Source organism: Stenotrophomonas sp. STEN087, assembly GCF_056759115.1.
In genome coordinates this window covers 1-46,861 of record NZ_JBRRCR010000029.1, presented here as the reverse complement: position 1 = coordinate 46,861, position 46,861 = coordinate 1, and the positions used below count along the sequence as shown (strand labels likewise).

At 66.4% G+C, this 46,861-nt stretch carries 43 protein-coding genes; 18 read left to right on the top strand and 25 right to left on the bottom strand.

All coding sequences use genetic code 11. From position 1 onward, the window contains the following. Nucleotides 1-796: 796 nt before the first annotated feature. Complete coding sequence (locus ACVOK1_RS10060) at nt 797-1,156, bottom strand: DUF3653 domain-containing protein (RefSeq protein WP_481561942.1); 360 nt, start codon at nt 1,154-1,156, stop codon at nt 797-799. A 129-nt stretch (nt 1,157-1,285) separates the two neighbouring features. Beyond that, the gene (locus ACVOK1_RS10055) at nt 1,286-1,591 is read right to left on the bottom strand and encodes a hypothetical protein (protein ID WP_481561941.1); all 306 of its coding nucleotides are present in this window, start codon (nt 1,589-1,591) and stop codon (nt 1,286-1,288) included. Nucleotides 1,592-1,906: 315 nt separating this feature from the next. Here ACVOK1_RS10055 and ACVOK1_RS10050 point away from each other — a divergent pair, with 315 nt between their 5' ends. Together ACVOK1_RS10050 and ACVOK1_RS10045 are read left to right on the top strand one after the other, a co-directional pair. Further along, nucleotides 1,907-2,533: a response regulator gene (locus tag ACVOK1_RS10050; RefSeq protein WP_481561940.1), complete on the top strand. Its 627-nt coding sequence runs from the start codon at nt 1,907-1,909 to the stop codon at nt 2,531-2,533. 8 nt (nt 2,534-2,541) lie between these two features. Further along, nucleotides 2,542-4,842, top strand: a complete 2,301-nt coding sequence (locus ACVOK1_RS10045) for an ATP-binding protein (RefSeq protein ID WP_481561939.1) — start codon at nt 2,542-2,544, stop codon at nt 4,840-4,842. 1 nt (nt 4,843) lies between these two features. Here ACVOK1_RS10045 and ACVOK1_RS10040 read toward each other — a convergent pair whose 3' ends face one another. The 10 genes from ACVOK1_RS10040 to ACVOK1_RS09995 form a co-directional block, all read right to left on the bottom strand. Further along, a complete protein-coding gene (locus ACVOK1_RS10040; RefSeq protein WP_481561938.1) occupies nt 4,844-5,599 on the bottom strand; it encodes a SapC family protein in 756 nt (251 codons plus the stop codon). A gap of 111 nt (nt 5,600-5,710) precedes the next feature. After that, on the bottom strand, nt 5,711-5,983 hold the full coding sequence (locus tag ACVOK1_RS10035; RefSeq protein ID WP_079221882.1) for a hypothetical protein: 273 nt from the start codon (nt 5,981-5,983) through the stop codon (nt 5,711-5,713). Between the two features lie 259 nt (nt 5,984-6,242). Then, a complete protein-coding gene (fusA, locus tag ACVOK1_RS10030; protein ID WP_481561937.1) occupies nt 6,243-8,279 on the bottom strand; it encodes an elongation factor G in 2,037 nt (678 codons plus the stop codon). A 453-nt stretch (nt 8,280-8,732) separates the two neighbouring features. Further along, nucleotides 8,733-9,287, bottom strand: a complete 555-nt coding sequence (locus tag ACVOK1_RS10025; RefSeq protein WP_481561936.1) for a hypothetical protein — start codon at nt 9,285-9,287, stop codon at nt 8,733-8,735. A gap of 15 nt (nt 9,288-9,302) precedes the next feature. Continuing rightward, on the bottom strand, nt 9,303-9,482 hold the full coding sequence (locus ACVOK1_RS10020; RefSeq protein WP_481561935.1) for a hypothetical protein: 180 nt from the start codon (nt 9,480-9,482) through the stop codon (nt 9,303-9,305). A 69-nt stretch (nt 9,483-9,551) separates the two neighbouring features. Beyond that, complete coding sequence (locus ACVOK1_RS10015; protein WP_481561934.1) at nt 9,552-10,313, bottom strand: heme ABC transporter ATP-binding protein; 762 nt, start codon at nt 10,311-10,313, stop codon at nt 9,552-9,554. Beyond that, complete coding sequence (locus ACVOK1_RS10010; RefSeq protein WP_481561933.1) at nt 10,310-11,353, bottom strand: FecCD family ABC transporter permease; 1,044 nt, start codon at nt 11,351-11,353, stop codon at nt 10,310-10,312. Before ACVOK1_RS10010 ends, ACVOK1_RS10015 begins: the two co-directional genes overlap by 4 nt. Continuing rightward, nucleotides 11,350-12,396, bottom strand: a complete 1,047-nt coding sequence (locus tag ACVOK1_RS10005) for a heme/hemin ABC transporter substrate-binding protein (protein ID WP_481561932.1) — start codon at nt 12,394-12,396, stop codon at nt 11,350-11,352. The genes ACVOK1_RS10010 and ACVOK1_RS10005 overlap by 4 nt, the downstream gene beginning before the upstream one ends. A 53-nt stretch (nt 12,397-12,449) precedes the next feature. After that, a complete protein-coding gene (locus ACVOK1_RS10000; protein ID WP_481561931.1) occupies nt 12,450-13,829 on the bottom strand; it encodes a YncE family protein in 1,380 nt (459 codons plus the stop codon). Nucleotides 13,830-13,950: 121 nt separating this feature from the next. Then, the gene (locus ACVOK1_RS09995; RefSeq protein ID WP_481561930.1) at nt 13,951-14,961 is read right to left on the bottom strand and encodes an alpha/beta hydrolase; all 1,011 of its coding nucleotides are present in this window, start codon (nt 14,959-14,961) and stop codon (nt 13,951-13,953) included. Nucleotides 14,962-15,196: 235 nt separating this feature from the next. Here ACVOK1_RS09995 and ACVOK1_RS09990 point away from each other — a divergent pair, with 235 nt between their 5' ends. Then, nucleotides 15,197-16,372 carry a hypothetical protein gene (locus ACVOK1_RS09990; RefSeq protein WP_481561929.1) on the top strand — a complete coding sequence of 392 codons (1,176 nt, stop codon included), beginning with the start codon at nt 15,197-15,199 and terminating at the stop codon, nt 16,370-16,372. A gap of 4 nt (nt 16,373-16,376) precedes the next feature. Here ACVOK1_RS09990 and ACVOK1_RS09985 read toward each other — a convergent pair whose 3' ends face one another. The 5 genes from ACVOK1_RS09985 to ACVOK1_RS09965 all read right to left on the bottom strand — a co-directional run bounded on the left by ACVOK1_RS09985 (nt 16,377) and on the right by ACVOK1_RS09965 (nt 23,324). Next, entirely contained in the window at nt 16,377-16,751 is a 375-nt protein-coding gene (locus tag ACVOK1_RS09985; RefSeq protein ID WP_303635491.1) for a DUF805 domain-containing protein, read from the bottom strand. A gap of 69 nt (nt 16,752-16,820) precedes the next feature. Then, a complete protein-coding gene (locus tag ACVOK1_RS09980) occupies nt 16,821-18,098 on the bottom strand; it encodes a replication-associated recombination protein A (RefSeq protein WP_481561928.1) in 1,278 nt (425 codons plus the stop codon). Nucleotides 18,099-18,239: 141 nt separating this feature from the next. Next, nucleotides 18,240-18,878 carry an outer membrane lipoprotein periplasmic chaperone LolA gene (gene lolA / locus ACVOK1_RS09975; protein WP_164072671.1) on the bottom strand — a complete coding sequence of 213 codons (639 nt, stop codon included), beginning with the start codon at nt 18,876-18,878 and terminating at the stop codon, nt 18,240-18,242. 111 nt (nt 18,879-18,989) lie between these two features. Next, nucleotides 18,990-20,927, bottom strand: a complete 1,938-nt coding sequence (locus tag ACVOK1_RS09970; RefSeq protein WP_481561927.1) for a DUF3857 domain-containing protein — start codon at nt 20,925-20,927, stop codon at nt 18,990-18,992. Nucleotides 20,928-20,963: 36 nt separating this feature from the next. Next, nucleotides 20,964-23,324 (bottom strand): DNA translocase FtsK, encoded by a 2,361-nt coding sequence (locus ACVOK1_RS09965; protein WP_200753125.1) that lies wholly within the window; start codon nt 23,322-23,324, stop codon nt 20,964-20,966. A 233-nt stretch (nt 23,325-23,557) separates the two neighbouring features. Here ACVOK1_RS09965 and trxB point away from each other — a divergent pair, with 233 nt between their 5' ends. Then, a complete protein-coding gene (gene trxB / locus ACVOK1_RS09960; RefSeq protein WP_079221869.1) occupies nt 23,558-24,529 on the top strand; it encodes a thioredoxin-disulfide reductase in 972 nt (323 codons plus the stop codon). Between the two features lie 72 nt (nt 24,530-24,601). Here the strand turns inward: trxB and ACVOK1_RS09955 are convergent, their stop codons facing one another. The 3 genes from ACVOK1_RS09955 to ACVOK1_RS09945 all read right to left on the bottom strand — a co-directional run bounded on the left by ACVOK1_RS09955 (nt 24,602) and on the right by ACVOK1_RS09945 (nt 27,651). After that, on the bottom strand, nt 24,602-25,255 hold the full coding sequence (locus tag ACVOK1_RS09955; protein ID WP_481561926.1) for a hypothetical protein: 654 nt from the start codon (nt 25,253-25,255) through the stop codon (nt 24,602-24,604). 72 nt (nt 25,256-25,327) lie between these two features. Next, on the bottom strand, nt 25,328-25,834 hold the full coding sequence (locus ACVOK1_RS09950; protein ID WP_481561925.1) for a hypothetical protein: 507 nt from the start codon (nt 25,832-25,834) through the stop codon (nt 25,328-25,330). A 338-nt stretch (nt 25,835-26,172) separates the two neighbouring features. Then, nucleotides 26,173-27,651: an N-acetylmuramoyl-L-alanine amidase family protein gene (locus ACVOK1_RS09945; protein ID WP_481561923.1), complete on the bottom strand. Its 1,479-nt coding sequence runs from the start codon at nt 27,649-27,651 to the stop codon at nt 26,173-26,175. 190 nt (nt 27,652-27,841) lie between these two features. On the opposite strand from ACVOK1_RS09945, the gene ACVOK1_RS09940 reads away from it, so the two are divergent. The 5 genes from ACVOK1_RS09940 to ACVOK1_RS09920 all read left to right on the top strand — a co-directional run bounded on the left by ACVOK1_RS09940 (nt 27,842) and on the right by ACVOK1_RS09920 (nt 31,025). Continuing rightward, nucleotides 27,842-28,966 (top strand): GNAT family N-acetyltransferase, encoded by a 1,125-nt coding sequence (locus ACVOK1_RS09940; protein WP_481561922.1) that lies wholly within the window; start codon nt 27,842-27,844, stop codon nt 28,964-28,966. Between the two features lie 49 nt (nt 28,967-29,015). Next, on the top strand, nt 29,016-29,756 hold the full coding sequence (aat, locus tag ACVOK1_RS09935; RefSeq protein WP_481561921.1) for a leucyl/phenylalanyl-tRNA--protein transferase: 741 nt from the start codon (nt 29,016-29,018) through the stop codon (nt 29,754-29,756). Nucleotides 29,757-29,842: 86 nt separating this feature from the next. Continuing rightward, complete coding sequence (infA, locus tag ACVOK1_RS09930; RefSeq protein ID WP_005409596.1) at nt 29,843-30,061, top strand: translation initiation factor IF-1; 219 nt, start codon at nt 29,843-29,845, stop codon at nt 30,059-30,061. A 166-nt stretch (nt 30,062-30,227) separates the two neighbouring features. Continuing rightward, nucleotides 30,228-30,500 (top strand): hypothetical protein, encoded by a 273-nt coding sequence (locus tag ACVOK1_RS09925; RefSeq protein ID WP_481561920.1) that lies wholly within the window; start codon nt 30,228-30,230, stop codon nt 30,498-30,500. 141 nt (nt 30,501-30,641) lie between these two features. Then, a complete protein-coding gene (locus ACVOK1_RS09920) occupies nt 30,642-31,025 on the top strand; it encodes a hypothetical protein (protein ID WP_481561919.1) in 384 nt (127 codons plus the stop codon). 57 nt (nt 31,026-31,082) lie between these two features. On the opposite strand, the gene ACVOK1_RS09915 is transcribed toward ACVOK1_RS09920, so the two are convergent. The 4 genes from ACVOK1_RS09915 to clpS all read right to left on the bottom strand — a co-directional run bounded on the left by ACVOK1_RS09915 (nt 31,083) and on the right by clpS (nt 34,736). After that, complete coding sequence (locus tag ACVOK1_RS09915; RefSeq protein WP_164074048.1) at nt 31,083-31,373, bottom strand: HigA family addiction module antitoxin; 291 nt, start codon at nt 31,371-31,373, stop codon at nt 31,083-31,085. A 7-nt stretch (nt 31,374-31,380) separates the two neighbouring features. Further along, nucleotides 31,381-31,809 carry a type II toxin-antitoxin system RelE/ParE family toxin gene (locus ACVOK1_RS09910; RefSeq protein WP_481561918.1) on the bottom strand — a complete coding sequence of 143 codons (429 nt, stop codon included), beginning with the start codon at nt 31,807-31,809 and terminating at the stop codon, nt 31,381-31,383. A gap of 12 nt (nt 31,810-31,821) precedes the next feature. After that, nucleotides 31,822-34,104, bottom strand: coding sequence for an ATP-dependent Clp protease ATP-binding subunit ClpA (gene clpA, locus ACVOK1_RS09905; protein WP_481561917.1), 2,283 nt, complete (start codon nt 34,102-34,104; stop codon nt 31,822-31,824). Nucleotides 34,105-34,409: 305 nt separating this feature from the next. Next, complete coding sequence (gene clpS / locus ACVOK1_RS09900; protein ID WP_079221861.1) at nt 34,410-34,736, bottom strand: ATP-dependent Clp protease adapter ClpS; 327 nt, start codon at nt 34,734-34,736, stop codon at nt 34,410-34,412. Nucleotides 34,737-34,846: 110 nt separating this feature from the next. Here clpS and ACVOK1_RS09895 point away from each other — a divergent pair, with 110 nt between their 5' ends. From ACVOK1_RS09895 to ACVOK1_RS09865, 7 genes are all read left to right on the top strand, one after another. Beyond that, nucleotides 34,847-35,335 (top strand): hypothetical protein, encoded by a 489-nt coding sequence (locus ACVOK1_RS09895; protein WP_108768831.1) that lies wholly within the window; start codon nt 34,847-34,849, stop codon nt 35,333-35,335. Between the two features lies 1 nt (nt 35,336). Beyond that, nucleotides 35,337-35,798, top strand: coding sequence for an NUDIX hydrolase (locus ACVOK1_RS09890; protein ID WP_108768830.1), 462 nt, complete (start codon nt 35,337-35,339; stop codon nt 35,796-35,798). Continuing rightward, a complete protein-coding gene (gene mnmA / locus ACVOK1_RS09885) occupies nt 35,795-36,937 on the top strand; it encodes a tRNA 2-thiouridine(34) synthase MnmA (RefSeq protein ID WP_481561916.1) in 1,143 nt (380 codons plus the stop codon). Before ACVOK1_RS09890 ends, mnmA begins: the two co-directional genes overlap by 4 nt. Further along, nucleotides 36,934-37,548, top strand: coding sequence for a high frequency lysogenization protein HflD (gene hflD / locus ACVOK1_RS09880; RefSeq protein WP_108768828.1), 615 nt, complete (start codon nt 36,934-36,936; stop codon nt 37,546-37,548). The genes mnmA and hflD overlap by 4 nt, the downstream gene beginning before the upstream one ends. A 166-nt stretch (nt 37,549-37,714) precedes the next feature. Next, complete coding sequence (locus tag ACVOK1_RS09875) at nt 37,715-38,905, top strand: methyl-accepting chemotaxis protein (RefSeq protein WP_108768827.1); 1,191 nt, start codon at nt 37,715-37,717, stop codon at nt 38,903-38,905. A 98-nt stretch (nt 38,906-39,003) separates the two neighbouring features. Beyond that, a complete protein-coding gene (locus tag ACVOK1_RS09870; RefSeq protein ID WP_481561915.1) occupies nt 39,004-39,216 on the top strand; it encodes a hypothetical protein in 213 nt (70 codons plus the stop codon). A 67-nt stretch (nt 39,217-39,283) separates the two neighbouring features. Further along, complete coding sequence (locus tag ACVOK1_RS09865) at nt 39,284-39,805, top strand: hypothetical protein (RefSeq protein WP_481561914.1); 522 nt, start codon at nt 39,284-39,286, stop codon at nt 39,803-39,805. 180 nt (nt 39,806-39,985) lie between these two features. On the opposite strand, the gene ACVOK1_RS09860 is transcribed toward ACVOK1_RS09865, so the two are convergent. After that, nucleotides 39,986-42,724, bottom strand: a complete 2,739-nt coding sequence (locus ACVOK1_RS09860; RefSeq protein ID WP_481561913.1) for a bifunctional diguanylate cyclase/phosphodiesterase — start codon at nt 42,722-42,724, stop codon at nt 39,986-39,988. A 131-nt stretch (nt 42,725-42,855) separates the two neighbouring features. On the opposite strand from ACVOK1_RS09860, the gene ACVOK1_RS09855 reads away from it, so the two are divergent. Both ACVOK1_RS09855 and ACVOK1_RS09850 read left to right on the top strand, forming a co-directional pair. Then, a complete protein-coding gene (locus ACVOK1_RS09855; RefSeq protein ID WP_481561912.1) occupies nt 42,856-44,958 on the top strand; it encodes a sensor histidine kinase in 2,103 nt (700 codons plus the stop codon). A 3-nt stretch (nt 44,959-44,961) separates the two neighbouring features. Next, on the top strand, nt 44,962-46,737 hold the full coding sequence (locus ACVOK1_RS09850) for an EAL domain-containing protein (protein ID WP_108768823.1): 1,776 nt from the start codon (nt 44,962-44,964) through the stop codon (nt 46,735-46,737). The last annotated feature ends 124 nt before the right edge of the window (nt 46,738-46,861 follow it).

The following is a 46,861-nucleotide window of genomic DNA, read 5'->3' as shown; positions in this document are numbered from 1 at the left end:
TTGACTACATCGAGCGACGCCATAACCCAAGGATGCGGCGAAGGGTCGCCAGGCAGGATCAGAAGGTTGCAGCTCTTTTAGAACCGTCCGTGATATCGGGGTAGAACCCGAGTGCCGGACGATTGCCAAGAACGGTCCTGTCTACAACCCCTACAAGCAGCGGCCTATTTTCCAGCCGGCACAGCCTGCGCCCGCGTCAGGGGCTTCTCCCGCACCGGCCCAGCAATACGCTGGCGCGATCCAAGGCGGCGTGATCAGCCGTGGGCAGCGCGCCATGGGCACCTTCCCCGAGTCGCCTCCGTATGAGACGGCGTCGTACATGACTATCCCAGAGGTCCAATCGAAGCTTTGATCCGTTACGGGCAGGGGTGTCCTGGTATGTTCTCCCAGCCACCCTCAATCCGCCTGAAAGCCGTGCCGTCGATGCATCTAATACTCGCGTCCACTAGGCGCGCTTCAATTTCAGCGCGTTCTCTTGCGGCCTTAATTTTCGCCAGCGCGGTAGCCCGCTCCGCGTTCTCCACCGGCCTCACGTTCCTTTCGTCGTTTTTTGCCGGGACCATCGGCACGCTAGCGAAACGCCGGTTCCATGCCTCGTTGGTGTGTATGTGCTGCCAGATGCCAGCAGCAACCATAGCCAGCAAGATCACAGCCCACACTGCCATCCACGGGAATTCCCAGCGCCTGCGCGGGATGGCTTCAAGGTATTCCGGTCGTTCGCGTTCCATACGTCCCCCAAGGCGTCCTGCGCCCATTGTAGCCGGGGTGTAGGGGCAGGGCCCCTACGGCCAACGCCTCACCCGCGCACACGGGGCTTCGGCCCCGTTTTCGTGTCTGCTGCAATGGTCGGATCGGCGTCGGGAGCAGCCATCACCCTGGACAACCTTCGTTGGCGCCGGGCCATCAAGGTGGCCACATCGACCACCCTGGAATCGCTTGCGCTGCAATGGTTTCGCTGGGTCGATCCAGCGGACTTTCCGCGCAGCTGATCCATCATGCGCCGCCATTCCTGCGCTTGGCAGGCCGTCAGCGACAGCCAGGCCAGATCCTCGGGCAGTAGCTCGCGGCCTTCGGGGGTGATCAGGCGATTGCCTAGGAAAGCAAAACCGGCCCAAGGGCCGGTTAGTTCAGTGCGGCTGTACGGATCAAATTCCATTACGCTGCCAGTTCGTCCTTGTCGGGGGAACGATCCGGCAGGCAAGAGCCGAGCCAGAGGCCCAACCATTGCCAAGCAGAGGCCACAAACGCCGCAGCGCGGACGATCCTTGATTTCGCATAATGTATATTATGTTCGCATCAAGATGGGGTGCCTCAGGATCGTCAGGCTCCCGACCCCCTCAACCTTCCGGTCCTTGATGTCGATCCACATCAACCCGGCAACCAACCCCTTCGGCCAGGACATCAACGGCCCGCTCACCACCTCGCGCTTGCTCTGCCAGCGCCACCTCTGCTCACACACCGCTTCCGGCAGCGCCAGGTCAAAGCACCGGCCATCATCCAGCCCGATGGATCCCGGCGTCCGGCCGCCCGGAACGATCGTCATGACGCCGGCAACCTTGATGCGCTCGCTGACCTGAGCCTCCAGCGCCATTCCAGCCCCGGTACCAGCCCCGGCACCAGCCAGCGCCATCACCAGGGCCGCAACACGCCACAGGAACGCGACCCACGCGTGGCCTCCTCATGGGCCACCCAACCAAACGACCGTGACGCGTCACGTTAATACCCCCAAATCCCTTGAAATCTGAGCGCCCAACCAAGGCCCTGACCCTCAGATTTCAAAGCCCAAAACCCAGCAGTCCGACCCCCGTTTAGGAATAGTCGCAAAAATCGTACGAATTCGATGACCACGCAGATGACAGCGCCAGAATGAGCGCCACGCCCCTGGGCGACGATCACCTCCCTGCGCATGAATGGATATCCTGCACCGCGTCGCCTTCGACTGGCACTGCTCGACGATCATGATGTCGTCCGACGCGGGGTCGGCATGCACCTCGGCACCGATACGCGCTTCAGGATCGTCGCCAGCCACGGCCACAGCGCGCCACTGCTGCAGTACCTGATGAACCACCCGGTCGACGTGGCGATCATCGACATCACTCTGGGCATGGACGATCTGACCGGCCCGGAGCTGGTGCTGAAGCTGCGCGAGTGCGCGCCGCAGGTGTCGCTGCTGGCGTTTGCCGGGCAGTCGTCGAACGCCGGCATCCATGTGTTGCTGGATGCCGGAATCAGCGGCTACGTCAGCAAATGCGAGCCACTGGCCGAGCTTTCCGACGCGGTGATCCGGGTGTCCCAGGGGCTGTTCCGGCTTCCGCCCGGGTGCAAGCTGCCGCCCACGCGCGAGCCACTCAGCCGCAACGAACGCGAGGTGCTGCATCTGCTGCTGGATGGCATGACGGTGTCCGAAATCGCTGTGCAGCGCCACCGCAGCATCAAGACCATCAGCACCCAGAAAAACGCCGCGCTGCGCAAGCTGGGCCTGCGCAACGACGCCGAAATCTACGCACTGCGCGCCCAGTTGGAGGCGCTGTGATCGCGGCAATGTGGTTTCGCCTGGCGATTGCGTCGCTCGCGGCCTGCCTGTTGACCAGCGCCACCATGGATGGCCCGCAACCATCCGGGCATCAACAGCGCCCTGTGCGTGTCGCAACTGGACCAATGTTGCGACCATTTCCCGAGCAGGCACAGCCGGACGCGCCGCCCACCATTGCGCATCGTTATGCGAAATTGGTTGCACAGCACTCCGGCCTGTCCTTCATCGAGCAGCCGCATGACAGCACCCTCGCCGCCATCGCAGCCGTCTGCGCGCAGCAGGCCGACCTGGTGCTGGTGCAAGGCGCGGTCACTGACCTTCCTTTGCCCTGCACTCGTCTCATCCAGTCCCGCCCGTTTCACGGTGGCGACACCGTACTGGCCGGCCCGCTGGGCACTCCCCTGCCCCATGACGCCAGCGGGTTGAGCGGCCTGAAGCTTGCCGCGGTGGAAGGTGACCCCTATCCCGCCTGGCTGGCCGCGCGCCATCCGCAGGCGCAGGTTCTTGCCGCGCCCAATATGCATGCGGCACTGGCGCTGGTCGATGCCGGCACGGCAGATGCAGCCATCGGCCTGGAGGCCAGCCTGCGCCCGGTGTTCCGCCGCGACTTCCACAAACGCCTGCGCGTGCAGCCCCTGCGCGGCCACTTCCCGCACGAACTACACCTGCTGGCACGCCACAGCGACCAGCAGCTGATCGACCGCATCGAAGATGCGCTGGCACGGATCAGTATCGATGAGCACGCCGCGCTGCTGCAGCACTGGGCCCGGCAGACACTGGCGGACCGATGGCACCATGCCACCATCCGGACTCCGCGCTGGGTGCTGCCGGTCATCTCCATGGCGCTGCTGGCCTTGTTCGTTTCGCTCGCTGTATCCCGGCGCCGGCGCGGGCGCCTGCAGGCGCAGCAGCGTGAGCGCAACCACGCCTCAGGCATGGTCAATCACGAAGTACGCAATGCGGCGCAGGCCATGGTGACGGCGGTCGATCTGCTCAAGCAGAGCGCCTTGCCGGCCGGTGCGCATGAACTCGCGTCCATCGCCGCCAATGCCGGGCAGACCCTGCGCAGACTGCTCAACCGCGCCCTGGATTTCTCCCGGCTGGCGGACGGCAGCTTCCGGCCGCGGCCCCGGCCATGCGCGCCGGCTGCGCTATGCGCGCAGGCCGTGCAGGCCGCGACGCCGCAGGCCCAGCAGCGAGGCCTGCGGCTGCAACTGCATGCGGACGAAGCCCTGCCGCCGGTGCTGGTCGATCCCGACTGCCTGCGCCAGATCCTGGACAACCTGCTGGGCAACGCACTCAAGTTCACCGACGTGGGCGGCGTGGATCTGCGCGTGGAGCTGGACGCCGCATTGCACCCTGCCCGGCTGCAGATCGAGGTGGTCGACAGTGGCATCGGCATTGCGCCCGCACAGATGGCCGAGCTGTTCGCGCCGTATCGGCAGGCAGACGGCGGCCATGAGCGCGGCGGCAGCGGGCTGGGCCTGTCGATCTGCCGTCAGCTGGCGCAGGCCATGGGCGGCACCCTGGATGCACACAGCGTCCATGGTCGCGGCAGCCGCTTCATCCTGCGCGTGCCGGTGCGGGTACTGGATGAAGGCGCGCTTGCGCAGGAAGCGCTGGATACGTCTATGCCACTCGGCGGCTTGCAAGTGCTGCTGGTTGACGACCATGTACTCAATCGCCGGGTCATAGCCGCACAACTGCAGCAGCTCGGCGCGGACGTATGCGAAGCGGATGGCCCCGCCGCGGCGCTTGCCCAGCAGGCCGCCTCACCCGCGTCGGTCGTCCTGCTCGACATAGAACTGGACGCGATGGATGGCTATGCGCTCGCCACGCAGTTGCGCGCGCAGGAGCGCGACCAGGCGAATCGGGCATGGCTGCTCGCACTGTCAGCGCACAGCGGCGATGAGCACCTGCAGCGCTGCCAGCGTGCGGGATTCGATGGTGTATTGGTCAAGCCGCTGCAGATCGAGCCACTGCTGGAGGCACTGGACCTGGGCGGCACGGAGTCGCCGTCCGCAACCGACCTGACGGCGCAGCTGCTTGCGGACTACGATCAGGACATCCGCGCAGAAATGGCGCTGCTGCAGCAGGCCATGGACGCGCGGGATGCACCGGCGCTGCGTCATCATGCCCACCGCCTGCAGGGCGTCCTGCAGATGCGCGGCGTCGCCGCCATGCAGGACGTGGCGGGTGAACTGTGGAGCGTGGGCAACGCCGCTGCCCCGGACTGGCCCGAAGCGCAGCGGCTGCTGCGGGTATTGCGTGTCTGGCGCGGCGATCTTCCCGCCGCGCCAGAGCCCTGACTCAGGCTGCGTTGCGCTCGGCCTGGCGACGGGTCAGGTCGTTGAAGCGACCCAGCGACATCAGGTGCTGGTGGATCAGTGCCAGCCAGCCGCTGCGGTGCCATTCGACCACCGTGGCGTCCGGCAGCGCGACGAACTTCTCCACGTCCACCACGAAGAAGCCATTGAGGTTGAACTCACGGCCATCGGGCAGGCGGATGGTGGCGTTGCGCTCGACCAGCAGGTTGTTTTCCAGCAGTGCCTTGGAGAAGGCCTGGGTCTGTTCGTGCTCGCGGGTGAACTGGCCGCAGAATTCCAGCGCCTGCTGCACGATTTCGGCAGCCTTGCCATCGACGAACAGCGGCTGGCCTTCTTCGCCGCCACGCACGATGCGCGGGCTCTCTTCGTCGATGCCCAGCAGGAAGTCATTGTCCTTGCCGGTATCGATGAAGATGAAGGGGTGGCGACGCAGGTAGGCCGGGATGTAGGTCTCATCCGCCCACAGGCCATCGGTGATGAACAGGTTTTCGGTGGTGATGCCAACGGCGGCCATCGGCACGGCGGTCGGGCCGGCAAACAGAATCGGGAAATGGTGCAGCGCCAGCGAGAATTCGCCGAGCACCAGCGGGATCGAGTTGCTGCCTGCAGCGAACTCCAGCTTGCCCGGCAGGATGCGCACATCGGCATGCACGTCGGCCTGCAGCGGCACCGGACGGGTGTAGAACAGGGGTGCGCCGCTCTGTGCAGCTTCGGTGGTGGTGTCGCTGGTGGTGGTCATCGTCAAAGCCATGTCGAACATGCACGCCTGCCATCCCGGGCGCGCCAGCGGGAACAACCTGAACCCCGCATTATCAACAAGCCGGATGACAAGAGCCACCCCGACGCGAATTTATTTCAGCTGCAGCGGGTAGCGTTGCCACAGCACGTGGACTAGGAAGCCGGCCAGTTCGGTGTCGCGGGCGCTGACGGCCGCGCGGATCTTGTCCAGCAGCACCATGTCGCTGCACGAGCGCACATCGGCGTGGTTGGCCTGCCCTGCCCTGCGCGCACGGTAGCGCGCAGCCCGCTGCGCATCGCTCATTGCGTACCCGAACTTGGGCGGCCGACCGCGTTTGCGCGGCAGGGTCAGCTCCAGGGTTCCGGGGTCGTTGTCATCACGCATGGCGGGTGCGATCGGCGGCAAATCAACAGGGGGTGCGCAATTTATCGTGAGGCATCACTTTAATCCAGCTTTTTCTGCAGTTTTGTTGCATTGCAGCGCGAGCCGGCGCGCATCATCCCACCCGCACATTGTAGATCCATGCCATGCATGGATGCGCATGACACCCGCAGATACCAGTAGATCCACGCCATGCGTGGATGCCCCTGGCAAGCGCAGAACAAAAGAAGGGAGCCCGCAAACGGACTCCCTCTGCCTTGCATCACGCAGCGCGCACCGGCTCGTAGCCGTGCAGATGCGCTTCACTGCTGGCGCGCCCCTGGCTCAGCGAGCGCAGCGAGGTGGTGTAACCCACCAGGTTGGCCAACGGTGCAAAACCACTGACTTCGGCGCGACCTTCCTGGTCGTCGATGCGTGCGATGCGGCCGTGGCGACGGTTGAGGTCGCCCACCACATCACCCACCGAGGCCGACGGCGAATGCACCGTCACGGCCATCACCGGCTCCAGCAGCTGCGTACCGCCCGCGACCAGCGCAGCCTTGATCGCCTCGCCGCCAGCGCGGTGGAAGGCCATCTCCGAGGAGTCCTTGGCATGGGTTTCCCCATCGACCAGGCTGATCTCGATGCCCACCACCGGATGCCCCTGCGGCCCGGACGTCAGCGCCGCACGCACACCCTTTTCCACGGCGGCGATGAAGCCGCGCGGGACCACGCCACCGACGATGCGGTCGTTGAACACGACCTGGTCGTCCTCGCGCGGCACCACGTCCAGCACCACATGGGCGAACTGGCCCTGGCCGCCATTCTGCTTGGAGACCCGGCCAACCACGCCGGACACCGCGCGCAACGGCGTTTCCTGGTAGGCCACGCGCGGCGCGCCAACGCCGACATCGACCTTCCATTCGCTGCGCAGACGCTCGACCATCACCTCCAGGTGCAGCTCGCCCATGCCCCAGACCAGGGTTTCACCACTGTCGCGCTCGGTTTCCACCTTGAACGACGGGTCTTCCTGGGCCAGGCTGGCCAGGCCCTGCGCCATGCGGATGAGGTCGGCCGCGCGTGCCGGCTCCAGCCGCCAGGCCAGTACCGGCGCCTGCGACTGGATGCTCTCCAGACGCAACGGCTGCCCTCGCCCGCTCAGCGTTTCACCGCTGACGGCATCCTTCCAACCCAGCACCGCGACGATGTCACCGGCCACGGCCTGTTCGATGTCGTGGGTCTGGTCGGCCTGCACGCGCACCAGCCGGCTGACGCGGCGCCCCTGCGGGTGCTGCGAACTGGCAATGGCATCGCCCACCTTCAAGGTGCCCGAGTACAACCGCACGAAGCTCAGCGCGCCGTGCTGCTGGTGGGTGATCTTGAACAGCAGGCCCGCCAGCGGACCGTCCGGGTCCGGCGGCAGCGACACCTCGCCCTGTTCCGCTTCGGCAGTGACGGCCGGGCGATCCAGCGGCGACGGCAGGTAGTCGACCACCGCGTCCAGCAGCGTTTCGATGCCCTTGTCCTTGAAGGCCGCGCCCGCCAGCACCGGCACGCCGGCACCGGCCAGCGTGGCCCGGCGGATCGCCGCGCGCAGCATCGCCGCATCGATCACCGCACCTTCCAGCCACGCCGTGGCCAGCACGTCGTCATGGTCGGCCACGGCCTCGATCAACACCTGCCGCTGCGCCTGCCACTGCGCGCGCTCGTCCTCGCCCCAAGGGGTGATGGACGCCGCAGCGCCGTCCTGCCAGCGCAGCACGCGCTCATCGACCAGGTCGACCCAGCCATGGAAGTCGCTCTCGCTGCCCAACGGCACACCCAGCGCCCACGGCCGCGCCTGCAGCTTGTCATGCAGCTGCTCCAGCACGCGCTCGAACGATGCGCCGACGCGGTCCATCTTGTTGACGAAGGCAATGAGCGGCACGCGATGCCGACGCGCCTGGCGCCACACGGTTTCCGACTGCGGCTGCACGCCATCGACGGCCGAGAACACGGCCACGGCACCGTCGAGCACGCGCAGCGAACGCTCGACTTCAATGGCGAAGTCGATGTGGCCGGGGGTGTCGATCAGGGTCAGCCGATGCGGCGGCAGGTCGCGCGGCGCCCATTGCGCCTGCACGGCGGCCGCGCCGATGGTGATGCCGCGTTCGCGCTCGATCGCCGAAAAATCGGTGGTCGCATTGCCGTCGTGCACTTCGCCGACGCGATGGATCTCACCGCTTTTCCACAGCAGGCGTTCGGTCAGCGTGGTTTTACCGGCGTCGATGTGGGCAATGATGCCGAGGTTGCGACGGCGGGAAAGGACATGGGTGTTCATGAGATAGGTTCCTGCAAAGCCAACTTCAGGGGCCGCGCACCCCGGTTGGCGACAGGGCGCGCGGCTAGCGTTCGGTCTCGGCGATCTGGTGCATGGCACGTTCTCCTCGGTGTTGCGGGTGGAATGAAATGGCGGAAACGAAAAGAGCGCCCCGAAGGGCGCTCTGTGGATGGTCCATCGATGGCCGTATCAACGGCCCCGTGGCACTCCAGGCAGACACGCCCGTTCCGCGCTTGCGCGGGTCAGGGTGAAAAACTTCAGGAGCGGCATCCGGTTCATGGGGCGCATTCTAGACCTGTGATTCCTGCGCGCAAGTGGCTATTGCACGCATGAGTGGAACGATGAGGCTTGATGGGGTCAGAGCCTTTCGCTGCGCAAAAGGATCCGACCCCGGCGCGGCCAAAGGGTCGGATCCCTTGGCGCATCCAAGGGCTCTGACCCCCACAGCAAGCATCACTCGCAGCCGTTGATCCGGCGCGCTTCAGCCACCGTCGCGGCATGGTCACCGGTCACCGACACCCAGTCCTTCAACGGGTACTGAGGATCGACCTCGCCACGCTTGGGCGAGTCGTACAGGGTGATCTCGGTCCAGCTACCCACCGCACCCAGCTCAGCCAAACGTGCAGCCTGGTCCTCATCGCTGCTGAAGGTAGCGCCCGGCTTCGACGGCTTCGCAGTGTTCACCGTTGCGGTCTTCAGAGCGCGCACGCGCAGCGCGCCGCCCGGCATGCGCTGGCTGATCACATCGTAGCGCTCAGTACCATAGGCCCACGGGCGTTCCGCCTGGCGGCGGACTTCACTGCCATCGTCGGCGACTTCGACCGAGCCATTCACCAGCCCGCCGATGGCAGCGATGCCGCCGTAGCCGGCCATCATGGTTTCGTAGCCGACCATCTGGCGCTTCTCCAGCGGCAACTCGCTGGCCGCAGGCTTCATGCCCGGCAGCTTGAGGTACGCCGACTTCTTGCAGAGCAGCAGCACGCGCTGATCGCCCCAGGCCATCATCATCGCGCCACCGGTGAATTAGTGCGTGGTGAACAGGTCGGGCGCGGCGCCGGCGCGGCTTGCATGCCGCGTTTCGATCGACGTGGCCTGGTCGGCCGCCTTCTCGATCGACACCGTGCGGGTGGAGGCGGCATGCGCGGTGCACGCCGTTGCAGCCAACGAAACCAGCAGTGCAGCGCGGGGGAAATGATGCTTCATGGGGGTCAGTCCGTTGAGAAAAACGGACCGCCAATAATACGTCGCGATGCAACACGACGCTTTACCGCATCAGGTCACCACCACCAGCGGCACACCCCGTCGCGGATGCTGCAGCACCACCACATCCTGCTGGTACACGCGCTGCAGGTTGTCCTCGGTGAGCACCTGCGCAGGCGTCCCATCGGCCGCAACCCTGCCTTGTTCCAGCAGCACGATGCGATCGGCATAACCGGCTGCAAGATTCAGATCATGCAGCACCACGATCACACAGGCGCCCGCTTCGGCACACGCGCGCACGCTGCGCAGCGTGCGTTCCTGGTGGCGCAGATCCAGCGCGGCCGTCGGCTCATCCAGCAACAGCAGCGGCGTGTCCTGCGCAAGCACGCGCGCAAACGTGGTGCGTGCCGATTCACCGCCGGACAACTGCTGCACCTCGCGCAGGCGCAGCGCCTGCAGCTCGGTGGCGTCGATGGCAGCTTCCACCCGCGCATCATCCACCGCGGGATCCGGCGGATGCGGCAGCCGCCCCATCGCCACCACTTCTTCAACGCTGAAGGCGAAGCGCACGCCATGTTCCTGCGGCATCACTGCGCGCTCGCGCGCCAACGGGCCGGACTTGTAGCTGCGCAGCGGCGCGCCATGCAGCTGCACTTCGCCAACGTCAGGCCGCAGATCGCCGGCCGCCACCGCCAGCAGGGTCGATTTGCCGGCACCGTTCGGGCCCACCAGCGCGGTCACCGTGCCCGGCGCGAACGCCAGGTTGACGCCATGCAGGATCTCGCGCTGCTGGCGCCGCACCACCACATCGCGCAACTGCAGGAAGTCGCTCATGGCGTGTCCTTGCGGCGCTGCTGCAGCACCAGCCACAGGAAGAACGGCGCGCCGAGCGCGGCCGAGAACAGGCCCAGCGGAATTTCCGCCGGCGGATCCAGCGTACGCGCGGCGGTATCGGCAATGACGATCAGCAGCGCGCCCAGCACGCCCGACACCGGCAGCAACCAGCGATGGCACGGGCCGACCAGCAGCCGCGCCACGTGCGGCACCACCAGGCCGACAAAACTGATCGAGCCGGCAAACGCCACCGCCGCACCCACCAGCAGTGCACTGAAGGCCACCAGCATTCGTCGCGTCCGCGCGACATCCAGGCCCAGGTGCTGCGCCTGGCGCTCCCCCAGTGCCAGCATGTCCAGCGGCGTGGCCAGACGCAGCAGCGCGAACACGCCAATGGCGAACAGCGGCACCACGGCGGCCACGTCCGCCCAGTTGGCCTGCGCGAGCGAGCCCATCTGCCAGAACACCAGCGACTGCAGTTCGCTCTCGCTGGCGATGTAGGTGAGGAAGCCGATCAACGCCGAGCAGAACGCCGCCATCGCAATACCCACCAGCAGCAGCGTCGCATTGCCGCTGCCCTTCCCCGGGCGCGCCAATGCGTAGGTCAGGCCGATGGCCAGTGCGCCACCGCCAAATGCAGCCACCGGCACCAGCCAGCCCGCTGCGCCTGCCGCCCCCAGGACGATCGCCGCAACGGCGCCCAGCGCCGCGCCCTGGCTGACGCCGACGATGCCGGGGTCGGCCAGCGGATTGCCGAACAATCCCTGCAGGCTCGCACCGGCCATCGCCAACGCCGCCCCCACCATGGCCCCCAGCAGGGCGCGCGGAATGCGCAGCTGCCACACCACGGCGAGGTCGCGGCGGCTGACCGCCTGCGGATCGACCAGGCCCAGCTTCACCCCCAGGGCCTGCAGAACGTCCAATGGCGGCAGGCGCAGCGGCCCCATCGCGAATGACGCCAGCACCGCGCCCACCAGGGCCAGCAGTGCCACCAACAGCATCACCCGCCCGCGACGGCGGCGCCGATCAGCCGGACTCATGCCGGCGGCAGCGCCGCCAGAGCCTTGGCCAAGGCCAGAGCGCCTGCGCCGGTGCCGACGCTGGTGTACTTCAGCTGCACATCGGGCATCACCCAGACCCGGTTGGCCGCGCCGGCCGGCGTCTGCTTCAGGGTCGGGTAGGCCTTCCACAGACCGTCGGCGCCCCCGAACTGCTGCAGGTCGTGCTCGGTCACCAGGATGACCTCCGGTGCTGCGGCGATCACGCCTTCATTGCTCAGCTGCGAGTAGTTCTTGACCCCTGCCTCGCTGCCGATGTTGACGCCGCCGGCCAGGGCGATCATCTCGGCCGACGCACTGTCTGCGCCGGCCACGGTCGGGGCGCCACCGCCACCGGTGGCCGACACGTGGATCACGCGTGGCGCATGCGTCAGGCCCTTGCCCAGTGCCGCCGCCTCATCCAGCTGACGCTGCACCTGCGTGGCCAGCGTCTGCCCGGCATCTGCCAGGCCGACGGCGGCCGCCACCTTGCGCACCTTGTCCGGCGCCGGCTGCAGGTCATCGATCACCACGGCCGACTCGCCCACCTCGCGCAGCTTGCCAGCCAGCACGGTGTGGCGGCGCAGGCTGTTGCCGAGGAACAGCGAGCCATGCAGGCTCACCACGCCCTCGACGCCGGTGGTGCGGTTGAACAGGAACTGGTGCGGCGCGGCCTGGCCGGCCTGCGTGGTGGTGTTGGTCGGCGCGGCAAACACCTGCTTGCCCAGGCCGAGCGCCTCGAGCACGGCAATCACATCGTCACCGCCGGCGATGATGCGGCTGGTGTCGGTCACTTCGGCGTCGGCGCCATCGTCAGAACGCACCTTGGCCGGCAGCACCGGCACCTGGCCGGTCAGGGCCGGCAGATCGGTGCCCGCCACGCGCTGCCAACCGGCCGGCAGTCCGGTGGCCGCCGTGGCGCCTTCTGCGGCAGGCGCAGCGGCGTCGTTGGCCGCAGGCGGCGCAGACGTGCCGCCACAGGCGGCCAGTGCCAGCGAAACGGCCAGCGGAAGCGCACACAGGCGCAGGCGGGAAGCGATGTTCATGCGGAATCTCCTTGCTGGCCGGGCGAAGGCACTACCCTCGCCCGGCACGTGGGTTACGGCTGACGCAGGGTGATGCGGGTGATGCGGTCGCCCTTGGCGTCATCGGCGCCGCGCGACTTGTTCACCGCGAACACGCTGCCCTTGCCATCGGCGCGCACATGGTTGGGGAAGGTGCCACCATCGAGGTTGCCGACCACCTTGCCATCGCGATCAACGACGGTGACGGTACCGGCGCCGCGGTTGGTGACATAGGCCAGGCCGCTCTTGTCATCGAAGGCGACGTTCAGCGCACCAGCACCGACCGGCACATCGTGCACGACCTTGCCGCTGGCGACGTCGACGATCAGCAGGTTGTCGGTGCCCTGCGAGGCCACGTACAGGCGGTTCTGCTGCGCATCGAAGGCCACGCCCGAGGCGCTGATCGAGTTACCCAGGTCGATGACCTTGTCGACTTCACCGGTGGCGACGTCGATCACCGCAGCTTCGGGCGTGCCGATGCTGACGGTGAACAGCTTGCCGGCCTTTTCGTCCAGCACCAGGCTCATCGGGTTGAACTTGCCTTCGTCGACGCCCGACTCCAGGGTGATCGACGGCAGTTCCTTCAGCGTCTTCGCATCGAACACCGACAGGTGGTCTTCGCCGGTGGCCGAGGCAAACACCTTGCCGTGCGTGCCATCCACCACGACGTCGCGCGCATGCGGCACGGTGTCGACCGGGAACTGGTGGACCAGCGACAGATCCTTCTGGCGATAGACCGCGATCGAGTTCTGGCGGGTGTTGGTCACCCAGACATTGCCGTTGGTGTCATCCACGCCCACGCCATAGACCGCGTACACCGCGCCGTTGGTGGTGCCGGCGACCTGCGCCGGGGTGATCGCCTTGGTCACCTTCAGGGTCTTCGGGTCCAGCTTCAGCAGCTGCGACTGGGTGACCGGCGGACGGCCGACCGACGAGGTCACGAACACCGCGTCACTGGCGGCACTGTAGGCCGACTGGTACAGACCCGGCACCAGCTTGTTGGACTGGGTGGCGAACTGCTGCTGGCCCGACAGCGGCAGCTGCGGCGAGACGCGCAGCTTCAGCACGGTGGCCGCCGAAGGCTGGCTGGCGCGGACGACCACCGGATGCGTGCCCGGCACGGCATCGGCGGGGATCGCCAGCTGGGTCTTGAAGTTGCCATCGGCGTCGACCACCAGCGGCTGCGCGTTGAGTACGCTGTCACCGCGCACCAGGCTGACCTGCTGGCCCGGCACGAAGCCGCGGCCGATGACCTCGGCCGTGCTGCCGGGGACGACGTTCTCGCCGCGCGAGATCACGGTGCCCTTGAAGGTGGCGCTGGCGGGCTGATCGAACACCGGCTGCGCGGTGGCGGTGACTGCCAGCAGCAGGCCGGCGGCCAGGGAGGTCAGGCGGAGGGACGGACGAAACGACATGAAAGGCTCCTTGCACACGTAGGCCGCGCCTCGTGGCGCGGGATTCATCGGTTGCCTGGGCCGCTGCACATCGGCAGTCACGCCTGGGTAGTGGGGTCGCACGGCCACGCCGTGCGGGGATTCATTCGGCAGCGTTGGCGGACGGCGGCGCCTTGCCGTCATCCACGCTGCGGTCGGTCACACCGTACAGCTCATGCAGGGCCGCCTGGAACGACGCGGGCAGCATCGGGCCGTGGCCGAGGCCGGGGAATTCCCGGTACTGCACGCTCAGGCCGGGCACCTTGGCCAGGCGCGTGGACAGCTGCATGGCGGCATCCGGGGTGGCGCCCCCAATGCGGCGCAGATGCGCGACCACGCGCGGGTTGCTCATGTCACGCTTGCCGCGGTCGCCGACGCGCTCGGCACCGCCCAGCATCAACCAGACTTTGGCGGGCTGGCCATGGACGTTCTGCACGAACTGCTGTTCGGGATCGCCCAAGGCCGCGCCCTGGCTCCACCACAGCGACGGGCTGGCCGACAGATAGGCCTGGAACGCGGCGGGTCGGGTGTACAGCGCATTGAGCACGAACAGGCCGCCCAGCGAGTGACCCCACAGCGACTGCTGGTGGGTGTCTATGCGGGCGCGGCGCTCCACTTCGGGCTTGATGCGGCGCTCGATCAGGTCGAGGAAGACGTCGGCACCACCGCCGACGGCCTGGCTGGTACCGCCCTCGTCATCGGCGCGGTCGATCCAGGCGGTGTAATCCAGGGTGCGGGCCGGCGAGTCGATGCGCAGCTCGTTGTCGTAGCCGATCAGCACCAGCACCGGCGGCGCCTTGGTGGCGGCCAGTTCGGCCAGCAGCGGCTGGTCCAGCACCATGGCGACGGCGTTGCCATCCAGTGCGTACAGCACCGGCGACGGGGCCTTGGAGGTTTTGGCCGGGATCGCCACGTTCACCCGCCAGCGGCGCTGCTGGTCAGGGCTGTCGATCACGAAACGTTCGAAGCGATAGCTGGACGCCGGCTCGTCGAGCACGGTGCGGCCCATCAGCTGCTGCGGATTGCGCTGCTGCGCATGGGCGTAGGGCGTGGCCATCAGGACCCCCATCATCAGGGCGGCCAGGCAGCCGAAGGAGCGTGCGGAAAACATCATGGGTGACGGATGCGGCGGGCGCTGCCGCCTCTTCATCAAGGGACCGCAGTCTACCTTAAACGCGAATGATTATCACATCGATCACACGTCACACTGTGTATCGCGCGCGCGCAGGGCTCTCCGCCCGTAGAAGCTTGATGTTCAGTAATGCGAGCGCGGTCTCAGGCCGTCTCTCCCAGTGAGCAACGGTCCTGCCATGCTCCGTGCCCACTCGTATTCCACAGAATGGAGCTTCATGTCCGAATCAAGCAACTCTGGTCAGAGACTTGTCGGAATCGCCGCACTAGAGGACATCCTCTTGCAAGTCAAGCGATTCGTCCTTGTGATGGTCAAGCTGCTGTGGCTCCCGACCCTGGCATTTGGGGGAGTTCAGCTTTGGGCGTACACGAGCGTCAATCAGATCCCCTATCCCCGATTCGGTGCTGGGCTCGAATCACTCCTGCTCCTGATCGCGGGCTTCCTGCTGACTATCGGCGGGCTCCTAGCAACGCTCTACGTTGCCCCGGCACTCCTTGCATCTTTCGCCGAGGAACCGTCCAAGAGCAAAAATTCTTTTCGCATCTCCGGCATGAAGTTCGGGACCTTCCTCAAGTGGACCGGCCCGCCAGCGTTTACCGGATGGATCCTATTGCTTTTGATCAGCCAGTACCCTTCGTCGCATAGCCTGCTGCATGCCCTGTGGCTGGTGCACATCGTTGCCACCATAGCGACATTCCGATCAATCCCCGCCGAGGGAGGTCTTCTTGATCGGTGGCTGGCATGCGGAACCTACAGCTTCATCAGCCTAAGCCTTCTCTGGATTGGCATGATGCACCTTGTCTGGAACCGCCAGCACCTTATTCTCCTCGAGCCACTTCCAGAAGCCTTGCAGTGGGCAGCACTTCTGGCGCTGGCTGGCGCTTACATTGTAATCGTCTACATTCAGGTCAAACTTCAGGCACGCGTGCGCAGGTCAGGAATAGAGGTAGTAGCTGTTTTTGCATTCGTGATGATGATGCTTGGCTGCATGCTTGCCATCACTCAACCCGCCTGGATGGCGGCGCAGACATCGAAAGTGCTGATCAGAATGAACAGAGGTGGCGGAGAGCAGGTTGAGATCGTCCTCAGTGATGCGGTTGTCGCCATGCCCACCAAGGGCTGCACACCCCATGGGGTCGGGACAGTTCGCTGCAGCGCCAAGTTGATGCTCGACTTCGGCAACGAAGTGAGCGTTAAGCTCGGCCCTGAGTCACTGGCTACCACACTAAGCGGCTCAGACGTACGCGGGGTCATTCGCAATGAGCCCGCCACCCCGTCAGAGGAAAAATGCCTGCCGACCCTGATCAGCCTGTCCCAATGGATTGATCACAACCAGGCCGAATCTTGGCGGCGCCAAGGCTTGGTGCCAAGCCTTGGCGCACCCGCATCGTGAAGACTCAGCCGAATTCCGGCGGCACCGGGCCGTACTGGTTTGCTTCCGGCGTGCCCGGCAGCAGCGTGAACACGAAGATCACCAAGCCGCCAAACGGAATGAAGGCCAGCAGATACAGCCAGCCCGACTGGTTGCAGTCATGCAGGCGGCGCACGGTGACGGCGATGACCGGCAGCAGGGTGGCCAGCCAGAACAGGACAAACAGGATGATCGACGCGATGCCCAGGCCATCGGACTGCATCACCAGCGCGGTGATCATCGGCACCATCAGCACCACCGAGACGATCAGCATGAACAGCTGGAACATCCAGTATTCGCGACGGTTGGCACGACCGTCGAACTGGGCGTAACGCTTCAACGGCAGGATGAGCTGGTCCATGGCAGGAAAGTCCTTGGGAAAAGAAGGCGCGCAGTGTGCCAAAAGCCGGCAGGCGCGACAAACCTCCGATCAACGCCCCTTCGCTGCCCTCGCCGCCTCGCGCTCGGCGCGCAGCCGGTCCAGCTTTTCCTTCAACTTGATCTCCAGCCCGCGCGGTACCGGGTTGTAGTACACCCGCTCGCCCATCGCGTCCGGGAAACCGGTCTGGTCCAGCGCGATGCCACCTTCGGCATCGTGGTCGTACTGGTACTCGGCACCGTAGCCGAGTTCCTTCATCAGCTTGGTCGGGGCGTTGCGCAGGTGCAGCGGCACTTCTTCGGTACCGCTTTCGCGCACGTCGGCCTTGGCCCGGTTGAAGGCCGCGTAGCCGGCGTTCGACTTGGCGGTGCTGGCCAGATACAGCACCAGCTGCGCGAAGGCGAGCTCGCCCTCCGGGCTGCCCAGGCGCTCGTAGATATCCCACGCTTCCAGCGCCATGCTCTGCGCGCGCGGGTCGGCCAGGCCGATGTCCTCGATGGCCATGCGGGTCAGCCGGCGCGCCAGGTAGGACGGATCGCAGCCGCCATCGAGCATGCGCGTCAGCCAGTACAGCGCGGCATCCGGGTTGGAACTGCGCACGGATTTGTGCAGGGCCGAGATCTGGTCGTAGAACTGCTCGCCGCCCTTGTCGAAGCGGCGCGTGCGGTCGGCCAGCACCTGGGTCAGGGTCTGCGGGGTGATACGACCGCCCTCCCCGCCCGCCAGCTCGGCGGCGATTTCCAGCAGGGTGAGCGCACGGCGCACGTCGCCGTCGGCAGCCGTGGCGATTTCCAGCAGCAGCTCGGGCGCCACTTCAATGCGCTCTTCGCCGAGACCGCGCTCGCGATCACCCAGCGCACGCTCCAGCGCCTCGACGATGTCGGTGGGCGAGACGCCTTCCAGCACGTGCACGCGGCAGCGCGACAACAACGCCGAGTTCAGCTCGAAGGACGGGTTTTCGGTGGTGGCGCCGACGAACAGGATGGTGCCGCGCTCGATATGCGGCAGGAACGCATCCTGCTGCGCCTTGTTGAAGCGATGCACTTCGTCGACGAACAGCACGGTGCGCCGCCCTTCGGCGAAGCGCTGCGCCGCCTCGGCCAGCACCTGGCGCACTTCCGGCAGGCCGGACAGCACAGCGGAGATGGCACGGAATTCGGCGTCGGAGTACTCGGCCAGCAGCAGCGCCAGCGTGGTCTTGCCGCAGCCCGGCGGGCCCCACAGGATCATCGAATGCACGCGACCGGATTCGACCGCACGGCGCAGCGCGCTTTCAGGCGCCAGCAGGCGCTTCTGCCCGACCATTTCGTCGAGGGTGCGCGGGCGCATGCGCTCGGCCAGCGGGCGCAGATGATCCCGATCGACGCTCAGCAGATCGGGGCCGGGGAATGAAGTGGAACGATGTCTTGGCACCGGATCATTGTACCGCGCCACCCGTTGGTAGCGCCGGGCCATGCCCGGCGACCCCTATCAATTACCGATGACGTCGGTGCCCTTCGGCGGGGTGAAGCTGAAGGTGCCGGCGGCAAAGCCCGGGTTGCGCTTCCAGCCGCTGAAGGTGATGACGGTGCGCTGGCCGACGGCGTCGGTGATTTCCATCTTGGCCAGGCCCTGTGCGTTGAAGCCCAGCGCGGCGTACTGGAAGCTGGCCTCGGTATCGCGCTTCGGCGACAGCGACAGCCACTGCAGGCCGTCACGCTTGGCGGCTTCCTCGCTCAGGTCGTACTGCTGTTCCAGCAGCGCCGGGTTGATCAGCGCGGTCAGCGGGCTGTTCTGCTCTTCCTTGCCCTGCTCGCGCACGGTGGCCTGTTCCAGGTCCGGCTCGTACATCCAGACCTTCTTGCCGTCGGCCACGATCAGCTGCTCATGCGGGCGCACGTATTCCCAGCGGAACAGACGCGGCGCCGACAGGGCCACGCGGCCGCTGGTGGATTCCTTCACCTTGCCGCGGCCGTCGAACACCTGCTGGCTGAACTGACCATCCAGGCCCTTCAGGCCACTGGTGAAGGTCTTCAGGTCATCGCGGGCGCCGGCCCAGGCGCTGCCGGCAGCGGCGCAGGCCACGGCCAGGGTGGTGGTGGCAAGGAAACGACGGAAGCGGATGTTCATGCAGGAATCCTGTGGGCGCATGCGCCAGGAAAGTTGGGAGCCAGTGTGCCCGGGCAAAGATGAATGGGCGATCAGGGCGACATTATGCCGCCCTGCGCGTGCATCGGCGATTCAGCCAGCTGCACCCGGCAATCTGCCGTACAGGACCTGCCCGCGGAAACCGCGCCGCACTTCGCGGTACAGCGCCCGGAACGCCGGGTAATCCTGGGGCTGGCACAGGGCATCGGCGCCGCGCACGGCGTTCTGCTGCAGGCGGTGATGGACGATCACCTGCTGCCCTTCCCGCGCCCAGTCCACCCGGTAGTCACCGGCCGCATTGCTGAAATGCTGGCTCTGCGGGATGACGATGATCGGCACGCTGCCGGGGAACTGCAGGCGGTAGGTCTCTTCGCGCAGGCTGGCATTGCAGTAGAACGGTGTCTCATTGGCAGGCGCCGATGCCGTGGCGTACAGGCCACGCACCGATTCGCCGCCCGGGGGATCCGGCACGGCCATGCCACCGGCCACGCTGAAGTCCACGTAATCCTCGGCCTGGAAGGCCATGCGGTAGCCGAACGGATGGGTCAGGTCGACCGGCACGCCCTGCAGCAGCAGCTGGCCGCGCCCGTCGAAGCCCGAGGCGGCCATGATCGACTCCTCGGCACGCGCGCGGTTCTGCGCGTTGAGCTGGGCGAACTGCGCACGCATGCCGATCTCGGCGTTGTCGCTCAGCTGCGGCACGGTCTCGCCACGCAGGTTGCCCTGCGCATCGAAGGTGAAGCGCACGTCCATCGCCGTTGCGTTGCGCTGCGGATCATTGGCCGGGGTGCGCGCCAACGACGCGTCGCGGGTGCGCAGTACCGGTGCACCGAGGTCGCCGTCGGGCAGCTGGCCGAAGCGCGCCCAGGCGCTGGTCGAATCCAGGTACAGATCGAATTCGGGCAAGTAGGTGATGGCATGGTTGAAGCGCCCCAGCACCGGAATCTTCGGCAGCGTCGGGCCACCGCCCGCGCCGATCAGCACCGGGGAGCTGGCAATGCCCTTGGCCGCCAGCAGCGCCTCCAGAATCACCACATGGTCCTTGCAGTCGCCATAGTGGTTGTCGAGGATGCTCTGCGCGCTGTTCGGCTCCAGTCCGCCATTGCCCAGGTACACGGCCACGTAGCGGATGTTCTGCGCCACCCAGCGGTACAGCGCATCGGCCTGCGCCTTGCGGTCGCTGATGCCGGCCGTCACTTCATCGGCCAGCGCCTGGATCTGCGGCGTCACCTGGGCCGCTTCGCCGGCCTTGACCTGATACGCATGCCCGACCTGGGCCCAGTCACGGAACGTGCTGGCCATGATGTTCGGGCCGAACTCCCACGCCGCCGCCGCCCAGTTCTGCGCCTGCATCGGGTCGCGGCGCTGGTAGCGCCAGCGCCACTGCGCCTGGCCGTTTTTCACCGTCGGCGTGTCACTGCCCTGCACGCCGCGACTGTCCACATACATGGGCAGGCTGGCCGGCGCACTCAGGGTCACCTCGGCATCGTCGTACTGGGTGAACACATTGAAGGTTTCCCACAGGCCGAAGTACCCGGGGAAATACGGGGTCTGCTGGGTGCGGCGCACCTGGTAGACCAGGCGCGTGCCCGGGGCCAGGTTCGGGAAAACGATCACCCGCACCTTGCGGTCGGCGTACATGGCCGCTGCCGCGCTGGAATAGCTTTCCTGGGTGTAGATGCGGTCGGCCGGCACATCACGGCGCTGGCCTTCGGCAGTCAGCGTGTAAGCGCTGACCACGTCCAGGGTTTCCATCTTCTCGCTGTAGCTCAGCCGCACCTGGCTGAACTGCTCCACCGCCGCCTTGGTCTTGAGCAGGATCTCGTAGGTCTCGGTCTGCACGTTGCCGGCATCCGGCCGCACCACGTAATCGGCGCGGTAACGGACGAAGCTGAAGTTGTTGCTGGCCTCGGCATCGCTGCTGACCGAAGGCGGCGCCGGGTTCGGCGCCGAGGCGGACGCCCCGGCCAGGGCCGGGCTGGCGGCAAGCAGACAGGCCAGCGCCAGCGCGCAGGGAGCGGGTCGGAACATGCGTCGGATCCTTGGACGTTGTAGGCGTGGCGGGACTTACTTCGGCGGCGGCGGTGCCAGCACCGTACGGTCGCCATTGTGCTCGGGAGCACTGACCACGCCGGCCGCTTCCATGGCCTCGATCAGTCGTGCCGCACGGTTGTAGCCGATCTTCAGGCGGCGCTGCACGCCGGAAATGGACGCGCGACGGGTCTCGGTGACCACGCGCAGCGCCTCGTCGTACAGCGGGTCGGACTCGTCGCCGGCCGCGCTGGTTTCCGGCAGGCCGGTGGCACCGACCACTACGCCATCGCCCATCGTCTGCACTTCGTCCAGCACGCCGTCGACATAGTCGGCCGGACCCATCGCCTTCAGGTGCTCGACTACGCGATGCACTTCATCGTCGGAGACGAACGCGCCGTGCACGCGCTCGGGCATGGCGGTGCCGGGCGGCAGGTACAGCATGTCGCCGTGGCCCAGCAGGGTTTCCGCGCCGGACTGGTCGAGGATGGTGCGCGAATCGATCTTCGAACTGACCTGGAACGCGATGCGGGTCGGAATGTTGGCCTTGATCAGGCCGGTGATGACGTCCACCGACGGGCGCTGGGTCGCCAGGATCAGATGGATGCCGGCCGCACGTGCCTTCTGTGCCAGGCGCGCGATCAGCTCTTCCACCTTCTTGCCGACGATCATCATCATGTCGGCGAATTCGTCGATGAAGATGACGATGAACGGCAGCGTCTCCAGCGGGCGCGGGGCTTCGCCGAGCTCCGGGTTCGGCTTGAACAGCGGATCCATCAGCGGCTGGCCCGCGTCCTGGGCGTCCTTCACCTTCTTGTTGAAGCCGGCCAGGTTGCGCACGCCCACCGCGCTCATCAGCTTGTACCGGCGCTCCATCTCGGCCACGCACCAGCGCAGGCCGTTGGCGGCCTCCTTCATGTCGGTGACCACCGGCGCCAGCAGGTGCGGGATGCCCTGGTAGACGCTCAGTTCGAGCATCTTCGGGTCGATCATCAGCATGCGCAGGTCTTTCGGCGAGGCCTTGAACAACAGGCTGAGCACCATGGCGTTGACCGCCACCGACTTGCCCGAACCGGTGGTACCAGCCACCAGCAGGTGCGGCATGCGCGCCAGGTCGGCCACGGTGGACCGGCCGGCGATGTCCTTACCCAGCGCCAGGGTCAGCACGCTGGCCGACTTGTCATACTCCTTCGAACGCAGCAGTTCGGAGAGGTAGATCATCTCGCGGGTGACGTTGGGAATCTCCAGCCCGATCACCGACTTGCCCGGAATGACGTCCACCACACGCACCGACTTCACCGACAGGCCGCGGGCGATGTCCTTGTCCAGCGAGCTGATCTGGCTGACCTTGATGCCCGGTGCCGGCTCGATCTCGAAGCGGGTGATGACCGGGCCGGGATTGGCGCCGACCACCTGCGCGTCGATGCGGAAATCCTTGAGCTTGAACTCGATCTGCCGAGACAGCGCGTCCAGGGTGTCCTTGTCGTAGCCAACAGGCTGCGGCTTCGGATCATCCAGCAGGGCCAGCGGCGGCAGGTCCGAGCCATCGCCGTTGACGCCACGGAACATCGGAATCTGCGTGTCGCGCTTGGCCCGGTCGCTCTTCTCGATCACCGGCTCCGGGCGCGGCTCGATCTTCACCGGTTCGCGCTTGGCGCGCACCTCGGCATCGGCCTTGCGCACTTCCTGACGCTCCTCGCGCATGGCGCGGGTCTGCTGCCACTCGGTGGCCTGCTCCTTCTTGCGTTCCAGCAACGGCGCCAGCGACATCACGCCACGGCCGATCTTCTCCATCACCGCGAACCACGACAGGCCGGTGGCCAGGGTGATCGAGGCCAGCAGCAGCACCAGCACGAACAGGTTCGCACCCAGCGCACCGAAGCCGACAGTGAGCGAGTTGCCGACCAGTTTGCCGAGGATGCCGCCCGCGCTGGACACGTCGCCACTGAACAGTCGAACGTGCAGGAAGCCGGTACCGGCGATCAGGAAGCCGACCAGACCGACCAGGCGCAGGGCCGGATCGAGATCGTTCTCGCCCTTGCTCTCACGCTTCAGGCCGAACATGGCGATCCACGCCAGCGCGCCGAGCACGACCGGCAGCAGGAAGGCGATGTAGCCGAACAGCTGCAGCAGCACGTCGGCGATCCACGCACCGGCGCGGCCGCCCATGTTGTGCACGGGCGCGACCACGCTGCCGGTGTGCGACCAGCCCGGATCACTGGCTGAATAGGTGAACAGGCTGGCGGCCAGATACAGCAGCGCCGGCGCGATGGCGATCAGGCCCAAGTCGCGCCAGAGGCGCTGACGGCGGGGATTGTCGGTCGTGGCCGCTGCCGCCGAGCGACGCGACGCCTTTTTGTCGTCGGACTTGGAGCGTTCGGGCACCTGCTTCGCCACCTTAGACCATACCTTTGGAATGCGCTGTTAGTGTTTGATAATAAACGACACGGCGTCAGTTTTCAGTCACGGGGGCCATCCAGGGTGCCGGCAGGCGCCAAAACCACCCGTGGGTGACGGCGTTCTGTTCATCGGCTTGAATCACCCCGCCCCAGCCGCCACTCTATGACCTGCCGAGGATGCTGCGCAAACATCGCCAGCGCCTTGTCCCATCTACCTTTTCGCGAGTTTACATGAGCACCAGCCTGCCCTCCCGCCACCAGCGCCTCGTCATCCTCGGTTCCGGCCCGGCCGGTTGGACCGCCGCCGTCTACGCCGCCCGCGCCAACCTGAAGCCGGTCGTCATCACCGGCCTGCAGCAGGGTGGCCAGCTGATGACCACCACCGAGGTGGACAACTGGCCGGGTGACGCCCACGGCCTGATGGGCCCGGACCTGATGGCGCGCATGCAGGCCCACGCCGAGCGCTTCGAGACCGAGGTCATCTTCGACCACATCCATACGGCCGACCTGTCCCAGCGTCCGTTCAAGCTGATCGGCGACAGCCACGAGTACACCTGCGATGCGCTGATCATCTCCACCGGCGCCACCGCCAAGTACCTGGGCATCCCGACCGAAGAGACCTTCAAGGGCCGTGGCGTCTCCGCCTGCGCCACCTGCGACGGCTTCTTCTACCGTGACCAGGATGTGGTCGTGGTCGGCGGCGGCAACACCGCTGTCGAAGAAGCCCTGTACCTGTCCAACATCGCCCGCAAGGTCTACCTGGTCCACCGCCGCGACACCCTGAAGGCGGAAAAGATCATGCAGGACAAGCTGTTCGCCAAGGTGGCGGCCGGCAAGATCGAGACCGTCTGGCACCACCAGGTGGAAGAAGTGCTGGGCAACGATGCCGGCGTGACCGGCGTGCGCGTGAAGTCGACCCTGGACGGCAGCACCCGCGATATCGATGCCCACGGCTTCTTCGTGGCGATCGGCCACCACCCGAATACCCAGCTGTTCGACGGCCAGCTGGCCATGAACAACGGCTACCTGGAAATCCGCTCGGGCCTGGGCGGCAACGCCACCCAGACCTCGGTGGAAGGCGTATTCGCCGCCGGCGACGTGGCCGACCAGCACTACCGCCAGGCGATCACCTCGGCCGGCTTCGGCTGCATGGCCGCACTGGACGCAGAGCGCTACCTGGATGCGCAGGGCAAGGCCAGCTGAGGCTTTGACCCAACGGTTGTAGCGTCGAGCCATGCTCGACTGAGGAAAACGGGCGCGAAAGCGCCCGTTTTTTCATCCTGCTGTCGCAGCCTCGACTCCGGCCGGGACAGCGGGGCTTGCAACCGCGCCTCCCGGGCCGCGGATGCACTCCGCATCGGAAGTGCCCATGCCCTGCGACCTCCTTTCGCGCGCCCTCTGAGCATCCTCCGCCTCCTGTCTGACTTCCGGGAAGTACGCTTCGATCTCGCGGCCGTCGTAGCGGAATGTAATTTCCTTTACTGGCGCAGCCCTTTGCGCAATGTGCGTCAAGCTATGACGGAATTCGTCATGCTGATCTTCGAAGCTGGCGCCGTAGTCATTCGGCAGGATCCCAGGACCAAAATGAATCCGAAGCGCGCCCTCCTTGAAGTCGAAGGAGACCTGCACACGGATATCGGTCGACTGCCCTTCAAGCCGCTCCATCCGATCAAGGATCTCCTGCGCCTTGAAGGTCAGTATCGCGTCAAGCTGTGCGTCGTTGTGCGGGGCGCTGGCCGCTAGCGATCCAGGATCCGCCATTGATGGCGTTGAGGCGAGAAGCGACGCAATTGCAAGGAGAGTGCATGGCGCGCCGCGAAGCAGCCAGGGCAGTGTCATGAGCTTGTTCTCCAGTTCGGGGCTTCGCAGCCGATGCGCTGACTCATCAATGTGACACCCACCCGAAATGAAGAACGAAACAAAGCTCACGCACTCAGGAATTGAAGAATTCCTTGCGGCATTCACGACACTCGGGCATTTACACGCTGAGGGATGCCAGCCCTACCCCTCACGCGCTCCGCCGCTGCCTCGACTCGCTGAAGGCCGCCCCCGCCGTCGCTCCTCCCCTGCCTCTCTTGCTGCATCGTCTGCAGCCTTGATCTCAGGAAAGTAGTACTCAGCCGGCTTTCCGTCATACAGATGGATGACACGATGAAAGGGCGCCACCTGCCCGGCCCAGTGCAGAAGCCCGAAGTTGATTTCGCTGGTCTGGTCCTCATACGACGGCCCATGGGTCTCAGGAAGGAATGATCGATCCAGCGAGATCATTACGACGCCCTTGCCGATATCAGCAACGACATCGACCCGACGGCTTCGCGCCTGACCATCCACCAGCTTGACGCGCTCAAAGATGTCGCGCGCCTTCTGGGTCAGCAGGTTATCGATCTCGGCATCGCGCTGGGCGACGCCAGGGGAATCGGCAGCCTGAGCAAGGCAGGGGGCGACTGCACTTCCAAGGACTGCCAACAGGAGAGGAAGGGCGATACGCTGAGAATTCCGGATCATCATGACTACTCCTCGCATGAAGTGGTTGCGCCGCTCCTGCGGCGCTCTCACACCCTGCGCAGCACCCTCCTTCCGATCCTCCACCGGGCACGCACAACCAAAGATTTCCAACTTTCCTCACGGCACCCCGAAACAGACCGGCCCGAATCTGCCAGTCCCGTTCGCACCCGACCTGCCCTATCCTTTCCTCCATGCCTTCCGCCCGCTTCCTCGACTCCCTGCAGGCTATTCCCGCCACCGACTGGAATGCGCCACACGACGACCGCAATCCCCTAGTCCGGTCAGGAAAACGGGCGCGAAGGCGCCCGTTTTTATGCCTCGCATCTAGTGGCTCGACGCACTCAGCTCCGGACGCACGCTTGAGTGAATTCCACCGGCGCCGCAGCGACGCCGTCTGCATCGCGTATCAGGACCTTCCAACGAACCGTGCCGGGCCGTGTGGAGGAGCAGCTGGCTCCAAACATCACAGGTGCGCTCGGATCATTGAACGTAGTCTTCAACGGAGTACAGAATCCAGGCCGGTCGCAATCCGCCACCCCGACTTCAAGCACGACCGGAAATTGGGGGTTGCCTGCGAACGTCACGTTGACATCCCGGGAGCTCTGGAGCGGGACCTCAATGTCAGGAAGAGGCTGTAACGCGAGCGGCTCGCAGGTTTTTCCTGTCGCCCAGAGACGGTAGCCCTTCTCAACCCCCTTCATTGAAGCTGAGCGGAATATCGGATCCTGCAGTGCCGCAGCGTCATCAGGGTTCGAGTGATAGGCGGTTTCGACGATGACGGAGGGCATCTTGCCGATGCGATTTTCGCCGTGAATTCCTCGATTTGAGGTTTCGCGAACCGGAAATGTCTCATATCCGGGCTGGGCCCGGATCAGCTCCCGCATTGAGCAGATAATACTGTCCGCCAATGGTTTGTCCTGCGCCTTGGTGTGACGGTAGTAAACCTCTGTGCCGCGAATGGCGGCCGAGTCATGACCATTCGAATGCAGGCTGATCAACACGTCCACGCCCAAATGATTCGCGTAGTTGGGCCGAGCCCGGATGTCCTCATCTTTCTCGCGTTCGGACGCCGTGCTGTTGGGAAATTCGTTCCACATGTCAGCACGCTCTGGAAACAGAGCCTTGAGGTGGTAGCGGGATGACATGTGCTCCCAAGGAAGGTTCGACTCAGGATGCAGCTCATTTGATCGACTCCGCGCCCGATGCACGACCAGGCCGCTCCGCTGTTCAATCAACGCTTGCAGCTCATCACCATAGACCGGGCTGAGGGTGTCTTCCTGGAGCCCAAGCGAAGCTGGCCGCTGGAACTTCCACTCTCTGCCGGGATGCAGGCTGATGTACCCATGACTCGACGAAACCAAGGCAGAACTGTGTGCTGATTTCCTCCCGCTCCGCATCGGAACACTCAAGTCCTCCGGGTAGTAGTCCTCCAAGGCCCTCCCCTCGAAAAGGAAGTGGATATCATTCACCTCCAGCCCAGACTTTTCTGCGAAGAAACGCAGCGAGGACGCCATTGGCTGTAGAAACAATTCGTCATAGCTGCCCTCCGGTCCCGGAAGGTATCCAGAGCCAAAGTTGATCGTCATTGATCGCTTAGTCACATCAAGACGGATGCTCACACTGACCTGCCTCAACTTTCCAGCCTTCTGAAGGTGGCGCGTCAACTGTCCGGCGGCTTCCTGCTCAAGCATTGCAACCACCTCGGTATAGATGCCCGGGTCTTCCATAACCACCGGAACCTCGACCCCGCGCCCCGATGCGTCTGACACACAGGTCATGGCACACGCAACCGCCACAACAGCTAGCTTCATCCTTTGCATTGCACGTTCCTCCCTTGGGTTTGATGCGCCGTTCTTGCGGCACCAACCCACCCTGCCCAACGTGACCTCTGTAGTTCTCCACCAGCCACGCACAACCAGAGATTTCCAACTTTCCTCACGCCGGCACCGAAACAGACCAGCCCGAATCCGCCAGTCCCGTTCGCACCCGACCTGCCCTATCCTTTCCTCCATGCCTTCCGCCCGCTTCCTCGACTCCCTGCAGGCCATTCCCGCCACCGACTGGGATGCGCTGCACGACGGCCGCAATCCCTTCGTCAGCCACGCCTTCCTGTCCGGACTGGAAGCCCACGGCTGCCTGCGCGACGACTGGGGCTGGCAGCCGCAGCATTTCACCCTGTGGGACGGCGGCACCCTGATCGGCGCCATCCCCGGGTACCTGAAGACCAACTCCCATGGCGAGTTCGTGTTCGACCATGCATGGGCCAACGCTTACGCGCGGCATGGTCGCGACTACTACCCGAAGTGGCTGGGCGCCGTGCCCTATTCGCCGGTGACCGGGCCGCGCCTGCTGACCCGTCACGTTTCAGACCGGCCTGCGCTGCTGTCAGCGCTTCGCGAGCAGCTGCCCGGGCTCGATGTGTCCTCGGCGCACATCAATTTCCACACCACCGACGACGACCAGGCCTTCAGCGATGACTGGCTGCTGCGCGAGGACGTGCAGTTCCAATGGCAGAACCCGGGCGACTGGACCACGTTCGAGCAGTTCCTCGGCGCGATGGATCACAAGCGACGCAAGAACATCCGCCAGGAACGCGCCAAGGTCGCCCGCCAGGGCATCCGTTTCCGGGTGGTGCACGGCGATGAGGCCAGCCGCGCCGACCTGCAGGCGATGTACAGCTTTTACCTGCAGACCTTCCTCGAGTACGGCAACGCACCGGCGCTGACCGAGGCGTTCCTGCGCCACCTTGCGATTTCGCTGGGGCGCGGGCTGGTGCTGTTCCTGGCCGAGTACGAGGGCGAACCCATTGCCGGTGCGCTGTGCCTGCGCGGTGGCGACACGCTGTACGGCCGCTACTGGGGCGGCGCCACCCTGCCTGGCCTGCACTTCGAGGCCTGCTACTACCAGGGCATCGAGTACTGCCTGCGCGAGGGACTGGCGCGTTTCGAGCCGGGCGCACAAGGCGAACACAAACTGGCGCGGGGATTCCTGCCTACGCTGGTGCGCAGCCGGCATTGGGTGGCCGATGCGGATTTTGCCGAGGCATTGCAGGAGTGGTGCCGACAGGAACGGCGCGACGTGCGTCGGTACCGGCAGGAATTGATGGGGCACAGCCCGTTCCGCGCGGACGGATGACGCGCCAACCCAAGCATTCGCGCGGGGCCGCGACGAATACAATGCCCGCATGACCCGCCCGCTGCCCTGGCGCCTGGCCGATGCGCCGGATTCGCCCTTCCCGCCAGCCGAAACCGCGCTGCGCAAACCCGACGGGCTGCTGGCGGTGGGGGGCGACCTGCATCCGTTGCGGCTGCTCAACGCCTATGCCGGCGGCATCTTTCCGTGGTTCAGCGAGGGCGAGCCGATCCTGTGGTGGTCGCCCGATCCGCGCATGGTCTTCCGCACCGATGGCGTGCACCTGTCCAGCCGCTTCCGCCGCCAGTTGCGCGCCCGCACCTGGGAAGTGACCGCCGATACCGCTTTCAATCGGGTGATGCGGGCCTGCGCCGCCGCACCTCGCCCGGGCCAGGACGGCACCTGGATCAGTCCGGAGATGGTGGACGCGTACAGCCACCTGCACGATCTCGGCTTCGCCCACTCGCTCGAGGTCTGGGACCAGCAGACCCTGGTCGGCGGCATCTACGGGGTGGCCATCGGCCGGATGTTCTTCGGCGAAAGCATGTTCAGCGGCGCCAGCGGCGGTTCCAAGATCGCCCTGGCGGCGCTGGCCGCGACCCTGCACCGCTGGGGCTGGCCGCTGGTCGATGCCCAGGTGGAGAATCCGCACCTGCTGCGGATGGGGGCAGTTCACCTGCCGCGCGAGGAATTCCTGCAGCATGTCCGCCAGGCGGTGCGCGAAGAGGGCCGTGAAGGCCCCTGGACCCAGGCCGTCGGACGCCTGCCTGCCCGGGATCTTGCGGGCAATTAACCAGATCTTTGCAAGCTGAGCGAAGGGCGCGTAAAATACCGCGCCTTAGGCCCAGCGTGGCCGTTTTCTGAACCGCACAGGACTACATGTCGAAAGACGATTCCATCGAGTTCGAGGGCACCGTCAGCGAGACGCTGCCGAACACCACTTTCCGCGTTCGTCTGGAAAATGGGCACGAAATCATCGCCCACATCTCCGGCCGCATGCGCAAGAACTACATCCGCATCCTCACCGGTGACCGGGTCAAGGTTGAAATGACCCCGTACGACCTGACCAAGGGTCGTATCACCTACCGCATGAAGTAAGCGGTCGGCGCTCTGCGCCATCCAGACGAGGCCGGCCTTGCTGCCGGCCTTTTGTCGTGCGCGGTGTTTGCGTGGCGTTTGCGCTTACGAATTTTCGTATAAGTCCGAAACCTGCAGCTGGGCGGGCGCACTAGACTTGGCGCGATATTCACACGCCCCTGGATGCATGACCTACCTGATTGCGCTGGACCCGCAGTCCGTGACCGCCCGCTGTTATGCCAGCAAAGGCCCCGATGGCACCTGGTTTGGCCAGCCCTGCCTAGTCTGCGCGGACATGGACGCTTCGCACCGGCTGTACCTGGCTGTCGAACGCGAGGTAAACCATGCCGGTTTCTCGCAGCGCCAGCGCCTGCACATCCCGCACGAGGCCGTGGCCTTCGTGATCGAGGGCCCCATGGACCAGGGCCGGCAGCTGGGATTCCGCGCGATCAACCCCTGAGCGGCACGCCCCCATGCCGGAGGTCACCGTGACCGGACTCACCATGGCATCGGTCAGGCCGCCTTGAGGCAGATTCGCATTCGCATCGGTGGCGGCAAAGTGGTACCCGATCCAGTCCGGATCGCCATCCCCTGCCCCGCCATGAACATGCATACCCTGCTCGCCTCCCTGGCCCTGTCTGCCGGCACCCTGCTGGCGATGCCCGCGCATGCCGCGGATGTACCTGCTGCCGGAACCGAAGACTGCATCCAGCTGGGCAGCGACCTTCAACTGGTGCGCGCCGGTGCATCACGCAACATCCTGCTGCGCAATGGCCAGGACCATTACCTCGTGCACTTCAAGGATGACTGCAGCAAGGCCGGCTACTCGCGCAAGCTGACGTTCGTGACTGATGGCGAGCAGGGCCAGGTCTGCGGCGCCGGGCGCACCGAACTGCGCACCGACGGCGGTTACTGCGCCGTTGCCAGCGTCGAGCCGATCGATGCGACGGCCTTCAGGCAGAAGGCACGCCAACGCAGCCGTTGATGGCAGATATAACAAGGGCGGCCGAAGCCGCCCTTGTTGAAACCGGTGGTGCAGATGTCAGCCTTCGCGCGCGGCGAGAAGCGACTGCACTGTCGGCTGCTCGCGCTGCCGCGCAAGCCAGAGATCGTAATTCGACTGCAACCCCATCCAGAACACAGCCGTACTCACGCCCGCCATTTCCAGGCGGATGGCGAGGTCCGGACTTATGCCCGCCTTACCGTTGATGACGCGGGAAAGCGCCACGCGCGACATCGCCAAGCGGTCGGCAGCCTCAGTGACGGATAGCGAGGCCGGGTCAAACACCATGGCCTTCAGCGTTTCGCCAGGATGGGGATGGTGATGGATCATGCGGTTCTCAGTGATAGTCCTGATAGTCCAGTAACTCGACATCGCCACCGACGAATTGAAACGTGATCCGCCAATTCCCGTTGACCCACACGGACCAATGACCTTTCAAGGCGCCCCTGAGCCCATGCAGCCGCAGGCCTGGCATCACAAGATCCTGAGGCCCGGAAGCGGCATCAAGGATTGAAAGAATCAACAACAGCCTGCCAGCGTGGCTCTGGCGAACACCCCGGGTCGAACCGGTGGTGTAGAGCCGCTCGAGGCCCTTGTGTCGGAAACTCAGAATCAAGACTGTATCCCGTATCGTTACGCGATACAAGATGACTTCCGTATCGCTGTACGGCAGACGTTTGCCTTGATTCCCTGCACATGCAAGGCCGTGCGCGACAAGCAGATACAACAAGGGCGGCCGAAGCCGCCCTTGTCCTGCAACATCCATCAACCCACGCCCTTACTCCACCGTTGCCGGCAGCAGGCGCTCCGGTTCGGCGTGGCTCTCGACCACCAGCTCGTCGTCGCGCACGTCGATGCTGACGCGACCGCCATCGACCAGCTTGCCGAACAGCAGTTCGTCGGCCAGCGGACGCTTGATCTTGTCCTGGATCATGCGCGCCATCGGGCGGGCACCCATCAGCGGGTCGAAGCCGTGGTGGGCGAGCCAGTCGCGCGCGGTCGGGGTGGCCGACAGGCTGACGTGCTTTTCCTGCAGCAGCATTTCCAGCTCGATCAGGAACTTGTCGACCACGCGCAGGATGTGCTCGAAGCCCAGCGGCTGGAACTGCACCACCGCATCGAGGCGGTTGCGGAATTCCGGCGTGAAGCTGCGGCGGATGATCTCCATCGCGTCGGTGGCATGGTCCTGCTTGGTGAAGCCGATCGAACGCCGCGAGGCCTGGGCCGCGCCGGCATTGGTGGTCATCACCAGCACCACGTTCTTGAAGTTGGCTTCGCGGCCGTTGGTATCGGTCAGCACGCCGCGGTCCATCACCTGCAACAGGATGTTGAAGATGTCCGGGTGGGCTTTCTCGATTTCATCCAGCAGCAGCACGCAGTGCGGCGTCTTGACGATCTTCTCGGTCAGCAGGCCACCCTGGTCGAAGCCGACGTAGCCCGGGGGCGCACCGATCAGGCGGCTGATCGAATGCGCTTCCATGTACTCGGACATGTCGAAGCGGACCAGCTCGATGCCCAGCTGCAGCGCCAGCTGCTTGGTCACCTCGGTCTTGCCCACGCCGGTGGGGCCGGCGAACAGGAAGTTGCCGATCGGCTTTTCCGGATTGCCCAGGCCCGAGCGGGCCAGCTTGATGGCCGAAGCCAGGGTGCCGATGGCCGGATCCTGCCCGAAGATCACCATCTTCAGGTTGCGCTCCAGGTGCTGCAGCACGTCCTTGTCGGTCGCGCTGACCTGCTTGGCCGGGATGCGGGCCATCTTGGCGATGATCGCCTCGACTTCCTCGACGTCGATCAGCTCCTTGCGCTGGCCTTCCGGCAGCAGGCGCTGGCGGGCGCCGGCCTCGTCGATGACGTCAATGGCCTTGTCAGGCAGCAGGCGGTCGGCGATGTGCTTCACCGACAGGTCCACTGCGGCCTGCAGCGCCTCGTCCGAATAGGTCACGCCGTGGTGGGCCTCGTACTTGCTCTTCAGGCCCTGCAGGATCTCGTAGGTTTCGCCTACGGTCGGCTCGACGATGTCGATCTTCTGGAAGCGCCGCGCCAGGGCACGGTCCTTCTCGAAGATGCCCCGGTATTCCTGGAAGGTGGTCGAGCCGATGCAGCGCAGCTCGCCCGAGGCCAGGGCCGGCTTGATCAGGTTGGAGGCGTCCATGGTGCCGCCCGACGCGGAACCGGCACCAATGATGGTGTGGATCTCGTCGATGAACAGCACCGCGTTGGGCACCTTCTTCAGCGCGGTCAGCACGCCCTTCAGGCGCTTCTCGAAATCGCCGCGGTACTTGGTGCCGGCCACCAGCGCGCCCAGGTCGAGCGAATAGATGACGGCATCGGCCAGCACGTCCGGCACGGAGCCTTCGACGATACGACGGGCCAGACCCTCGGCAATGGCGGTCTTGCCCACGCCGGCCTCACCCACGTACAGCGGGTTGTTCTTGCGGCGGCGGCACAGGACCTGGATGGTGCGCTCGATCTCGTCGGCGCGACCGACCAGCGGGTCGATGCGACCGGACCGGGCCTGTTCGTTGAGGTTGCTGGCGAATTCGGTCAGGGCATCGCCCTTGGGCTCACCGTCCCCGCCCTCCATGCGGCCCTCGCCCTCGGGGGAAGACGGCTGCTCGCCCTCCTCGCCCAGCTTGGCGATGCCATGGGACAGGTAATTGACCACGTCCAGCCGGGTGACGTCCTGCTGGTTGAGGTAATAGACGGCGTGGGAGTCCTTTTCGCCGAAGATGGCGACCAGCACGTTGGCGCCGGTGACCTCCTTCTTGCCCGAGGACTGCACGTGGTACACGGCCCGCTGCAGCACGCGCTGGAAGCCCAGGGTCGGCTGGGTATCGCGGCCATCGTCTTCGGCCAGGCGGGACACGGAGGCCTCGATGGCCTGCTCCAGCTCCTGGCGCAGGCGTTCGGCGTCGGCGCCGCAGGCCTTGAGCACGGCCTGGGCAGACGGGTTGTCGAGCAGTGCCAGCAGCAGGTGTTCGACCGTCATGAATTCATGCCGGGCCTCACGGGCACGCTTGTAGCACTGGCCGATGGTGTGTTCGAGGTCTTTGCTGAACATGGATTACTCCGGCGGCAGATGGGGACAATATGCGGCCTGACTACGCGATTTCCATCACCCTAGCGGATTGCTGCGTTCAGATGGCGTTAGCAGTGCGGATTGCTTGATCATCGTTCACGCCCGGGGCGCCCGCCGGAGCTTCGGCGAACCCTACCCGAGCCACCAGCGATTGCCACGTGATGACCCGCAAGGCGCCCCGCCCGGGTTCTTTGCGGGCAAGGCAGGCGGATTGAACGTGAGCACGCAGACGGGGCCAGAGAACGGCCATGGCTGGAACAGTGCGGATTACCGGCGATGCGCCGGGATCAGGCCTTTTCCATCGTGCACAGCAGCGGATGCTGGTTCATGCGCGAGTACTCGTTGACCTGGGCGACCTTGGTCTCGGCCACTTCGCGGGTGAACACCCCGCAGACACCGCGGCCGCGGGTATGGACGTGCAGCATCACCTGCGTGGCCTTGTCCAGGTCCATGCTGAAGAACTGCTGCAGGACGTCCACCACGAAATCCATCGGGGTGTAGTCGTCGTTGAGGATCATGACCTGGTAGAACGGCGGCGGCGCCACTTCCGGGCGCGCGGGCTCCACGGCAATACCGTGATCGTGATGGGATTCGGGGGAAGACTCGCGGGGCATCTGGACATTATAGAGGGTGCGACGGTCCTGCGTCGGCCCGCCGCGGAATGGACGGCACGCACGGCCGCCGTCACAATCAACGCCTGTCCCCCACGTTTCACAGGATTTTCATGAAAAGGACCCTTCTGCCTGCCCTGCTGTTCGCCCTGGCCGCCGCCGGCAGTGCCGGTGCCGCGACCGCCGCAGAGAGCAGCAAGGCCGACGCCGCCATCGCCCGCCACCTGGAAAAGCTGGGCTACACCTTCGAGGTGGACGAGGACGGCGATTACCAGATGGTGTTCGACGTGGAAGGCGATCGCACCCAGATCGTCTACGTGCGTTCGGCCGTGGAGGACTTCGGCAGCCACAACATCCGTGAGATCTGGTCGCCGGGCTATGTGTCCAAGACCGCGCAGTTCCCCGAAGCCGTGGCCAACCGCATGCTGGAAGACTCCCAGGACGCCAAGATGGGCGGCTGGGTGAAGCAGGACAAGACCGCCATGTTCGTGGTGAAAATCGACGCCGATGCCACCACCGACCAGCTCAGCGACGCCATCGATGCGGCCATCCGTACCGCCGATGCGATGGAGCTGGAGCTGACCAAGAAGGACGACCTCTGAGTTGAACGCTGTGCAGGACCCGCGCTGGGCACCGCATGCCACCGTGGCCACCTTGGTGGTCGACGGCGGCCGCGTGCTGCTGGTGGAAGAAACCATCGAGGGGCGGCAGGTGCTGAACCAGCCCGCCGGCCACCTGGAACCGGGCGAGAGCCTGGCCGCCGCCGCCCTGCGCGAGACACGCGAGGAAACCGGCTGGACGGTGGAACTGACCGCCTTCATCGGCTGCTACCAGTGGACCGCGCCTGACGGCACGGCGTTCCTGCGCTTCTGCTACGCCGCCCGCCCGCTCTCGCACGACCCCGAGCAGCCGCTGGATACCGGAATCGACCGCGCCCTGTGGCTGGACCCGGCCGAGCTGCAGGCCGCCGGGTCGCGCCTGCGCAGCCCGCTGGTCTGGCAGGTGGTGGCCGACTACCTGGCCGGCCAGCGCCATCCGCTTTCCCTGGTCCAGGAGGTCGCATGAGCAGCCCACGGGTGATGGTCGGCGTGTCCGGCGGCGTGGATTCGTCCGTGGCCGCCTGGCGCCTGGTGCAGCAGGGCGAGGCCGTGGCCGGCCTGTTCATGCAGAACTGGGCCGACGATGGCAGCGGCGACTGCCGTGCCGAGGATGACCGCCGCGACGCGGTGGCCGTCTGCGGCCTGCTCGGCATCCCGTTCCACTTCCGCGATTTTTCCAGCGAGTACTGGGAGGGCGTGTTCGAGCACTTCCTGGCCGAGTACGCCGCCGGCCGCACGCCCAACCCGGACGTGCTGTGCAACCGCGAAGTGAAGTTCAAGCATTTCCTGGACGCCGCCCGCGAGCTGGGGGCCGAGCGCATCGCCACCGGCCACTACGCGCGGGTCGCCCAGCGCGGCCAGCAGTGGCTGTTGCTGCGTGGCGCCGACCGATCCAAGGACCAGAGCTACTTCCTGCACCAGCTGGGGCAGGAACAGCTGGCCGCCACCCTGTTCCCGATTGGCGACCTGGAAAAGAGCGACCTGCGCCGGATCGCCCGCGACGTCAGCCTGCCGACCCATGCCAAGAAGGATTCGACCGGCATCTGCTTCATCGGCGAGCGTGACTTCCGCGAGTTCCTCGGCCGCTACCTGCCGGCGAAGACCGGCCAGATCCTCGACCCGGCCGACGGCAGCGTCATCGCCGAGCACCCGGGCGTGTTCTATTTCACCCTGGGCCAGCGCGAGGGCCTGAACATCGGCGGCGTGCGCGGCCGCCCGGCGGCGCCGTGGTACGTGGTCGGCAAGGACGTGGCCAGCAACGTGCTGTACGTGGACCAGGACCGGGACAGCAAGTGGATGCTGTCCGACCGCCTGCGCTCGGAAACCGCGCACTGGATTGCCGGGGCCCCGCCGGCCCGCCGCTTCGAGTGCACGGCACAGACCCGCTACCGGCAGCCGGACGAGCCGTGTACGGTCGAGGTGCTGGACGATGGCAGCGTGCAGGTGACCTTCGCCCGCCCGCAGCGGGCCGTGACCCCGGGGCAGTCGCTGGTGCTGTATGACGGCGACGTCTGCCTGGGCGGCGCGGTCATCGCCGCCACCGATGCGCCGCTGGAACAGCGCCTGCGCACCACCCCTTCTCCTTTTGAGGTAATCGCTGCATGAGTTTCACTGTCGACGACCGCGTCCTGGCCCTGGCCGGCATTGCCCAGGCCCTGCAGCAGGTACGCCGTATCGCCGATACCGGCCATTCCGACGCCGCGGCGGTACGTACCGCGGTGGACAGCGTGTTCCGCATCGATGCCGCCTCCCCGCAGGAGGTCTTCGGTGACCGCGACGCGCTGAAATCCGGCCTGCGCCTGCTGCACAACTACTTCCGCAACCAGGGCCAGGACCCGATCCTGCCCAAGCTGGCCCTGTCGGTGCTGCAGCTGGAGCGGCGGTTCGTGCAGGACGGCGCCACCGTGAACAAGGTCGCCTCGGGCATCGAGCGTGCCCAGCGCCAGGCCGCCGAGCTGGGCGACAGCGGCCACCCGGACGTGCTGGCCAGCCTGGGCGGCCTCTACGCCGACACCATCAGCCACCTCAAGCCGCGCGTCATGGTGCAGGGCAACCCGCACTACCTGGGCCAGGCCGGGGTGGTGGCCGAGATCCGCGCGCTGCTGCTGGCCGCCGTGCGTGCGGCCGTGCTCTGGCGGCAGCTGGGCGGCAGCTACTGGGACTTCCTGCTCAGCCGCAAGGCGATGACCGAAGCCGTGGACCGGCAGCTGGCCTGAGGGGCCTTGGGGTCAGAGCCCTTTTCCGTGGAAAAGGGATCCGCCCCCGCGGCTGACCCCTGACGCACCGGGGCGTCGGAAATCCGGCGCATCCAGAAGCCACATCGACGTTAAAGAGAAAGGGGGTACGGCCGATACATCCTCCGTGCACCTCCCGAGAACGTCCATGTACTCACGCATTTTCATCCGTCTGGCCGCCCCCCTGGCCTTGACCCTGCTGCTCCCCTTCGCCATCGGTTTCGAATGGCCGGCCGCCCTGCGTTGGGCGATCCTGACCACGATGACGCTGAGCTGGCTGGGCTTTGCGTGGTGGACCACCCGCGCCCAGGCGCAGCGTTCCCCGGAACATGCCCGTGTCCTGCGTGAGCAGGACCAGCTGCTGACCGAACTGCGCAGCTTCGTCGGCAACGAGATCGACGGCTCGCGTGGCGAAGTCGAACGCGCCCGTGACCTGATCCGCCAGGCCGTCTCCAGCCTGGGTGGCAGCTTCGATGCGATGAACCGCAAGTCGCGCCAGCAGAGCCAGGCCCTGTCGCGCATCGTCGACCGCGCCGGTGACGAAGGCAATGCCGGCCTCGACGTCGCCCGCTTCGCCCAGCACGCCAACCACCGCATGGAACAGCTGGTGGAAGCGCTGGAACAGGTGAGCGGCCAGAGCAGCACCACCGTGCAGCACATCGACCAGATGGCCCAGCACCTGGACGGCATCTTCGCCCTGCTTGAAGACGTCAAGTCGATTGCCGACCAGACCAACCTGCTGGCGCTGAACGCGGCCATCGAAGCGGCCCGTGCCGGTGAAGCCGGTCGTGGCTTCGCGGTGGTGGCCGACGAAGTGCGCAACCTGTCCGAGCGCTCGACCACCTTCAACGAACAGATCCGCAAGCTGGCCCACAGCTCCAAGGACGCCATCGCCAAGGTGCGCGAGACCGTCTCGCACATGGCCTCGCGTGACATGGACCGTTCCCGCGAAGCACGCCAGGAAGCGGCGGCGATGCTGGACAACGTGGCGCAGATCAATGCCTCGCTGGGCGATGGCATGCGCGAAGTGTCCGAGTGCGCCCGTTCGATCGACGGCAGCGTGGCCGAGGCCGTGCGCGCCCTGCAGTTCGAAGACATCGCCACCCAGGCCCTGGGCGGCGTGCACACCCATCTGGACCGCCTGACCGCGATCAACCGCGAAGCCGTGGCCCTGCAGGAACTGCTGCACCGTAACGGCGGCGTGTTCGACGAAGAGATCGCCACCGCCCTGCAGCGCACCGGCAGCCGCCTGCGCGAACTGCGCAGCGAGTGGGAGCGCCCGCCGCACAAGCCGGTGGCCCAGCAGAACATGGGCGCCGGCACGGTCGAGCTGTTCTGATCCTGATGTCCGCTGCCTGCTCCGGCAGCCCGCAAGGCCCCGGTCATTCCGGGGCCTTTGCCTGTAACCTGCCGTTGGATGCCCCCGACCCGCGCACCATGACCCTGATCCGCGCCCTGCCCCCGATCGACCCCACCGAACGCCCGCGCAACCCGAGCGTGCGCGAACAGCTGCAGCAGCTGGAGGCGGTCGCACGCGAGGAGATCGAGGAGCTGAGGCAGCTGGCCGATGCCCGCCCTGCCCCACACGCACCCGCGGGTGAACTGCTGGGGATGGCCTGGGATCTCGGGCTGGATGGGGATTCGCTGTAGATCCACGCCATGCGTGGATGGGCTGTCGCCCATGGCATGATGCGCCGGTCCCGTTCATGGAAGACCGATGGCCATCGCCCTGATCGCTTTGTTGCTGATCGAAGTCCTGCTGCTGTTGTTCTGGGCGCCGTTTTTCTTTCGCACCGGCATCATCCTGTTCAACCAGCGGGTCGCGGCTTCGCCGGCTGAACTCAGCCAGTTGTCGCTGGCCGGACTGGACCACGATCTTCCCATCGAAAAATGGCTGCGCCTGGCGTTCCATGCCCTGCCCGACGGCAGCGTGGCCTTCCGTGAGAGCTTCGAGCCGTCCTTCCAGGGACGCTATTTCGGGTTGATGCGGGGCCTGATCGTGGTCGACACGCGGCGGCGCGAGGTGCGCGTGATCGGTCGATGCAGCTGGTTCGCGCTGATCCTGACCCTGCTGGTGGTACCTATCATGCTGGTGCGGCCGATGGCATGGCCGATGCTGGTGTGTCCGCTGATTTTCTACATGGGCTACCGCATCCAGCGGCGGCGTTATGCCAACGTGGTCGAGGCAATACGGGCACGGCTGCGCTCGAAACTCCCGCAGCGGTTCGTTGGCCAGTAGATCCGCGCCATGCGTGGATGAGCATCCGCGCCGACCAACGGTCGGCACCCACCAAGGCAAAGCCCGGAAGTAGATCCACGCCATGCGTGGATGATCGCGAGCGCAGGCATCAGTGCCGACCAACGGTCGGCACCCACCAGGGCACAGACCAATGCCGCCGGGCATGGCCCGGCGCTACCGTCACCGGGCCAGGGCCACTTCCGGGGTGGCGTGCTGCTGGCGCAGCCACAGCGCCAGGTCGCGCGGGCTGAGCGGACGCGAGTACAGGTAGCCCTGGATCTCGTCGCAGCCCTGCCGGCGCAGCACGTCTTCTTCCTGGTGCGTTTCCACGCCTTCGGCCACCACCTTCATGCCCAGCGCGTGACCGAGGTGGACGATGGCCTGGGTGACTTCGGCCGTGCCGGTGTCGTGCAGCATGCCCTGCACGAAACTGCGGTCGATCTTCAGGCGCCCTACCGGGAAGCGGTTGAGGTAATGCAGGTTGGAGAAGCCGGTGCCGAAGTCGTCCACCGCCAGCGGCACGCCGTGCCGTTCCAGCACGTCGAAACAGTGGCGCAGGATGTCGGTGTCACGGATCAGCGCCGATTCGGTCAGTTCCAGCTCCAGCCGCTGCGGCGGCCAGCCATGGGCGTGGCAGATTTCGATCACACGCTCGGCGAACCCGCGGTCACGCAGCTGCACGGCCGAGACGTTCACCGCGATGCGCTCGAAACGCAGGCCGGCACGATCCCACGCCGCCGCCTGGCGGCAGGCTTCGGACAGCACCCAGTCGCCGATGCGGACGATCTCGCCGCACTTCTCGGCAATGGGAATGAACTCGGCCGGGCTGCAGTAGCCCACGCCGGGACGATGCCAGCGCAGCAGCGCTTCGATGGCCGGCGGTTCACCGTGATGGGCATGCAGCAGCGGCTGGTAGGCCAGGCTGAACTCCTCGCGCTCGATGGCACCGTGCAGGCCATGCTCGATCTCCAGCCGGCGCTGGATGCGCGCCAGGGCGTCCTGGCTGTAGTACTGATACGTGTTGCGCCCGGCTTCCTTGGCCGCGTACATCGCCGCGTCGGCGGCACGCAGCAGGGAGTCGAAATCGGTCTGGCTGTCGCCGAGCATGGCGATGCCCACGCTGGCGCCGACCTTCAGGGTGGTATCGCCACGGCGCAGCGGCTCGGCCAGCGAGCCGATCAGCTTGCGCGCCACGTGGCCGGCATCCTCCGGCTCGGCCAGGTCGCGCAGCACCACAATGAATTCGTCGCCGCTGAAGCGGCCGAACAGATCGTTGTTGCGCAGGTTCTGGTGCAGGCGGGTGGCGGCGGCCTTCAGCAGCGCATCGCCGGTGGCGTGGCCGAAGCTGTCGTTGATGTTCTTGAAGCCATCCAGGTCAATGAACAGCATCGCCAGCGAGGTGCCGCGGTCGCGGGCCTCCTCGATGGCCTCGGCGGTCTGCTCGCCCAGCAGCGCGCGGTTGGGCAGGCCGGTCAGCAGGTCGTAGTGGGCCAGCAGCTCGATGCGTTCGTTGGCTTCGCGCTCGCGGGTGATGTCACGGAACAGGACCACGAAGCGCGGCGGCAGGCCGTCGCGACGATCCAGTTCAATCAACACCTGCACCCACACGCGCAGGCCGGACTGGCGGTAGAAGCACAGGTCCAACTGCTCGGGCAGGCCACCACCGGCGATACGCAGCAGCGCCGCCTCGAAGTGCGCGCGCGAATCCTCGGTGTACAGCGCCAGCGCCTGGTCCAGGGTGATCGGCTCCTTGCGCAGGCCGTGGATGCGGTAGCACTCCTCGGTCCACTGCATGTGCCGGGTGCTGACCTCGATCTCGCAGCCACCGATGCGGCCCAGCGCGGAGACACGGTTCAGCAGTTCGGTGCGCCAGCGGATGAGCGCATCGGTCTGGTGCTGTTCGGTGATGTTCTGCACCTGCCCCAGCAGGCGCTTGGGATGGCCATCCATGTCCAGCAGCGGCTGCATCCACAGACGCAGATGCTGGGACGGCTCACTGCCGCGGGTCAGTTCCAGTTCCAGGTTGGCGGCACGGCCGTCGCGCCACAGCCGGCGCCAGGCCGCACGCAGCGCGCCGCGCGAACGCGGGTGCAGCTGCTTGAGCCAGCGCCGCTGGCCGGGCACTTCGCCAGGTGCCAGGGCCAGCAGCGAGCGCAGCTCGGGCGACCACCAGAACCGGTGGTCGGTGGGGTCGAACGACCAGCTGCCCATGCTGGCGATGCGCTGGGCCTCGCTCAGGTGCAGCTGCTGTTCCTGCAGCAGCGCTTCCAGCTGTTTCTGCTGCTCGATGTCGGTATGGGTGCCGACCATGCGCAGCGGCTGTCCATCGGCGGTACGTGCAACCACGCGACCGCGGTCGAGCACCCAGCGCCACTGGCCATCCTCCTGGCGGAAGCGGAACTGGGCGCTGTACTGCTCGCTGTGGCCGCGCAGGTGCTCGTCCAGCGCCGCACGCATGTCGGCCAGGTCATCGCCGTGGACGCGGGACATGATGTTGTGGGCGGTCTCATCCACCAGCGAAGGCGTCCGTACCACCCGGTCGCTGGGAATGTCCCAGTCCCACAGGCTGTGGCCGGCGCTCTCCAGCGCCAGTTCCCAACGGCCACCGGCATCGACCGGCACCGGCTCGGGCACGCTGAGGGTGAAGGCCAGCAGGTTGCCGCTGCCATCGTGCACGGCGCGCAGGTAGCCGTCGTAGTGGCCGCGCGGGCCGCCCGGCAGGGTGCAGGCGACGATGCCACCGTCGGCCGCCAGCAGGCGCAGGTCCTCCAGCATCGGCGCGTAGGCGGCCACCGTCGCCGGCAGGCCGTGTTCGCGCGCGGCCGGATTGGCTGCAAGCGGACGGCCGCCACGGTCGACGATGACCAGCGCCGAGGCAAGCGGGTGCTGCAGCAGGCTGGCGATGATCCCTTGGTCCACGCGATGTTGCTCCGGAATGGCGCGCCCGACAGCGGGGCACGCAGTGGTTAACGGCGCCTGCGGCGGATAATTGAGTGCCTGGACGCGGTCGCGCGTTAATATGGCTGGCGCCCCCTCCCCCTGCCCTGTCCATGCCCGCAGAACCGACCGGCACCGCCCCCGCTCCCGACCCGCAGATGGCGAAGGCGCTGGGTCGTGACCGTCGTCGGGTGGTGCTGACCTATCTGGTGCTGGCGCTGGCCTGGATGATCGCCACCGATGGCGCCATGGCGGCACTGATATCGGACCCGCGGCAGCTGGCGTTCTGGCAGACCGTGAAGGACGCCTTCTTCGCCTTCGCCAGCGCCGGCCTGCTGTACCTGCTGCTGCGCCCGTTGGCCGAGCATGTGCTGCGCACCCATGCGCGCCTGCAGGGCTCGGAGCTGCGCCTGCGGCAGATGTTCGAGGGCAACCCCGGACCGATCCTGGTCTACGACCTGGACAGCCTGGCCATCCTCGACGCCAACCCGGCCGCCTGCCTGGCCTTCGGCTGGGAGCGCGACGCGCTGCTGGAGCAGACCATCGACGTGCTGTGGCCACCCGGCGACAGGCTGATCCTGCAGAACAAGCTGGAGGCGATCCGCGAGGCGCCCGAGCAGATCTGCGTGCTGCGCACCCCGCTGCAGCTGCGCGATGGCAGCCGCCGGCAGATGGAACTGCGCTCGAACGCGATCGACTACGACGGCCACAACGCCCGCCTGCTGATCGCCATCGACCGCACCGCCGAGGACCTGGCCCAGCTGCGCCGCGACCAGGCCCAGGCCCGCGTGGAAGAGGCACACGAACTGGCCCGCATCGGCGCCTGGCAGCTGGACCCTTCCAGCGGCCTCGGCCGCTACTCCAGCCAGGTGTACCGCCTGCTGGGCCGCCGCCCGCCCGAGGCGCGGCGCTGGCATCGCTTCGATGAACTGCTGGTGCCGGCCGACCCGACCACGGCCGCGCAGACCGAACAGCTGCTGGCCGAGCTGTGCACCGACCCCAAGCTGCAGGTGGATGTGCTGCTGCCCGTGCTGTCGATGGATGGCCGTACCCTGATGGTGCACCTGCGCGCGGCCTGTGGCACGGACGAGGCCGGCCGCGAGCGGGTGCTGGGCACCCTGCAGGACGTGACCGAGCGCGAGCAGTCGCGACGCCTGCTGCGTGAGCGCGAGGAGCAGTTCCGCGAGCTGGTGCGGGTGCTCCCCGACGGCGTGGTGATCCTGTCCGACGAGCACGTGCTGTATGCCAACGCCTGGGCCGCGGCCCTGTTCGGCTATGGCAGCCAGACCCTGCTGGGCGAGCCGCTGGATGCACTGGTGGACCCGGCGGAACTGGACCGGGTGCGCCTGCAGCTGCGCGCCGGCCAGCCGCAGCACAGCCCCGGGCACAACAGCGTGGTGGTGATGCAGCGCGCCGATGGCCGCCGCTTCCACGCCGGCCTGGCGGTGGGCGAAGTGCGCTACGGCGGCCGCGACTGCAAGCTGCTGATCGTGCGAGACCTGAGCGAATCCGAGCGCACGCGCACCGCGCTGGAAACCAGCAACCGCGAACTGCAGGCCATGGCCGGCCGCCTGTTCTCGCTGCAGGAGGACGAGCGCCGCGCCATCTCGCGCGACCTGCACGATGACATCGGCCAGGCCATCACCGCCATCAAGCTTTCCGCCTACGCCGCGCAGGATGAAGCAGACGCACGACGCCGCAGCGAGGACCTGGCGCAGATCGTCAGCCTGGCCGATACCACCGTGGCCAAGCTGCGCGACATCTCCACCCTGCTGCGCCCGCCGCAGCTGGACGCCCTGGGCCTGGAGGCGGCACTGAGCTGGCAGGCACGGGTGCTGTTCCGTTCCTCGCCGGTGGAGCTGCTGGCCGAGATCGACACCCTGCCCTCGCGCCCGGACAACAGCATCGAACAGGCCTGTTTCCGCATCGCCCAGGAAAGTCTGACCAACGTGCTGCGCCACGCCCGTGCCAGCCAGGTGCAGCTGCAGCTGCGCGATGTCGACCAGCGCGGCCTGCACCTGCTGATCCGCGATGACGGCGAGGGTTTCGACCCGGACGGCCCTCGCGGCCTGGGCCTGATCGTGATGCGCGAACGTGCGCAGAGCGTCGGCGGCAACGTCCGCATCGAGTCGGCGCATGGCGCCGGTACGCTCGTCGACGTCCATCTTCCTTACCAGGCGGTCACTGCGACCGCCGCTGATTCCCCGGAACACTGAGCCATGTGGAACCCCAACATGCCCCCTGTCAGCATCGACGACGCCCCCGATCGGTTGGGCGCCGGCAACCCCGAGCTGCAGGCCATGGTCACCGAAGCCGCCTCCGGCGGCACCCCGCTGATGCTGATGCACGTGGATATCGACCACTTCGCATCGGTCAACGAAAACATGAGTGCCGAGGTCGGCGACCAGGCGCTGGTGCTGGTCGCGCAGCGCCTGCAGTCCTACCTGCGCGGCCGCGGCAAGCTGTGGCGCCACGGCAGCGATGAATTCCTGCTGGCCGTGCCGCGCACCGCCGACCTGCCGCTGCCGGAAGACTTCGCCGAAGAAATCCGCCAGCAGATGGAGCTGCCGCTGTCGGTGCTGCCGTACACGCTGTTCATGACCGGCAAGCTGGGCGTGAGCCTGTGCCCGGAGCACGCCAGCAACGCCTCGCGCCTGCTCGACCATGCCGAGGATGCGCTGTACCAGGCGGCCCGCGAAGGCGGCAATGCGGTGCGCATCCACGCGGTGGACACCCCGCCGAGCGCGCACAGCGAGAGCATCATCGCCCGCCAGATCGTCGATGCGATCCCCAATGGCGAACTCAAGCTGCGCTACCAGCCGCTGGTCAGCGCCCGCGACGGCCACGTGGTGGGCATGGAAGCGCTGCTGCGCTGGCAGTCACCGACCCTGGGCATGCTGGTGCCGGAGCGCTTCATGCGCACCGCCGAGCGCCTCGGCATCATCGTGCAGATCGGCACCTGGGTGCTGGAAGGTGCACTGAAGCAGGCGCGGCTGTGGCGCGACCAGGGCTTCGATGACTTCACCATCGCGGTGAACGTGTCGACCCTGCAGCTGCTGCGCCCGAACTTCTTCGCCGAGGTGATGGGACTGATCCAGGCCGCGGGCGTGCCGGCGCAGATGCTGACGCTGGAGATCAACGAAAGCGCGCTGACCAACAACGTCAACTTCGTCCACGAGACCCTGGCCAACCTGCGCAACGAAGGCATCAGCCTGAGTCTGGACAACTTCGGTACCGGCGATTCCAGCCTCAGCGCGCTGGTGCGCTACCCGGTGGACAAGCTGAAGATCGACCGCAGCTTCATCAAGAGCGCGCCGGCCGGCAATCGCGAGGCCGCCATCGCCCGCGCGATCATCGCCATGGGCCACCAGCTGGGCATGACGGTGATTGCCAACGGGGTGGAATCGCAGGCACAGCTGGGCTTCCTGCGTCGCAACGACTGCGACGTGTTTCAGGGCTACCTGTTCGGCGAGCCGATGTCGGCCGATGCCGCCGGCATGACCCTGCGCCGCCGCTACCTGCGCCCGGAAGCGTTCGCCGAGACCCGTCCGGACCGCACCCTGCTGCTGCTGGACGACGAGGAGAACGTGCTGCGTTCGCTGGTGCGCCTGTTCCGTCGCGATGGCTACCGCATCCTGGCTGCAGGCAACGTGCGCGATGCCTTCGACCTGCTGGCGATCAACGACGTGCAGGTGATCCTGTCCGACCAGCGCATGAGCGACATGAGCGGCACCGAGTTCCTGGGCCGGGTGAAGATGCTGTACCCGGATACGATCCGCCTGGTGCTGTCCGGCTACACCGATCTGAACACGGTGACCGATGCAATCAACCGCGGCGCGATCTACCGCTTCCTGACCAAGCCCTGGAACGACGATGAGCTGCGCAAGCACATCCACCAGGCGTTCCGCACGTACGAGGAACAGCGGCGCAGCAATGCCGGGCCGACGGCGGTGGAAGCGGCGGATGCAGGCGAGGATCGCTCGCCGCTGCGGTGAGGGAAGCCGCCCGGGCAAGCCCCCGCGGACACCAGACCGCCGGGTACCCCCCGCCCACGCCCCCGCCATAGACCGCCCCAAACCCCGGCCCGCCGCCGGGTCATTCGGCACGCCCCCCCCCCAC

What these genes read in the sequence shown, in the direction of transcription:
- ACVOK1_RS09915 (WP_164074048.1), bottom strand. Translation starts at nt 31,373, where the DNA reads ATGATCCATCACCATCCCCATCCTGGCGAAACGCTGAAGGCCATGGTG.
- ACVOK1_RS09950 (WP_481561925.1), bottom strand. Translation starts at nt 25,834, where the DNA reads ATGATGATCCGGAATTCTCAGCGTATCGCCCTTCCTCTCCTGTTGGCA.
- ACVOK1_RS09980 (WP_481561928.1), bottom strand. Translation starts at nt 18,098, where the DNA reads ATGCGCCCGCGCACCCTCGACGAAATGGTCGGGCAGAAGCGCCTGCTG.
- ACVOK1_RS09945 (WP_481561923.1), bottom strand. Translation starts at nt 27,651, where the DNA reads ATGCAAAGGATGAAGCTAGCTGTTGTGGCGGTTGCGTGTGCCATGACC.
- infA (WP_005409596.1), top strand. Translation starts at nt 29,843, where the DNA reads ATGTCGAAAGACGATTCCATCGAGTTCGAGGGCACCGTCAGCGAGACG.
- trxB (WP_079221869.1), top strand. Translation starts at nt 23,558, where the DNA reads ATGAGCACCAGCCTGCCCTCCCGCCACCAGCGCCTCGTCATCCTCGGT.
- ACVOK1_RS09895 (WP_108768831.1), top strand. Translation starts at nt 34,847, where the DNA reads ATGAAAAGGACCCTTCTGCCTGCCCTGCTGTTCGCCCTGGCCGCCGCC.
- ACVOK1_RS09855 (WP_481561912.1), top strand. Translation starts at nt 42,856, where the DNA reads ATGCCCGCAGAACCGACCGGCACCGCCCCCGCTCCCGACCCGCAGATG.
- ACVOK1_RS10010 (WP_481561933.1), bottom strand. Translation starts at nt 11,353, where the DNA reads ATGAGTCCGGCTGATCGGCGCCGCCGTCGCGGGCGGGTGATGCTGTTG.
- ACVOK1_RS10035 (WP_079221882.1), bottom strand. Translation starts at nt 5,983, where the DNA reads ATGCGTGATGACAACGACCCCGGAACCCTGGAGCTGACCCTGCCGCGC.
- ACVOK1_RS10005 (WP_481561932.1), bottom strand. Translation starts at nt 12,396, where the DNA reads ATGAACATCGCTTCCCGCCTGCGCCTGTGTGCGCTTCCGCTGGCCGTT.
- ACVOK1_RS10020 (WP_481561935.1), bottom strand. Translation starts at nt 9,482, where the DNA reads ATGAAGCATCATTTCCCCCGCGCTGCACTGCTGGTTTCGTTGGCTGCA.
- lolA (WP_164072671.1), bottom strand. Translation starts at nt 18,878, where the DNA reads ATGAACATCCGCTTCCGTCGTTTCCTTGCCACCACCACCCTGGCCGTG.
- ACVOK1_RS09940 (WP_481561922.1), top strand. Translation starts at nt 27,842, where the DNA reads ATGCCTTCCGCCCGCTTCCTCGACTCCCTGCAGGCCATTCCCGCCACC.
- ACVOK1_RS09990 (WP_481561929.1), top strand. Translation starts at nt 15,197, where the DNA reads ATGTCCGAATCAAGCAACTCTGGTCAGAGACTTGTCGGAATCGCCGCA.
- ACVOK1_RS09865 (WP_481561914.1), top strand. Translation starts at nt 39,284, where the DNA reads ATGGCCATCGCCCTGATCGCTTTGTTGCTGATCGAAGTCCTGCTGCTG.
- clpS (WP_079221861.1), bottom strand. Translation starts at nt 34,736, where the DNA reads ATGCCCCGCGAGTCTTCCCCCGAATCCCATCACGATCACGGTATTGCC.
- mnmA (WP_481561916.1), top strand. Translation starts at nt 35,795, where the DNA reads ATGAGCAGCCCACGGGTGATGGTCGGCGTGTCCGGCGGCGTGGATTCG.
- ACVOK1_RS10025 (WP_481561936.1), bottom strand. Translation starts at nt 9,287, where the DNA reads ATGATGATGGCCTGGGGCGATCAGCGCGTGCTGCTGCTCTGCAAGAAG.
- fusA (WP_481561937.1), bottom strand. Translation starts at nt 8,279, where the DNA reads ATGAACACCCATGTCCTTTCCCGCCGTCGCAACCTCGGCATCATTGCC.
- aat (WP_481561921.1), top strand. Translation starts at nt 29,016, where the DNA reads ATGACCCGCCCGCTGCCCTGGCGCCTGGCCGATGCGCCGGATTCGCCC.
- ACVOK1_RS10060 (WP_481561942.1), bottom strand. Translation starts at nt 1,156, where the DNA reads ATGGAATTTGATCCGTACAGCCGCACTGAACTAACCGGCCCTTGGGCC.
- ACVOK1_RS09875 (WP_108768827.1), top strand. Translation starts at nt 37,715, where the DNA reads ATGTACTCACGCATTTTCATCCGTCTGGCCGCCCCCCTGGCCTTGACC.
- ACVOK1_RS09985 (WP_303635491.1), bottom strand. Translation starts at nt 16,751, where the DNA reads ATGGACCAGCTCATCCTGCCGTTGAAGCGTTACGCCCAGTTCGACGGT.
- ACVOK1_RS09870 (WP_481561915.1), top strand. Translation starts at nt 39,004, where the DNA reads ATGACCCTGATCCGCGCCCTGCCCCCGATCGACCCCACCGAACGCCCG.
- ACVOK1_RS10055 (WP_481561941.1), bottom strand. Translation starts at nt 1,591, where the DNA reads ATGGCGCTGGAGGCTCAGGTCAGCGAGCGCATCAAGGTTGCCGGCGTC.
- ACVOK1_RS10000 (WP_481561931.1), bottom strand. Translation starts at nt 13,829, where the DNA reads ATGTCGTTTCGTCCGTCCCTCCGCCTGACCTCCCTGGCCGCCGGCCTG.
- ACVOK1_RS10040 (WP_481561938.1), bottom strand. Translation starts at nt 5,599, where the DNA reads ATGACCACCACCAGCGACACCACCACCGAAGCTGCACAGAGCGGCGCA.
- ACVOK1_RS10015 (WP_481561934.1), bottom strand. Translation starts at nt 10,313, where the DNA reads ATGAGCGACTTCCTGCAGTTGCGCGATGTGGTGGTGCGGCGCCAGCAG.
- ACVOK1_RS10050 (WP_481561940.1), top strand. Translation starts at nt 1,907, where the DNA reads ATGAATGGATATCCTGCACCGCGTCGCCTTCGACTGGCACTGCTCGAC.
- ACVOK1_RS09920 (WP_481561919.1), top strand. Translation starts at nt 30,642, where the DNA reads ATGAACATGCATACCCTGCTCGCCTCCCTGGCCCTGTCTGCCGGCACC.
- ACVOK1_RS09850 (WP_108768823.1), top strand. Translation starts at nt 44,962, where the DNA reads ATGTGGAACCCCAACATGCCCCCTGTCAGCATCGACGACGCCCCCGAT.
- hflD (WP_108768828.1), top strand. Translation starts at nt 36,934, where the DNA reads ATGAGTTTCACTGTCGACGACCGCGTCCTGGCCCTGGCCGGCATTGCC.
- clpA (WP_481561917.1), bottom strand. Translation starts at nt 34,104, where the DNA reads ATGTTCAGCAAAGACCTCGAACACACCATCGGCCAGTGCTACAAGCGT.
- ACVOK1_RS09970 (WP_481561927.1), bottom strand. Translation starts at nt 20,927, where the DNA reads ATGTTCCGACCCGCTCCCTGCGCGCTGGCGCTGGCCTGTCTGCTTGCC.
- ACVOK1_RS09910 (WP_481561918.1), bottom strand. Translation starts at nt 31,809, where the DNA reads ATGGATGTTGCAGGACAAGGGCGGCTTCGGCCGCCCTTGTTGTATCTG.
- ACVOK1_RS10045 (WP_481561939.1), top strand. Translation starts at nt 2,542, where the DNA reads ATGTGGTTTCGCCTGGCGATTGCGTCGCTCGCGGCCTGCCTGTTGACC.
- ACVOK1_RS09995 (WP_481561930.1), bottom strand. Translation starts at nt 14,961, where the DNA reads ATGATGTTTTCCGCACGCTCCTTCGGCTGCCTGGCCGCCCTGATGATG.
- ACVOK1_RS09925 (WP_481561920.1), top strand. Translation starts at nt 30,228, where the DNA reads ATGACCTACCTGATTGCGCTGGACCCGCAGTCCGTGACCGCCCGCTGT.